The organism is Streptomyces sp. NPDC001108 (assembly GCF_053598535.1).
Map to the genome: position 1 here is coordinate 283,761 of NZ_JBSFKL010000009.1, position 56,080 is coordinate 339,840.

Below are 56,080 nucleotides of genomic sequence, written 5' to 3' on the forward strand. Positions count from 1 at the left end.
CGCGCTGCTCGTCCTGGACGTGCAGCTGGCCCTGGTCGTCTTCGCGACACTGCCGCTGCTGGTCGTCGGGACGTTCTTCTTCCGCCGCAAGAGCGTCCGGGCCTACGAACTGGCCCGGACCCGCATCAGCGCGGTCAACGCCGACCTCCAGGAGTCCGTCTCCGGGCTGCGGATCGTGCAGGCCTTCCGCCGCGAGCGCGACGGCGCCGACCGGTTCGCCGACCGCAGCGACCACTACCGCGAGGCCCGGGTGCGCGGCCAGTGGCTGATATCGGTCTACTTCCCGTTCGTCCAGCTGCTGTCCTCGGTGGCCGCCGCCGCCGTGCTGATCGTCGGCGCGGGCCGGGTCGACAACGGCACCCTCACCACCGGCGCGCTCGTCGCCTACCTGCTCTACATCGACCTGTTCTTCGCCCCGGTCCAGCAGCTCTCCCAGGTCTTCGACGGCTACCAGCAGGCCACCGTCTCCCTCGGCCGCATCCAGGAACTGCTCCGCGAACCGACCTCCACGAAGGACGCCGACGAACCGCTGGACGTGCTGTCGCTGCGCGGCGAGATCGCCTTCGAGGACGTCTCCTTCGCGTACGGGGGCGGCGGGGCGGCCGACGACGACGCCGAGGCGGCGCTGACCGGCGTGGAGCTGCGGATCCCGGCCGGGCAGACGGTCGCCTTCGTCGGCGAGACCGGTGCGGGCAAGTCCACCCTGGTCAAGCTCGTCGCCCGGTTCTACGACCCGACCGGCGGCCGGGTCACCGTCGACGGCACCGACCTGCGCCGCCTCGACCTCACCGCGTACCGGCACCGGCTCGGGGTCGTGCCGCAGGAGGCGTACCTCTTCGCGGGCACCGTCCGCGACGCCATCGCCTACGGACGGCCCGACGCCACCGACGCCGAGGTGGAGGCCGCCGCACGGGCGGTCGGCGCCCACTACATGATCGCCACCCTGGACGGCGGCTACCTGCACGAGGTCGCCGAGCGGGGCCGCAACCTCTCCGCCGGGCAGCGCCAGCTGATCGCCCTGGCCCGCGCCGAACTCGTCGACCCGGACATCCTGCTCCTCGACGAGGCGACCGCCTCCCTGGACCTGGCCAGCGAGGCCCTGGTCAACCAGGCCACCGACCGCCTGGCCGGCCGCCGCACCACCCTGGTCGTCGCCCACCGGCTGACCACGGCCGCCCGCGCCGACCGGGTCGTGGTGATGGACCACGGCCAGGTCGTCGAGGACGGCACCCACGACGAGCTCCTCGCCCTGGACGGGCGCTACGCCGTGCTGTGGCGGACCTTCATCGGGGAGGACGAGCCCGCCACGGTGTGAGCGGCGGGCCCGTCCGCCGGGTCACCCGGCGTCGTCGGAGCGGTCGGAGATGGCGGAGATCTTCCCGGTCCGCAGATCCGAGCGGACGGTCAGGTACGTGTACGTGGGGTGCTTCCCGGCGCTCCAGGTGAGCCGCACCGTCGTCCAGGTGTGCCCGGCGGCGCTGTCCTCCGGGGTGACCCGGAAGTCGAGCGGGGTGTTCTGGGCGCGGAACACCCCGTCCGCGTGGTTGCGCCGCTCCCAGGCGTCCAGCTGGGACCGGAACCGGGGCGTCAGGTAGAACGCCCGCAGCTCGGCGGCGACCTCCTTGTCGGCGTCCCGCGCCGACACCGCGTCGATGTAGGCGCCGTAGAAGTGGGCGACCTGCTGGTGGGCCGAGCTGCTCAGCCCGGCCCCGGCCGGCGCCCGGTCCGGTGCCTGGGTCCGGGGGCCCGCCGCGACCGCCGGGACCGCGGCCAGGGCGGTGAGCAGGGCGGCGGCGAGCAGCGTCCGGCGGACGGGGCGGCGGGGCCGGGGGCCCGACGGGGTGCGGAGAGGAGGCATGAGGGTGTTCCTGCCTTTCGTGCGGTGCTGTTCCGTGGAGCCATGCTGGCGCCTCGGCCGCTCCACGGACCGGGCACCGCGCGCGCAACCTTCGGACGGGCTTCCCGCGTCGTACACCTGTATGCGCATGTACCGAATCAGGGTGCGTATGTTCGAGTGATGATGGGGCGACGGGTGACCACAGCGACGGAGAGGCCCGGGGAGTCCGCGGACACCGCCGGAGACCGGAGCGGCAGCAGAGCCGGGGCGGTGCGCCGGGGGCTGGTGCGACCGGTGGTCCTGTCCGTGGTGGCCGCCCTCGGGCTGGTGCTCGGCGGCCCCGCGGTCGCCCCGGCGGGGGCCGTCTCGGTCTGTGCCGGGCGCCCCGCGAAGACCGTCCCGTTCGGCACCGGCGAGCTGCGCGTCTACAAGAGCCGCTCCTACGCCTGCGCGCTGGCGGTCGCCAAGAAGTCCGGCCCGCGCCGCGCGATGTCCGTGACGATCCAGGCACGCGGCGGCCAGCCCGTCACCGACAGCGGCCGGTACACCAAGCAGGCCGGCCCGGTGACGGTCCACGCCCTCAACCGCTGCGTCCGCGCCACCGGGAAGATCTCCGGCAAGTCCGGCTCCACCGGCTGGATCCTCTGCTGACGGCGCCAGGCCGATCACTGACGGCGCCAGGCCGTACGCCGACGGCGCCAGGCCGTTTCCTTCGGACCGGGTGACCGCTGACAGCGCCGCACGCCGATCCACCGGGGATTGCGGGGCTGCCCTCAACCACAGCCGACCGGTTCCGTCAAGGTCTGGCGGCGGCGGAGCCGTCCCGCTAGGTTCACGGGGCAACGGTGTAGATCTGGGGGAGGATTTATGCGCAGGGCGCTCGGAGGACTCCTGTCGATCGCGGTGCTCATCGGCACGGTGAGCGCGACGGGCGCCTCGGCCGGGGCAGCCACCGCCGCGGAACCCGCCGGGCGGGTGAGCCGTGCCGTCGCCGACGACGACCCGGGCACCGACATCAAGGACCGCATCCTGGCCATTCCCGGGATGACCCTGATCGAGGAGAAGCCGTACGAGGGCTACCGCTACTTCGTCCTCGAATACACCCAGCCCGTCGACCACCGCGACCCGTCCCGGGGCACCTTCCAGCAGCGGATCACCGTGCTGCACAAGGACACCTCCCGCCCGACGGTCTTCTCCACCAGCGGATACAACGTCTCCACCACCCCCGGCCGCGCCGAGCCGACCCGGATCGTCGACGGCAACCAGGTCTCCCTGGAGTACCGCTATTTCACCCCGTCCCGCCCGTCGCCCGCCGACTGGTCCAAGCTCGACATCCGGCAGGCCGCCGACGACCAGCACCGGGTCTTCACCGCGCTGAAGCGGATCTACCCCGCCAAGTGGCTGGCCACCGGCGCCTCCAAGGGCGGCATGACGGCCACGTACTACAAGCGTTTCCACCCCCGCGACATGGACGGCATCGTCGCGTACGTGGCGCCCAACGACGTCGTCGACAAGGAGGACTCGGCCTACGACCGCTTCCTCGCCCGGGTCGGCGACAAGGCGTGCCGCGACCGGCTCGGCGCCGTCCAGCGCGAGGCGCTGGTGCGCCGGGCGCCGCTGGAGGAGAAGTACCGCGCGTACGCCGCCGAGCACGGCTACACCTTCGCCACCACCGGCTCGCTGGACAAGGCGTACGAGGCCGTGGTCCTGGACTACTACTGGACGTTCTGGCAGTACAGTCGGCCCGCCGACTGCGACACCGTCCCCGCCGATGCCAAGTCCGCCACCGACCAGGAGATCTGGGACTCCGTCGACGCGATCACCGGCTTCTTCGCCTACACCGACCAGGGCCTGGAGAAGTACACCCCGTACTACTACCAGGCGGGCACCCAGCTCGGTGCGCCGACCATCCGCCAGCCCTGGCTCGGCAACCTCAGCCGCTACGGCTACCAGCCGCCGCGCACCTTCATACCGCGCTCCATCCCGATGAAGTTCCAGCCCTCGGCGATGCGCGACATCGACAGCTGGGTGCGCCACCACGGCGAGCGGATGCTGTACGTGTACGGCGAGAACGACCCTTACGGCGCCGAGCCGTTCCGGCTGGGATCGGGCTCCCGGGACAGCGCCGTCATGACCGTGCCCGGCGGCAACCACGGGGCCACCGTCGGAGCCCTCGCCGAGAGCGACCGGGCGTGGGCCACCGCCGCCGTACTGCGCTGGGCGGGCGTCGCCCCGGCCGCCGTGCGGGACGACCCGGCGAAGGCGAAGCCGCTCGCGGAGTTCGACGCCCGGCTGGACAGGCAGGACGTGAGGAACGAGCGGTACCTGCGTCCGTGACCGTGCTTTCGCGAGCGGGAGAGGGATTGTTCGTGTGCCGCGCGGCCACCAGGGACTACGGTCCGGCTCATAAGCTCCCGATTTAGGCCGGGCGGCAGCAGATCGCTATGCACCGGGTATTCGAGGCGTCCGGTGGCCGCGTCGTGGAAAAGCGAACTCTTGGAGCGCTGCACCTGGAGCGGTGACCGTACGCGCGTGCCGCTGCTAGCGTCCGTCGCATGAAGCTCACAACCAGACTCTTTCTCACGGTCGTTCTTGTGCCGCTCGCAGCGTGCTCCCCTTCATCGAAAACCGAAGGGACATCGACCCCCCGCCCCCATGTGGTCGCCGGTATCGACGGTGAATCCCTGAGCGAAGGAGAACGCCGCTACCTGGACGACGTCCTGGAGAAGGACCCGGACACCGAGTCCGGTGCGAAATGGCGGAAGGAAGTCGTTTCGGCGGACAGGGGTGCTCTCGACATGATTATCGAGGGGGAGCGATTGACCTTCTGTAAAGGCGCCACGCGACGCGAACGGGATTCTTTCACCCGGGAGGCTGGACGAGATGCGGGCGCGTTCGCTTTCATTCGCCAGGAAGCCGCGCGCAAGCATCTGTGTTGAAATCTGACGGGCCATTATTTTTGCCAAGTCATGGCCTGGGCAAGGGAGTTGTGCCATGCTGTTCAGGCGTGATCATGACAATCTCGTGAGGAGCCCGCTTTGACGACAGACGTTTCGAAAAAGGTAAGAAGGAGAAAGGGAGTCCTGCGCGGACTCTTTTCTCTGGCCGGAGCATTTATGCTCACGCTTTTCGCAGCCACGAGTGCCAGCGCCCACTACGTCTACGGGCGTGACGAGGCGTGGTCCAACGCTGCCGGATCCAATTGTTTGTACGTGTACGGCGAGGTCTCCCACGGAAATCGGGGAGGCTACGCGAAATCGTACGCACTGGCCTCCGACGACTGGGGCGTCGTGCCTTCGTGCATCTGGGTCTGGGAACGGCCGGCCGGATATCTCGCCACGAAGTACTCCTACTACAAGAAAACTTCCTCGGGTTGGAAGCTGTGCCGCTCCATCGGCTGGAAATACAACACGACCAAGACCAGTAGGGTCACCGCCACCAAGAATTACGGCGTTGCTCCACCGTGCGGTGGCGGCTATTACGCCACCAGAGGATGGGCCATGGTCTATTACAACGGGGCCTGGGTGGGCAAGTCCCACAGCGTCTGGTCCGGATCTCATTACATAGAGCCGTAATCGCCGTCAGGGGAGCAAGCACACCATGAAGAAGTCCCGTATTTCCGTCGTCGCAGCAGTGGTGGCCGCGTTGTTCGTCACCGGAGCGCTGACCGCTGTCGCGGCCTCCGAGGACATTCCTCCGCCGCCACCCGCACCTGAATGGGTCAATGCCGACGGCTCCATCGACGACAGCGGTCTGCCCAGTTCGATTCCGGTCATCGGACCCGACGGTGAAGACCTGGTGGATTCCAAGGGCAACCCGGTCATGGCCGATCTCCGTGCGGAGGAGCCCGATTACGAACCCATGCCGCGCTGCCCGCGCTGCCCCGACGACGAGCCTCCGCCCGTCGGTCCGACCGACACGCACAGCGTCGAGACGGACAGCGACGGAGAAAACATGGAGGTCGTGGAAGTCGGCGACGACGCGCCCTTCGTCCCCTGACCGGGCATGAGGAGATTCCGCGGGAACCCTGGTGCCCCGCTCGCTGAGTTCGACGCCCGGCTCGGCCATCCGGGCGTGATGAACGAGCGGGGGCCGCGCCCGTAACCGGCCTTCCCGCAATGGTCCTTCACGGGAAGGAACGTTCCCGTGAAGGACCTCCGGGCGATGGGGTACGCGCTCGTCCCGTGCGCGTACCCCACGGCGGGTCCCGTCAGGCCCTGGTCTGGGCGCGGCGGCGACGGGTGAACATGAGCAGGCCCGCGCCGAGCGCGCCGAGTACGGCCGCTCCGGTCGCGTAGAAGCCGACCTGCGCGCCGGTGCTGGCGAGGAAGCCGCCTTCGTCCTTCGGCCCGGCGGCGGGCGTGGACGGGGCGGGCGCCGGCTGCGAGGACTTCTCCGACTCGGACGGCTGCGGCGCCGGAGCGCCCGGCGTCGAGGCCGAGGGGGTCGGGGTACCGGGCCGGGCCGGCGGCTGCGACGGCTGGTCGGGCGTGGACGGCTTCGGCGCCGGAGTGCCGGGCCGGGCCGGTTCGGGCTTGCAGGTGAAGGCCGGGGAGCCGGTCCACGGGTAGTTGTGGGTCTCGTTGCCCGTGCCGTGGGTCCGCACGTCCCCGCCGACGTACACCCGCCCGTTGGTGCTCGCGGTGAAGTCCGCGGAGGCCTTGGGGGCGAGGATCGAGCCCATGAAGTTCCCGCCACCGCCCAGGGTGAGCGAGGTGGAGCCCTCGAAGTTGTACAGGATCCGCGAGGCGGCGTCGCCGAAGTCGGCGGAGCTGTAGACGTCGACGCGGTCGTTGTTGAAGCCCACGGACATCGGCGATATCGACACCGGCTGCGAGCCGGTCACGTTGACCACGACGGAGTCGCCGTCGGGGATGGACGCGAAGCCGAACGACGAGGCGCCGTCGAGCTCGGCGGCGGTGATCTCGAAGACCTGGAGCGTGCCGTTGCCCGCGCCGGTGCTCTTGAAGGTGACGGTGTCGCCCGAGCGCGTGGTCGTGCCGGTGGCCTTCAGCTTCCCGAGGGAGGACGACTCGGTGCCGATGGTCCTGTCGAAGGACTGGTAGGGGCTGAGGGCGGCGTCGGTGCCCAGGCCGGACGAACGCTTCCCGCCGTTCGTCTCCAGCTCGCCCTTCTCGTCGATCTTCTTCCCCACCTGGACGGCGCCGCCGTAGCCGGACTTGGACGTGATGCCGTGGCCGACGTCCACCCTCGTGCCCTTGGCGATCGTCAGGTCTCCGCCGACCGCGAGCATCAGCTCGCCCGCGTCCGGCAGGATCCCCGATCCGGCTCCGACCCGTCCGACGTTGAAGACGCCGCCCGAGCTCTTGGCGAACGTCGCGTCGCCCTTGACGACGAGCAGCCCCTCCGCCTCCGCGGACGCGCCGTCGACGGTGTAGTCGCCTCCGGCGAAGAGGGCCACGTTGCCGTCGATGAACTGCGGGGTGTTGCCGATGCCCGGAAGCTTCCCGGAGGACGGGCAGTACTGCGCCTCGCCGTCGGTGGCGGCGACGGGGGTCGCGAAGGCGCTGCCGGTGCCGAGCAGTCCGAGTGAGAGGAGGACGGCGAGTGCGCTTCCGGTCCGCCCGGCATTTCTTCCGGTGACGTGCATGATTTTGATCCTTGTCATTTCTTCGGGAGGGGTGCGGCCGGGCATGGCGAATCGACTCGCCCGCGCGGTCGGAGCATGGGGAGAGGAGGAGCGGCGAGGAAAGAGGGACGGGGTTACAGGGTCGCGGAGTTACGGAGTTGCGGGGTGCGGAGTACGGGTGCGATTACCGGTACGGGTACGCATCCCCGGACCGGCCCGATTCACCGTTCCGGTCCGGCCTTCCGCGCGAGGAAGAGTTTCCGTTCCGGTGGTGATCCCGGTCGGTGGATTCCGTCTCCGCCCGCAGGGCCGCCCGGGTCAGTGGCCCGTAGACGCCCGACTCCTCGGGAATGTTCCGGGCCTTCTGATAACGGATCAGGGCGATTTCCACGGCCGCCGTGAAATTCCCGTCGGCGCTCCCCAGGTACAGCTGGAGCTGTTGCAGCCTGCGCTGGAGGTCCGCGACCTCGCGGCCGGTGGATCCCAGGGCGAGGCCCGGCCGGTCCGTCGGGCGTGTCCGGTCCCGTGGGGGTGACGGGCGGTTCGCCGGCGGACCGCCCGGAGTGGAGGGGGCCGCGGGCGGCGACGCGGACGGGGTCGTGGACGACGTCGCGGCGGGCGGCGTGTCGGCCGTGGCCCGCGTGTCCGGGGCCTGGGCCCGGGCCTGGTCCGGGCGCGCCGTGCCGGTGGGCGGGGCGGAGGGGGAGGGCGGTGCGACGGAGTCCGGGGAGGAGAGATTGGTGGAGATCGGGGCGACGAAGTCGGACCGCCGGGCGGTGAACGCGTCACAGACGAAGGAGACCGTGATCGCGACGCCGACCCCCACCGTCACCGTGCCGATGAGCAGCGCGGGGGACTGCTTCCGCCCCTTCGTGGAACGCCGGGCGGACCTGCGGACGGCCGGAGCCGGCCGGGACGGACGCGACAGCCGCGAGGACGGCGAGGAAATCCCCGGCACGGGATTCTTTTCCTCGAACGGCCCGAAGGAACTGACCGGACCGACCGGACCGACCGGACTGGCCGGACCGATAGGACGGGCGGAATGGGCGGGGTCGAGGGAATCGGCGTGACCTGGGGGACCCGCGGGCTCGAAAGCACCGGCGGACTCGAAGAGTTCGAGGTCGGCCGGGCGGACGCCCTGTCCGTTCTCACGGCACGTGGACACCTTTCCGAAAACCCGTTCCTCGCCGGTCGGCACCCGGCCGGGTGCCGACCGCGGTCCGTATTCTTCTTCCGGTGTGCGCGACGCGAATTGCTGAAAGCCCACGTGCTCCGAGCTCCTTGTCCGGGCAGTCCGACAGAACTTGTTCAACGTGCGGGGGTTCGGGGCCGCCTTACCCGCCCGAACGGCGCATGCGCGCAGGCGGGGAGAAGGTCGCGCGACACATCGAGAACTCCAGGTTGTGGCGGAACCGAGGGTGTGGGGAGGAGGTTCCGTGACCTTCGCGCAGAACGTGAGCAGGAGTCAACTTAGAACAAAGTGCAACAAGGTGGCGGCGATCGGGCATGCCACCTTAATTGGAAATTAAAGCGTGACGCACCTCACATCGCGGAGGTGGAAAGTGGGCTCCGGGCGGTGCCCCGGGCGCGCCCGGCGGACATGACGACGGACGGCGCGCGGGACCACCTGGTCCCACGCGCCGTCCGTCGTTCCGGCGCTCCGTTGTTCCGTCGCCCCGCGTCGCCCGAGGCGTCCCGGGCGACGCGGAACGACGGGGCCGGTCTCAGTACTTCAGGCCGTACCCCACCGGGTGCAGCACCCGGGACGGGTCGTCGGCGCGCTGCACCGGGACCGGAAGGGTGCCGCGTGGCGCCACCCGGCCCGCGATCACCCGGACGGCGGCCCGCAGCTCCACATCGGTCCAGGAGTACGTGGCCAGGTTCGCCGCGAAGCCGGTACCGGCCAGCTGGGCGACGTCGTACGGGTTGCGGATCGCGACCGTGATCACCGGGACCCCGGTCGCCGCCAGCGCGCTCACCAGGGTGCGCTGCGAACTGCTCGCCGTGACGTTGTACGTCGCCACGACCACCGCGTCCTTGCCGCGCGCGGCCTCCACCGCGCGGGCGATCACCGACGCGCTGGGCGCGGTGCCGGTGGAGAGCGCGGTCGCCGCGAAGCCCAGCTCGCCGAAGGCGGTGGCCAGGGTGGTGGTCGGCGGGCCGGTGGTGCCGGACGGGGACGCCGGGTCGGCGCCGACCACCAGCAGGTTCTTGTGCGAGCGGCGGGAGAGCGGCAGCACCGCACCGTCGTTGGCGAGCAGCGTGGTGGTGCGCTCGGCGATCCGGTCGGCGGCGGCGAGATGCGCCCGGGTGCCGACGGTACGGTCCACGCCCGCGTGGCTGACGAACGGGTTGTCGAACAGCCCCAGCTTCGTCTTCAGCCGCAGGATGCGCAGAATCGATTCGTCGAGCCGGGCCTCGGTCAACTCGCCGCTCTTCACGGCCCGGAGGACGGCGTTCCACGCGACGGCCAGGTCCGGCGGGTTCAGCAGCTGGTCGACGCCCGCCTTCAGGGCGAGGACCGGCACGCGTTCGTCGCCGTACTTCGTCCGCACCCCCTCCATGCCCAGCGCGTCGGTCACCACGACACCGTCGTAGCCCAGCTCCTCGCGGAGGATGCCGGTGAGGATCGGGTGGGAGAGCGTCGCCGGGTCGCCCGAGGGGTCCAGCTCCGGGACCACGATGTGCGCGGTCATGATCGAATCGATGCCCGCGGCGATGGCGGCCCGGAACGGCGGCGCGTCCAGCTCGGACCACTGCGCCCGGGTGTGGGTGATGACCGGCAGCCCGGTGTGGCTGTCGGTGCTGGTGTCGCCGTGGCCCGGGAAGTGCTTGGCGGTGGAGGCGATCCGGCTGCTCTGGTACCCCTTCACCTGCGCCGCGACCATCCCGGCCACGGACTGCGGTTCGGAGCCGAAGGAGCGTACGCCGATCACCGGGTTGGCCGGGTTGACGTTGACGTCGGCGTCCGGGGCGTAGTTCTGGTTGATGCCGACCGCGCCCAGCTCGGCGCCCGCGATCTGCCCGGCCTTGCGGGCGTCGGAGCGCGAACCGCCCGCGCCCAGCGCCATCGCGCCCGGCATCAGGGTGGCCGGCTCCCCGACCCGGCAGACGATGCCGTGCTCCTGGTCGGTGGAGACCAGCAGCGGCAGCGGGGTGGGCCCGGCGAGGCCGGCGCGCTGGATGCCGTTGGAGAGGTCGGCGATCTGGTGCGGGTCGCGGGTGTTGTGCGCCCAGGCGAAGTAGATGATCCCGCCGACGTGGTACTTGGCGATCATCTCGGCGGCCGTGCGGACCCCGATCTCGGTCAGGTTGGCGTCGATGTCGGCCTGGTCGGGCTCGGTGGCGGAGTGCCCGTACACCCGCATCACGAAGAGCTGCCCGACCTTCTCCTCCAGGCTCATCCCGGAGACGATCCGCCGGATCCGGCGGTCGGTGGCGGCTGATTCGTGCGGCCCGCTGCTCGCGGACCTCGGGGCGGCGAGGGCGCCGGGGGCCAGGCCCGCGCCGGTGACGGCGGCGACCGCAGTCGCCGCGGTGGCGGTGAGGAGGGTGCGTCTGGAGGTGCGGTGGTGCACGTGAGCTCCTTCGGCCGTACTCGGGGACGAGAGGTGGGGAAAGAAACCTCTGGTGAAAGAAACTGCCAAGGAGCACGGATATCCAGAAAATAACTTCCGGTCAAGGGTTCGGACCGTTCCGGCCCGCGCGGCGTGGCCCGCATTACCGGCCACTGCGGGTGGAATCGGTCAGTGAGGGAGGGGTAGCGGGGCAGGGCCGGTGAGCGAGGGGCGGCAGGGCAGGGGGGCGGCACGGCGGCCGACGGGACGGGCCGGGACGGACCGGTCAGCCGACGGGGCTCAGCCCCACCGCCGCCCCGTGCGCCCGCAGCGCCGCCACCGCCGTCGTGATCGCCGGGCGCCGGGCCGCCTCCGTACGCCACAGCGCGTACAGCCGCCGCACCGGCACCGGGTCGAGCTCCACCGCCACCACCCCCGCCGGCAGCGGCCCACGCCCCAGGCGAGGGATCATCGCGACCCCGAGACCGGCGGCGAGCAGGGCGAGCTGGGTGTGGTTCTCCTCCGCCTGGTGCCGCAGGTCCGGCTCGCACCCGGCCGCCCGCAGCGTCCGTACGAGCCAGTCGTGGCAGACCGTTCCCGGCGGCTGGCAGATCCACCGCTCCTGCGCCAGCTCCTCGCGCCGTACCGAGCCCCGCCCGGCCAGCCGGTGCCCCTCCGGCACCAGCAGATCGCAGCGGTCGTCACCGAGCACCGCCTGGGCCACGCCCTCCGGGGCGGGCAGCGGGGCGATGTCCCAGTCGTGCGCGACCGCGAGATCGATCACGCCCTTGGCCACCAGATCGACCGACAGATGCGGATCGACCTCGGTCAGCCGGACGTCCAGCGCCGGATGGTCCCGGTCCAGCTCCGCCAGCACCCCGGGCAGCAGCCCGCGCGCCGCCGAAGCGAACGCGCCGACCGACAGCCGACCGGTCGGCAGCCCCCTGCGCTCCTCCAGCGCCGTCTCGGCGCGCTCCACGATCGCCAGCAGCTCCTGGGCGGTGTCCGCGAGCCGCAGCGCCTCCTCGGTCAGCGCGACCCCGCGCCCGCGCCGCTCCAGCAGGGTCGTACGGGTCTCCCGCTCCAACTTGGTGATCTGCTGGGAGACCGCCGACGGGGTGTAGCCGAGCGCGGCGGCGGCGGACGCCACCGATCCGTGCACGGAGACCGCGTGCAGGGCGCGCAGCCGGGGCAGATCCAGCACGGTGCCTCCCGGAAAGTGATTCATTAGCGTTGCTCAATTCCACCATGAAGGAATCCGCGCTGGTGCTACATGGTCGGGGCGGGTGATGCTCGCCGCATGCGTCCCTTCCACATCGCCCTGGCCGTCCTGGTGGCCGCCGTCTGGGGTGTCAATTTCGTCGTCATCGAGCTCGGCCTCGACCACTTCCCCCCGCTGCTCTTCTCCGCCCTCCGCTTCCTGGCCGCCGCCCTGCCCGCGGTCCTGTTCGTCGGGCCGCCCAAGGTCGCGTGGAAGTGGATCGTGGGCGTCGGGCTGGCCCTCGGGGTCGCGAAGTTCGGCCTGCTCTTCATCGGCATGGACCGGGGCATGCCCGCCGGGCTGTCCTCGCTCGTGCTCCAGGTCCAGGCCGTCTTCACCGCCCTCTTCGCCGCCCTCGCGCTGGGCGAACGGCCGGGCCGAATACGGGTGTTGGGCATGGGAGTGGCACTCGCGGGCATCGGGGTCGCGGCGGTCGACGAGGGCGCGAGCGGACCCGTGCTCGCCTTCGCCCTGGTGATCGCGGCGGCGGCGTGCTGGGGCGTCTCCAACGTACTGACCCGCAAGGCCGCCCCGCCCGACTCGCTCAACTTCATGGTGTGGGTCTCGACCGTGCCGGTCCTCCCCCTGATCGGCCTCTCCCTCCTCTTCGAGGGCTGGGACCGGGACCGGGCGGCGCTGGCCGCGCTGGACTGGAGCGGCGCCGGGATCGTCGTCTACGTCGCCTGGATCACCACCGTCTTCGGCTTCGGCGTCTGGGGCTTCCTGCTCCGCCAGTACCCGGCCTCCTCGGTGGCACCGTTCACCCTGCTCGTGCCGGTCTTCGGGATGTCCTCCGCCGCACTGCTGCTGGGCGAGTCGGTGAGCCCGCTGCGGTGGTGCGCGGCGGCCCTGCTGGTCGGCGGGGTGGCCCTGACCTCCCTGGCGGGGGCGCGCCGACCCCGTACGCGGGAGGCGGCGCCCGCCCCCGAGCGGGTCGCGGCCGGGCGGTAGCCGCCCCGGGCTCAGGACCCGCCGACCGGAGGCTGCCGCGCCAGGAACTCCTCGAAGGCCGCCGCCTGTTGAGGGCTCATGTACCCCTGGCGCGCCTGCCGGGCCCGGTCCCTGAGCCATGCCGCGTCCTCGGCGCCCACCTGCACGGCGACCACCATCCCGCCTCGGACGAAGCTCACCCGCCGTCCGTCACCGCGTACGCAGCGGACGTACGGGCCGTACTCCAGCGGATCGGCCAACGCCTCGACCCGGAGCCGGCCGACCTCCCACACGGGCCCGCCCTCGTCCTCGGTCTCCTCGCCCTCTTCCTCGTCCTGCCGTACGGGTTCGGGCGCGGGAGGCTCGGCGCGGGCCCAGTGCTCCCACTCGGCCACCTTCCCCGCCGGAAACAGCACGCTCACCGGCACACCGTGCTCGGCGAGCACGACCTGTTCACCGGTGGACTCGACCAGGGAGACAAGACGTTCGTAGTCGATCGGGGCCGATTCGTACCCGCGCTCCACAACGATCCTCACGGCATCATCCATGGCCCCGGACGTTACCGGCGGCCACCGACAACGGCGGGACGAGGCTCCTGCGCGGTAGGCAAGGAACCCGAACTTGCTCTGCGAGGAGACCGACCGCCTGGCCGGGGAGACCCGGGCGCTCATCGGCTGCTCCTCCCTGGTGTTCATCGGCAGCGCGGACGCCGAGGGCCGGGCGGACGTGACACCGCGCGCGGCGGCCCGGCCGGATTCGTCTCGGTGCTGGACGAGCGCACCCTGGCGATCCCCGACGCGACCGGCAACAAAGGGCTCGACACCATGCGCAACGTGCTCCGGACCGGACACGTCGGACTGCTCTTCCTCATCCGGCTGCCGACCACCCTGCGCGTCAACGGCCGGCCTGCGTCTCGGCCCACCCGGACCTCCTCGCCCAACTCACTCCCGCCGGAAAGCCGCCGGTCACGGCGCTGGTCGTGCAGGTCGAGCCAGCGCCAAAGTGACCGCCCAGCTCGACCTGCCCGACCTGACCATCTATCAGTTCAATGGGCGAGAAGGGGAGTCGTTGTGCTTGCACCACGAGTGAGCGTGCGCCGTCCGGGACCCGCGTACGCGTCGCCGTCGCCCGCTCCATCGAAGCGGCCCATCGGCGTCGGTGCTCCACCGGACCTCGTAGGCTCGCCCTGATGAAGACAATCGTGTTCGACATCGGCGAGACCCTCGTGCGCGACGATCGGTACTGGGGCTCCTGGGCCGACTGGGTGGGTGTCCCGAGGCACACCCTCTCCGCACTCGTAGGCGCCGTCACCGCCCAGGGCCTCGACAACGCCGAAGCCCTCCGTCTTTTGAAGCCCGGTATCGACATCGCGGCCGAGTACGCCGCACGCGAGGCCGCCGGGCAGGGCGAGCACCTCGATGAAACCGACCTGTATGACGACGTACGCCCCGCGCTCGGCGCGCTGCGGGACCTCGGTGTGCGGGTCGTCGTCGCGGGCAACCAGACGGTGAAGGCCGGGCAGCTGCTGCGAGCACTGGATCTGCCGGCCGATCTCATCGCCACTTCTGGAGAATGGGGCTGCGCCAAGCCGAGCCCTGAGTTCTTCGCCCGAGTCATCGATGCCTCGGGAGCCCCGGCCCGGGAAACCCTCTACGTCGGCGATCACCCCGCGAACGACACTGTCCCTGCCCGAGCGGCGGGCCTCCGCACGGCGCAGCTCCGGCGGGGGCCGTGGGGGCACTGGTGGGCCGACGATCCCCAGGTCCGGGAGGCTGCGGACTGGGTGGTCGACTCGCTCATGGACCTGGTTGCCATCGTCGGCGAGTAGACATCGACCCTGTTCCCGCTGCACGCGGTGACCGCTCGGATACGGTTGGGTCGTGTTCGTCGACTCCCCGCGCGAGGTCGGTGAGCGGGTTGCGGCCTGCAGACGCGCGCGCCGCCTCACCCAGACCGGTCTTGCCGCCGCCTCGCACGTCTCCTACTCCACCGTCCGAGCTGTCGAGCGTGGTGCCCGACGCCCCAGCGACGACGTACTCGAAGCGCTCGCTGCTGCTCTCGGTGTGGACGCTACGCAGTTACGCACGGGGTACGTCGGAACCGAGCGCCGGGTGCATCAGGCCCTCCCCGCACTGTCCGCCGGGATCGCCGGGTACGACGTCCCGCAGGGGCCTCCGACCCGAGGGCCCGCTGAACTGGGCGTAGCAGTGCGCGAGGTGGTCGACTGGAGGCTCGGGGCGCAGTACGGCCGGATCGCCACAGGGATCCCTGATCTGCTGTGCGACAGCATCAGGTACGTCCACACTGCACGGGCTGCAGAGCAGCGGACGGCTGCCAGGATGCTGGTCGCCACCGCCCGAGCGGGCGATGCGATCGCCTTCAAGTACGGGGAGTACGACCTCTCCGCCCGGCTAATCGACCTGATGAGGTGGGCTGCAGATGGGGCGGCGGACCCCCTTGCCCAAGCTGCCGCCGCATATGTCCGAACCGAGGTCTTCTTTGCGGCCCGAGCCCATGCCGTTGGTCTCGTCGCGTTGGAGCAAGCCATCCACGCGGCACCAGCACCGTCGTCCCGATTGACTGCTGCCGCGCGCGGTGCGCTCCACATGCGGGCAGCAGTGATCGCCGGACGAGGCGGAGACGCGGACGCAGCCGACACCCATCTGACGGATGCCCGGCACTTCGGCGATCAAGTCGCGCGCGAGGGCGTCTATCTGGGCACCGCCTTCGGCCCGGACTCGGTCCGCATCCACGAAATGTCCGTGGCTGTCAGTCTCGGGCCGAATCACGTTGATCGTGCGCTGCGCGTGGCTACCGAGTGGACGCCGCCCGCCACGCTCCCAGCCGAGCGCCGGAGCGGTTTCTACATTGAACTGGCCCGTGCACAGGAGTGGGCCAACCTTCCTGGTGATGCTTTCGAGAGCCTCAGGGCTGCCCGGGCGGCCGCTCCTCAGCACACCCGTGAACACCCTTGGGCACGCGAAGTCACCAGCGGACTGCGGCGGTTCCATCGGGCCGATGCCGAGTCCTTGTCGCACTTCGCGCACTGGATCGGCGCCGTCTGACAACTGCCACACCTTGTAGCAGTTGTGCCCCTTCCCAAGGGCCACGCTTTGCCTGTCCACACCACACAGGTAGAGGAGAGGCCATGATCGTGCCTGTGCTCGTAGCCGCGAGTACTGCCCGGCTCCACGGTGCAGCCTGCTGGCATCATGTCCGGCCGACCATCTCGTGCGGGCGCTCTCTTCGGCGGCCGACATGCCAATGACAATCAAGGTCTACGAGGTCGACCGGCACGGGCGCACCACGCGCGTCGTGAGGCCCATAGCCGTGATCACCCCGGTCGATTCCGTCTCCATCTGCCACGCGTACCCGGTATGCCGGTGCAAGCGGTGCACCGGCATGACCGGTTGGTGCGACTGGCACAAGGGACCGTCCGGGACCGCCGTCGCGGTCTGCGTCGTCGGTGAGGAGCCGGACTCCGCCGTCTCGCGGTACGCGTGCGCGCCGTGCCGGGAGCAGCGGGGTCTCCGTCCGGTTCCCGGGCAGCCGTGACCGCTCCGGTCCGCGGCGCCCTGGCACCCGGTGTCGTGTGGGGATCCATGCGGAATGTCCGGGACCGGGCGCCGCGAGAGCCCGCGAGATCGTCGTCGAGCGCCTTCGCCGCGTATGCCCCTGCCACACCCGCGTCCGCATCAGCCCGCGACACGAGGAACGACCGTGAGTAACACCACCGAACCCTCCGACCTCACCGGGACCGACCAGGACCCGCAGCCGGCCGACTCGAACCCGGTCCTGGAGAACCTGGAGTGGTTGCAGCGGACCCGGGCCGACCGGCTGGCCGCGAGGCGCGATCAGGGTTGAAGAGGGGCTACCTGGCTACCGCCCCATCGTCCGCAGCAGATAGTCCCGCCCGGCGGTCAGCAGCCCCGGGAGTTCCGCTGCGTTCGGGTGCCAGCGCTTCTCGTACTCCCAGCAGAGCCAGCCGTCCGGGTCGTCCCCGTCCAGCGTCGCGAGGCAGGCCGGGAGGGGGAGCACCCCGGTGCCCAGGAGCATGGGGGTGGTGTCCTGGGCCGAGGCGACGTCCTTGACCTGGACGTAGCCCAGGTGCGGGGCCAGTACGGCGTGGCTGGCTACCGGTTCCTCGCCGGCCAGCCAGGTGTGCATGACGTCCCAGATCGCGCCGACCGAGCCGTGTCCGACCGTTCCGACGATCCGGGCCACGTCGACCCCGGCCCGGTGCGAGTCGTGGGTCTCCAGCAGGAGACGTACGCCCCGGTCGGCGGCGTGCGGGGCGGCGGCGGCCAAGCGGCGGGCGGCGATGGCGTCGGCCTCGGAGGCGGGCAGGCCGCCGCCTCCCGGGAAGACCCGGACGTTCGCCGCGCCCAGGTCGTGCGCCAGGTCGATCAGCCCGGCCAGTTCCGTCAGTACCGGCGCGTCCGTGCCCTCGGCGGCGGCCCGTACGTACCCGGCGACGGTCAGGATCTCCACGCCGCCCTTGCCGAACTCCTCGGCCACGGCGTCCCGTTCGTCCTTCGAGAGGCCCGGGTGCACCGGCTCCTCCGGGTGGGCGCGCAGCTCCACCCCCTGGTAGCCGTGGTCGGCGGCGAGCCGGACGACTTCGGCTACCGGCATCCCGGGTACTCCGAGGGTCGAGAAAGCGAGCTTCACGTGGTGATCCTTTCGCCGTGGTCCGGCCGCCCATCCGGCCCGTGCTCTGCGGGGCTCCCGGAGCGGCCGTCCCAGACTAACCAGCACCCCCGGCGGTCGGTGCCCGCCGGGGCCGCACCCCCCGCCCGGCCGCCCGCGTCCGTGTGGGCGGGCAGGGCTTTCCCGGGGCGGCTACGCCTTGTGGGTCACCCAGAGCATTTCCGCCGGCCAGCGGTGTGCCCAGTCGGGCGGGTCGGTCCGGTTGTAGCCGTTGGCCGTTCCGGGGTCGGGCCGGGGCTCGATGAGGTCGTCGATGACGAGACCCGCGCCGCGCAGGACCCTGATCCAGCCGCCGTAGGTGAGCTGGTAGCTGACCGCGCCCTGGCCCTCGTCGATGGCGTCCAGCCCGAAGTAGTCCTGGTGCAGTGTCGTGGTCGCGCGGCTGGTGGCTTCGTCGTAGCAGGCTTCGAACCAGGGGCTGGCGACGTTGAACACCAGGCGCCCACCGGGGCGCAGAACGCGCGCGGCCTGCGGGACGGCCAGGTGCGGGGGCGCCCAGCTGAGCCCGCCGTAGTCGCAGAAGACCAGGTCGAAGCTGTCGGCGGCGAACGGGAGGCGTTCGGCGGCGCCCTGCACCAGCGGATAGCGGGCCGCTCCCATCGCGCGAGCCGCCGCCGTGAGCTGGGCCTCGGACAGGTCGAGCCCGACCACGGTGGCCCCCTCGGCGGCGAGCACCCTGGACCACTGGCCGGCGCCGCAGCCGAGTTCGAGGACGCGCTTGCCGGTGACGTCGCCCAGGGCCCGCAGCTGCGCGTCGGGGATGGCGTACGTGCCCCAGAGCCGGGGCGCCGCGCCGATCTGCGGGTCGTGCTCGCGCTGGTAGGAGCCGCTGATCCGATTCCAGAACCGGCGGTTGGCGGAAACGCTGTCCATGCGCCGACCCAAGCACCGCCTGCCGGGGCGGTCAACACGATTGCCCCGCGACGACCGAGAGGCCTTCCCCGGGCCCTCCCCGGTCAAGGCACGAGGCCCCGACTGCCGGGATACGCCGGGTCGTCGGTGATGCGGACCTCCTGGGGCGCGTCCCGGGGGAAGGTCCAGATGCGGCCGGCGGTGCTGATCGCGGTCACCGCGGTGTCGTCCAGGGTGACGGCGTGGAACGGATCGGACCAGTTGGAGACGGCGAGCCACTCCAGGGTGCCCTCGTCGTCGTCCCGGGCCAGGGCGACCCAGCCGATGGAGCCGTGGTGGGCGGATTCTCCCGCCCAGGCGCGGTCCCCCTCGTGGACGTGGGTGGCGAGGGCGGAGTCGATCTCCACCCAGCTTTCGGTGCTCCACTCGGTGGCGCGCAGCTTCTCGGTCCAGTACCAGCTCTCGGCCCGTGGGTCGTCGGGCCGGTCGTGCGGCCGCATGCGCAGCAGGTCCATCACGACGAGGGAGCCGTCGGCGAACACGAGGAAGTCCCCGTCGGGCGCCTCCCGGTCGCGCCACCGCCGGCGCACCTGCCGGGCCATGGGCGACATCGCGGCCGGATCGTTCATGCGCGGCATTGTGGCACGCGGCCCCGCGCGGGGGTCGAGGGCGGCCAAGGCCGTCAGGGCTGCCGGGGTGGTCAGGGCTGCCGGGCGATCGACGTGACCGCGCGGCTGGGCAGCGGACTGGAGTAGACGACGCTGGTCGTGACGGAGCCGAGTCCGGCGATACGGCCCGTCGTCGTCTCCAGATGTCGCATGGAGCGGGCGAGGACCTTCAGGATGAAGCAGTCCTCGCCGGTCACGTGGTGCGCCTCCACGATCTCGGGTGTGGTTGCCAGCAGGTCGTGGAACGGCTTGTAGTTGCCCGTGGGGTAGCGGAGGCGGACGAAGGCCAGGATGTCGAGCCCCAGCCGTTCCGGGTCGACCACGGCGGAGTAGCCGCGGATCGCCCCGCTCTCCTCCAGCCGCCGCACCCGTTCGGTGACGGCGCTGGGCGACATGGACACGGTCCGCGCCAGCTCGGCGTAGCTGGCCCGGCCGTCCTGCTGGAGGGCTTCCAGGATGCGGATGTCGGTCTCGTCGAGGGAAACAATGGCCATGGTCGACGAATACCACGGGATCCCCTGTCGCTGCCGAGGACGGCCGGGGATCTTCGGTTCCGGGCCTCGGTCGCCCCGCATAGCGTTTTCCTCATGACCGCGACCACGATCACGACTGCAGCCATGACCTCGACCACGACCACGCCCCGTACCGCCCCTAGTCCCGCCCTGAGCGTGCCGCCCGCGGCCCCGGCCGAGGCCGCCGCCTTCTTCGCCGCCCGGCTCGCCTTCCAGGCGGACGTCTCGGACGTCCGCGCCTCGCTCGACGCCGGTGACCCGGGCTTCGTCCTCGTCGACTCGCGCGGGAGCGCCGCCTGGGCGCAGGGCCGGGTTCCGGGCGCCGTCCACCTGCCCACCGCCGACATCCCGGACCGGGCCGGGGAGCTGCTCGACCCGGCGGTGCCGGTCATCACCTACTGCTGGGGGCCGGGCTGCGACGGGGCCACCCGCGCGGCGCTCGCCCTCGCCCGGCTCGGCTACCGGGTCAAGGAGATGATCGGCGGCATCGAGTACTGGATCCGCGAGGGCTTCCCCGTCGAGACCCCGGCCGGTGTCGAGCAGCGCGACGCGGATCCGCTGACCGCCCCGGTCGGCTCCGTCAGCTGCGCCTGCTGACGGCGGCCCGGCTGACCGGCGGCCCGGCGGAAGGCGCACCGTCCGATCGCCCACGACGACGGTCCGCGCACGCGGCAAACCCCCTTGGTTTCGGCCCGAGTTCCCGGGTCGCCGGACCGGGGCCCGGCAGCCCCGAAAACCGGGGCGCGGTGGGCCCCGGCGTGTGATGATCATTTCGGTGCGCCGGGGCCGCCGGTGCTCCATCACACCCTTGGGGGTAGCAATGAGCCTGTTCTCCGGACGCCCGGTACGACTCAGATCCGGTGCCGCCGCAGTGGTGGCGGCCGGTCTGCTGACCGCCGGTCTCGCCGTGCCCGCGTTCGCCGCCGACGACCCGCCGCAGACCGACCAGTTGTGGATCAACGAGCCGTCCGAGCAGACGCTTCCGCTCGGCATCGACGGCGCTCAGCCGCAGTCCCGCACGGTCGACGTCGGTCTCTCCCACGACAACGACAACTTCACGGTGACCGACGGCAGACTGACCGTCGACGTCTCCGGTCTCGCCGGGGTCGCCGAGGTGACCTGGCCCGACAACTGCACGCCGAGCGGGACGAGCGCGGTGTGCGACGTCCCCGTGGTGCCCGTGATCGGGGACGGCTACCACCGGCAGGTGTCCCTGACGGTGCGCGCGGCCGACGGTGCCGAGGTCGGAGCGCAGGGCAGGATCACCTACGAGGCGACGGCGACCGGCGGCCCCGACGGCACGCTCACCGCCCCGCACGACAGCTTCGACACCACGCTCACCGTCGGCTCCGGACCCGACCTCGCCCTCGCTCCCGTCCCCGCCGTCGAGAAGGGCCGGCCCGGCGACGAGCGGACGATCCCGTTCAAGGTCACCAACGACGGCAACGAGAGCGCGCACGGGTTCACCGTCACCCTCTCCGCCTCGTACGGTCTGACGGACCTGACCCGGTACGGCGCCTGCGCCTACACCACGACGGACGGCACCGACTACGCCCCGATGACCCACGCCACCTGCACGTTCGATCAGGTGCTGGCGCCGGGCGACTCCTTCGAACTGCCCGAGCCGCTGACGGTGCGGCTCGCCCCGCACGCGATGAGCGAGCGGCTCGACATCGACGTCCAGCCGGGTGGCGGCGCCCAGGACACCGACTCCGGGAACAACTACACGATCGTCGCCATCGGCGCCGAGAACACCGCGGACTTCTCCGTGACCGGCGACGCCGTCTCCGGCGCCGCGGGCGAGACGCGCACCGCCGAACTCACCTTCAAGAACAACGGCCCGGCCTGGCTCGGCAACCTCGGCTCCGGCGACCCGGTCGCCGAGGTCCGGCTGATCGTGCCCGAGGGCACCACGGTCACCGGCGCACCGTCCGGCTGCTACCCCCGCACCCTCACCGGCGGCTACTACCCGAACCGCACGGGCGCCCCGCGTTACGACTGCGACCTGCGGTACTGGGTGCTGGAGGACACGCAGCGCACCTTCGCGTTCTCCGTGCGCATCGACACCGTGGTGCCCGGCGCGACCGGTGCCGTGAGCATCCACCCCGCCTACGGCGAATTCGGCACATACCCCTTCGACTTCGACCCGGACCTCGCGAACAACACGGCCCTGCTGACCGTCAACTGACCCCGTGGGGGCGAGGCGGCCCGCCCCGCCCCCACGTACCCGGACGGCGGTCCGTCCCCCTCAGTCCCGTTCGGCCGCGCATTCGGCGGAGAACGCGCAGAGGGCCGCCCGGTCCGGGCGGCCCGTCTTGCTCAGCAGGCTGGCCATGTGCTTCTCCACGGTGCGCGGTGAGATCGACAGCCGCCGGGCGATCTGCTGGTTGCCCGGCCGCTCCGCCAACAGGACGAAGACCTCGTACTCGCGCGGCGTCACCCCGTTCGTCCGCAGCAGGGCGGGGATCCGGTCCCAGCCGCCCCGGTGCTGGCCCACGCTGGCCCCCGCCTGACGCAGTGCCGCCCGGCACGCGGCGGCCACCGGCTGGATGCCCGCGCCGTAGAAGTGCTCCTCCGCCGTCCGCAGCCAGCCCACCGGCTCCCCCCAGCCCTCGTCCAGCGCCGCCCCGGCGACCAGCCGCAGCCCCAGATGGCGGGCGAGCGGGAAGGCGGCGGCCTCGTCGAAGGCCGACCCGATCGTCTCCCCCGCCAACTCCGTCCGGCCCGCCCGGCCGTGCAGGACGCCCTCGGCCAGCCGCAGGAACAGCTGGTTCCAGGCCAGGTCCGCGCCGGGGCTCGCCAGGATCGCGTTCAGCTCCGCCCGGCCGCCCAGCCCGCCCCGCCGCTCGATGATCCGCAGCAGCGGGCGCAGCCCGTAACGCCCGCTCAGGTAGAAGAAACTGGGATGTTCGCGCTCCCAGGCCAGCGAGGAGTCCAGCGCCTCCAGCGCACTCTCCCGGTCCTCCTCCAGCAGCGCCGCGAAGGCCCGGCAGAGCCCCAGTTGCAGCGGCACGAGCAGGGACTCCTCACCGCCCGCCCGGCGGAACCGGGCCAGCGCCCGGTCCAGGTCCCGTCTTCGGCCCCGGTGCGCGGCCAGCGTCGCCGAGGCGAGCAGCAGATAGCGGTGCGCCCCCAGATTGCGGACCCGGGCGCTGGCCGCCAGCGACCGCTCGATGATCGCGTGCGCCCCGTCCCACTCGCCCCGCATCACCGCGTTCATGGCGAGCAGCCCGTCCACGGTCTGCGTCGGCACCAGTGCACCGAGCGACTGGGCGGCGGTCCGGGCCGTCTCCAGCCGGACCGGGTCGCCGGTCCGCATGAACGTGTTGGCGCCGAGCCGGACCAGCGCCTCCACCCGCCACACCGGCAGGGCGTGCTGCTCGGAGACGGCGAGCATCCGCTCCAGGCACGCGTCGGCCTCGTCGAAGCCGCGCTCCCGGGCCAGCAGCGCCAGCAACTGCCAGGCCTGGCAGGCGACCACGGGCAGGCTCCGCTCCTCCGCGACAGCGGCGGCCCGGCGCGCGGCCTCCTGCGCCCGCTCCTGCCGCCCGTCGCCCGCCCGGCCGGGCAGCAGGGCGAGGTGCCCCTCCACCACGTCGAGCGCCGCCGCCGGCTCGGGTCCGACCGCCGCGCCGAACATGGACCGCGCGGTACGGATCTGCCCGGCCGCCTCGTCCACCCGCTCCGCCATCACCGCCGCCCAGGCGATCCGGACATGGGCCTCGCCGCGCTGCTCGGCGGCGTCGGAGCACGGCGGCACCGGGGGCAGCTCCGCGGTCAGCGACAGGGCCGTGTCCAGCTCACCGGCCTCCGCGTGGGCGATCGCCAGGGACTCCGTGATGGACCGCAGATCGCTCTCGTGGGCGAGCGCGCGGGCCCGCTCCAGCAGCGTCACCGCCGAACCGGACGCGCCCGCCGCCAGCATCCGCCGCCCGACCCCGGCGAACTGCCGGGCGGCACCGTGCCGGTCGCCCCCGGCCAGTTGCAGCGTCGCCATCAACTGCCGCTGCTCGTCACCGAGCCGGTTCTCCACCCCGGCCAGGGCCAGGGCCGCCCGGCGCGCCGTCGCCGCCCGCTCCGCCGGGGCCAGCGACGCCACCAGGGCCTCGGCGGTCAGTGTGTGCCGGAAGGTGTAGCGGTCGGGGTCCGCCCCGTCGGGGGCGATGATGTTGGCCTCCACGGCGGCGCGCAGATGGCTGAAGAGCGTACGGTCGTCGAAGCCGGTGACGATCTGGAGCACGGTCACCGAGAACTGGCTGCCCAACGTGGCCGCGCACAGCAGCAGTTCGCGTACCGGCTCGTCGAACCGGTCCAACCGCCGCGACCAGCTGCGCACCACCCCGGTCGGCACCGAGGCGTCCGGGTTGGCGTGCTCCTCCCACCGGTCGTCAGTCCGGCGCAGCTGCCCCGAGTCCAGCAGATCGGCGAGGAGCACCTCCACCAGGTACGGATTGCCGCCCGCCCGGTCCGCCAGCCGCTCGTGGGTCGCCGACGGCACCTCGTCCGGGCGGGCCTCCAGGCAGGAGGCGATCATCTCCCGTACGTCCGGGTCGCCGAGCGGGGCCAGCTCCCGCACCGTGGCGACCTGCCGCTGTTCCGCCGAGCGCACCAGGTCCAGCGCGGCGCCGGGCTCCGGGCGCAGCGTGCCCAGCAGCAGGACCGGCAGGTCCGCCACGTTGTCGATGACGTACTCGACCACCGCGATGGTCTCGGTGTCGGAGTCGTGCAGGTCCTCCAGCAGGATCACGCAGCCGTGCTCCTGGCCGAGAACCGACAGCAGCCGCAGCAGCGCCTCGGCCAGCTCCACCACCGTCTCCGGATAGCCGGGCGCCGAGCCCTGGCGCCACTCCGGCACCAGCCGGGCCAGCGCCGGACGGTACGGGTCCAGTTCCGGGTCGGTGGGGGTGCCGGCCGCCCGGAACCGGGACGACAACGCCTCGATCAGCGGGCGGAACGGCACCACGAGCCCCGTCGACGTGGCCCGGCCGCGCAGCACCGGCATGCCCCGCTCGTACGCCCGGTAGGCGCACTCGCCGGCCAGCCGGGACTTGCCGATGCCCGCCTCCCCGACGAAGAGGACGGCCCGGCCCGAACCCCGCGACGCGGCGTACAGGGCGTTGCTCAGCAGGTCGGTCTCAGCGACACGCCCGGCAATCACCGACGAAGTGGCACGCATGTGCGCAGGCTACTTGAGTCGATGACTACCGGTCAGCGTGTCAAGTCGCTTGATCTCAAACGGAATTGGCTGAAACTCAGGTTCTCAGTTCCAGGTCATCGTGGTCCAGGGCAGGTCCCCGGTCATCTCGCCCACGGTGTCGGCGGCGCCGAGGATTCTGCTCCGCAGTCCGAGGCGGCCACCCGCGCCCAGGGCTATTCCGCCCACGGGGTGCTCGTTGCCGGCGTCGTCGAGCTCGACGGAGCGGAAGGCGGAAGCTTCGGTGGTCTGCATGGTCTGCCTCTTCTCATTTCGTGGGAGGTTGGTCGTGCGCGAGTGGTGCGTGAGGGGCGCGTGGGTGGTGCGTGAGTGGTGCGTGGGTCGTGCGGGAGTGGTGCGACGAGGGGAGCGTGAGGAAGGGAGGGGGCTCACGGACCCGCGAGCAGCAGCACCGACGGCACCCGGTCGGGGAACCCGGCCCGCAGCAGCCCGTGGCCGATCCCCGCGAGCCCGGTCAGCAGCCCCGGATGCGGCACCTGGCCGGGCGTCCCGCAGCGCGGTTCCGTACGGTCGGCCGCCGCGAGCAGCGCCCCGGCCCGCTCCACCCAGCGGGTGCGGGCCCCGGCCGGTTCGCCCAGGCGCAGCAGTTCGAGGACGCCGAGCTCGCCGTGGCACAGGCTGTCGTCCGGCGGTGGCGCGGCCTCGGCGATGTCCGCCGCGGCCCGGTGCGCCCAGCCGGACAGCTCCGGGTCGGCGCGGGCCGCCGGACTGTCCAGCACCGCCAGCGCCACACCCGTCCGCCCCCGGCACCAGGAGGCGCTCCGGTCCACCGCCCCGGTCGCGGCGCGCAGCGCGGCGAGCCCCGAGGCGCGGTACGGTTCGCCGCCGCCCGCCCCGGCGAACCGCAGCAGCGCCCAGCCGACCCCGGCGGACCCGTCGGCGAAGCCGGGCGCCTCGGGCAGCGGTGCCCCGCGCAGCGCCCCGGCGCAGCGCTCCGCCGCCCGCCACACGTCGTCCCGGCCGGTGATCCGGTACCCGGTGAGCAGCGCGGCGAGCCCGCCGGCCGTGCCCGCGCGCACCCCGCGCTCCTGTTCGCCGGCGGCCGCCGCACCCGTCAACCGCAGTGCGGGCGGCAGCAGTTCGGCCAGGAGCGGGTCATCCAGGATGTCCGAGACCTGGGCGAGCGCGTACGCGATCCCGCCGATCCCGGCGAAGGCGCCCGAGCCCACCGCGCCCAGATCGTCCGGGCGGGTGTGCAGCAGGTCCAGCAGCCCGGCGAGCGGGGCGAGCGCGGCCCGGGCGGCGGTGGCGTACCGGTCCGCCCCGGTGAGCGCGGCGAGCTGGGCCAGGAAGCACGCTGTACCGGTGTAGCCGCCCGCCAGATCGGCGGCCATCGGCGTCAGCCGCCAGTACCGCTCGTCGAGCAGCTCCAGGCCGATCCAGTTCAGCCGGGCCTCGCCCGCGTACCCCTGGGAGACCAGCTCGTCCCCGACCGACCGGGCCGCCGCGAGGAGCTGCTCCGGCTCCGGGGCGGTCGCGGCGGTACGGGCCCGGCGTGGGCCGGAGCGCGACACATGGGCGGGCTCGCGCGAGGTGGTCACCATCGCGGCCCGGATGATCCGTTCCTGGTCGTGCCGGTCCACCGTGTCCATCGCCGCGAGCTTCGCCCGGACCAGGCAGAGGCCGGTGTCCGCGAGGGTGCCGGGCATCAGCCTGCCGGTCCCGCTCCACAGGTCGGCGCGCTCGGGCAGGGCGGTGAAGAGGGGCACGTCGCCCGCCCACAGCTGGGCGATCTCCTCGTCCAGGATGCCGGGCAGCGCGGCGGAGCCCAGGGTGCCGGTGCCCAGGAGGGCGAGCACCCGGTGGCGTTCGGCGGCGTCCTTCATCAGGTCCGGGTGGGTCGACTCGTCCAGCAGCGAGGCGTAGATCCAGGTGGGGCGCGCCACCACCCGCACCTCGTCATGGGCGAAGCGGTCCAACGGGCCACCCGGGCGCAGGAGTTCGGCACGGGCCCGCATGAGCGCGGTGTACCCGGCGCGGAACCCGGCGCACAGGGCGCGGGTGAAGGCGGACGGATCGGCGGGCGTTCCGGTCAGCCGGGGCCGGTTCGCGGAGCCGCCGATCCGGCCCGCCCGGCGCACCAGCCGCATCCGGTCGGTCCCCGCGTCGGCCCAGTCGACCCCGCACACCGGGGACTCGGCCGCCTGCCCGCCGCCGATCCCGGACATGTCGAGCGCCGACTCGTCGCCGACGAGCAGTTGCGGCAGGAGCCCCACCCGGTGCACCGAGCGGTGCAGGGCGCGGGCCGCCGGATCGTCCGAGGTGGCGACGGGCAGCGGCGGGTGGAACAGCGTCTCCACGTCCACGAGGACCGGGTACTCGCCGTCCGCGATCAGGTTCTCGTGGTGCAGATCGGTGCCGTCCAGCACGTGCAGCAGGGCCAGCAGCGCGCCCTGGCGCCGGTAGAAGGCGTCGACCTGGCGGGCCGCGTGGCAGGGCCGCTCCGCGACGAACTCCACCCAGCCGTACGGGCCCCGGTCCAGCAGGGCGAGGGCGCGCAGCCCGGGGGTGCCGGGCAGGGTGTTGAACCACTGGACCAGCTCGTTGAAGTGCCGGTGCGCGGCGAGCGGGCGCGGCTTGTAGACGAGCCGGGCACCGTTCTCGAACCGGAGCAGCATCACGGTGCGCCCGCCCCGGTGGCCGTCCCCGGCGCCGGGCTCGACGCCCACCAGCCGGCTCTCCTCGGCCGCCGTGCCCCAGGGGGCGCGGACTCCGGGCAGCGAGGACCGGTCGGTGGCGTACCGGGCGAGCATCTCGGCGAGCGCGGCGGCGGCGTCGAGCGCGGTACGGGCCAGGATCCGGGCCAGTACGGGGTACCCGGCGCAGAGCGCGGCCAGCCCGGACCGGGCGCCGGTGCGCCGCAGGAAGTCGGTGAACCGCGCCTCGGGGCCGTCCCCGGTCAGCCGCCCCTCGCACCGCGCCGTGTGCAGCTCCAGGACCAGGGTGCGGGCGGCCTGGCGGGCGAGGCGCCGGGCGAGGTGGCGCTCGAAGTCGGCCTGCACGGCGTCCAGATCGGCCCACCGGTCCAGCCGCCGGGGCAGCCCGTCCCGTAACCGCCGGGCCGCGTGGGCGGTGAACGGGGCCACCACGTGCTCGAAGCCGCGCAGCCCCGACATGTCCTCGCGGTCGCCGATCGCCACCCGCTCGGGCGCCTCCGTGACCGCCTCTTCGACGAACAACGCCCAGTCCGGGGCCAGTTCGGGCGACGGACGGCTGTCCGCCAGTAAGGCGTCGGTCAGCGCGGGGCGCCACCACGGGCCGTTGGCGGACACGGTCCCCGGCAGCCCGGACGGGACGGCGGCGGGAACCGCCGGCCCGGCCGGACATGACGCGGAAGCGACACGGGGCCGCTCGTCGCCGCCCGCACGGATCTTCTGGATCTTCGCCATCGCACCTCCTCGGTCCGGCGCCGGCACCACCGGTTTCGCCGAGCCCCATACTTCCGGCGCGGCCCCCGGGGTGCATGGGGGCAACACCCCCATCTTTCCCTCCCCGCCCCGAACGGTGCCCGGGGCCCTTGTCCGCCCGCTCGCCGGTCGCCCAGACTGACGGACGGGTCGCGGCAACAAGGCTGCTGCATGAAGGACTTGAGCGGCCAGAGCTCGAACGGTCGTGACTCGGACGGGCGTGACTTCGACGGGGGACTGATGGTCAGGGAAGCCGAACGCGCGCTGGGCGCATTCATCCGCAACCACACGACGGACAACGGGCGCCGCGGACGCATCGCGGTCGTCGCTCTGCTGCTGGGCCTGGTCGCCCTGGGCATCGCCATCCCGGTGACCTTCGCCGTCTTCGACCAGAACGGCACGGGCACGGAGGTCGCCGGACTGCTGTGGGGCGCCGCGCTCATCGGCGTCTACGGCGGGGTCTCCAGCGGCCTGCGGACCCTGCGACGGCACGGCGAGATCTTCGTCCTGCGCGAACAGGGCCTGGTCTACAAGCGGACCGGGGAGACCCGGGTGCTGCCCTGGACGGAGATCCTCGGTGCGGTCGACCGGGGGCAGGACCACGCCCTGGGGCGGTTCATGGGCTGGGACGTCCACCTGGTCATCCGGCCCCGGGAGGGCGGCCGGCTGCTGCTGACCGGCTACACCGAGGACGCGGCCCGGCTCTCCGGCGAGATCCGGGCCGCGGTGGCGGCCGCCGCACGGTAGCGGGGGCGCACGGCTCCGGTCGGGACGGGCCTGCGCGGGACGTTACCGCTATCGCACCCGGGGCGGCGCCGTCGAGCCGCGCACCATCAGCTCCGCCGCGATCGTCTCGACGCCGCCGGCCGGCGGGTTCTCCTTGCCCATCGCCAGCCGCCCCGCCCGCGCCCCCGCCTCGAACAGCGGCAGCCGTACGGTGGTCAGCGCCGGGACCGCGTCCACCGAGAACGGCAGGTCGTCGAAGCCCGCCACCGAGACGTCTCCGGGGATGCTCAGCCCCCGGTCCCGGAGCGCCGCGCACGCGCCCAGCGCCACCGTGTCGTTGGCGGCGACGACCGCCGTCACCTCCGGTTCGCGGCGCAGGAGTTCGAGCGTGGCGTCGTAGCCGGAGCCCCGGTCGTACGGGCCGTGCACGGTCAGCCGGTCCTCGTCGCCGCCGAGCCCCGCCGCCCGCATCGCCTCCCGGTGGCCCTCCAGGCGGTGCCGGGTCGTGGTCCGCTCCAGGGGGCCCGCGACATAGCCGATGCGGCGGTGGCCGAGGGAGAGGAGGTGCTCGGTCAGGCGCCGGCCGCCGCCCCGGTTGTCGAAGGCGAGCGCCGCGACGACCGCCGAGCCGTCCGGCAGCGGGGGACGCCCGCACAGCACGACCCGGGTGCCCGCGTCCGCGAGCCGGACCAGCTTGGCGGCGACGGCGGCCTGGTGCTCCGGGTCCTCCACCGCGCCGCCGGTCAGCACGACGGCGGCGGCGCGCTGGCGCTGGAGCAGGGTGAGGTAGGTCAGCTCGCGCTCGGAGGAGCCGCCGGTGTTGCAGACCACCGCCAGCTTCTCGCCGCCCGCCCGGCCGGAACCGTCCCCCGGCCCGCCGATCTCGGTCTGCGCGGCCCCCGCCATGATCCCGAAGAACGGGTCCGCGATGTCGTTGACGAGGACGCCGACCAGGTCGGAGGTGGCCGCCGCCAGCGAGCTGGCCGGGCCGTTGAGGACGTAGTCCAGCTCGTCCACCGCGCGCAGCACCCGCTCCCGGGTGGCTGCCGCCACCGGGTAGTTGCCGTTCAGTACGCGCGAGACCGTGGCCGGTGACACCCGGGCGCGGGCCGCCACATCCGCCAGGGTGACCGTCATCGCTCTCCTCCGATGTTTCGGGCCGGGCCCTCTTGTCCGCGCCGCTGTCGGCAGGCTAGCGTCACCTCGCATAGAAAGCGCTTGCTACGACGGGCCGGCGCCGACGAGGGTGGAGGAAGTTTCGTGACACGCAGGACAGTGCGCATCGCCATGAACGGCGTCACGGGTCGCATGGGATACCGGCAGCACCTGGTGCGCTCGATCCTCGCGATCCGCGAGCAGGGCGGCCTCGACCTCGGCAACGGGGACGTGCTGTGGCCGGAGCCGGTGCTCGTCGGCCGCCGCGCCCACGCGCTGGAGGAGCTGGCCCAGAAGCACGGCCTGACGGAGTGGTCCACCGACCTCGACGCCGTCCTCGCCGACGACAGCATCGACATCTACTTCGACGCGCAGGTCACCTCGGCCCGGGTGGACGCGATCAAGAAGGCGATCGCCGCCGGCAAGCACGTCTACACCGAGAAGCCCACCGCCACCGACGTCGAAGGTGCCCTGGAGCTGGCCCGGATCGCCCGGGACGCGGGCATCAAGCACGGCGTCGTCCAGGACAAGATCTTCCTGCCCGGCCTGCTCAAGCTGAAGCGCCTCATCGACGGCGGCTTCTTCGGCGAGATCCTCTCCGTGCGCGGCGAGTTCGGCTACTGGGTCTTCGAGGGCGACTGGCAGGAGGCGCAGCGCCCCTCGTGGAACTACCGTGCGGAGGACGGCGGCGGCATCGTCGTCGACATGTTCCCGCACTGGGAGTACGTGCTCCACGAGCTGTTCGGCCGGGTCACCACCGTCCAGGCGCACGTCCAGACGCACATCCCGCAGCGCTGGGACGAGCAGGGCAAGCCGTACGCAGCCACCGCCGACGACGCCGCGTACGGGGTCTTCCAGCTGGCGGGCGGCGCCGTCGCCCAGATCAACTCCTCCTGGGCGGTCCGCGTCAACCGCGACGAGCTGGTCGAGTTCCAGGTCGACGGCACGCACGGCTCCGCCGTCGCCGGGCTGCGCAACTGCCGCGTCCAGCACCGCTCCGCCACCCCCAAGCCGGTCTGGAACCCCGACCTCCCGGTCACCGAGTCCTTCCGCGACCAGTGGCAGGAGGTCCCCGACAACGCGGTCTTCGACAACGGCTTCAAGGCGCAGTGGGAGCTCTTCCTGCGCCACGTCGTCCTCGACGAGCCCTACGGCTGGGACCTGATGGCCGGTGCGCGCGGTGTGCAGCTCGCCGAGCTGGGCCTGAAGTCCCACGCCGAGGGCCGCCGCCTCGACGTCCCGGAACTCTCCCTCTGAGGACGTTCCTCCGAGGACGCTCCCTTGGGGACGCCCTGTGACGACGTCTCCGCGATGACGTCCCCGTGACGACGTTCCTCCCGGGCGGCCGTCCCGGAGCAGACCCCGAGACGGCCGCCCACCCCTCGTCCCGAAGCCCGGAACCGCCCCCGGGACGACTCGTCCCCGCCTTCCGCCTTCCGCACCGTGCACCGGAGCTGATCCGCGTATGACCATCCACCTCCCGCAGGGCCCGTACGAGCCCCGCACCACCCCGCTCGACCTGGCCCCCGGCGGCAGCCCGCTCGCCTCGCGCACGGTCTTCTCCGCCGCCCACGTCGTAGCCGACCCGTACGCCGACATCGGCCCGGACTCCCCGGCCGCCGTCGACTGGGACGCCACCCTCGCCTTCCGCCGCCACCTCTGGTCCCACGGCCTGGGCGTCGCCGAGGCGATGGACACCGCCCAGCGCGGCATGGGCCTGGACTGGGCCGGGGCCGCCGAGCTGATCCGCCGCTCCGCCGCCGAGGCGAAGGCGGTCGGCGGCCGCATCGCCTGCGGCGTCGGCACCGACCAGCTCACCGGCCCCGCCACCCCCGCCGAGGTCCGGGCCGCCTACGAGGAGCAGTTGGCGCACGTCGAGGAGAGCGGCGCCCAGGCCATCCTGATGGCCTCCCGCGCCCTCGCCGCCGCCGCGAACGGCCCCGAGGACTACCTGGAGACCTACGCCCACCTGCTGCGCCAGGCCACCGAACCGGTCGTCCTGCACTGGCTGGGCCCGATGTTCGACCCCGCGCTAGACGGCTACTGGGGCTCCACCGACCTCGACGCCGCCACCGACACCTTCCTGAAGGTCATCGCCGAGCACCCGGACAAGGTCGACGGCATCAAGATCTCCCTCCTGGACGCCGAGCGCGAGATCGACGTACGCCGCCGCCTCCCCGGCGGGGTCCGCTGCTACACCGGCGACGACTTCAACTACCCCGAGCTGATCGCCGGCGACGACCAGGGCTTCAGCCACGCCCTGCTCGGCATCTTCGACCCGCTGGGCCCGCTGGCCGCCCACGCCGTCCGGGTGCTGGACACCGGCGACGTCCAGGGCTTCCGGGACCTCCTCGACCCCACCGTCGAGCTCTCCCGCCACCTCTTCCAGGCACCCACCCGCTTCTACAAGACGGGCGTGGTGTTCCTCGCCTGGCTGGCCGGGCACCAGGACCACTTCACCATGGTCGGCGGCCTCCAGTCCGCCCGCTCGCTGCCGCACCTGGCGAAGGCGTACGAACTCGCCGACCGGCTGGGCCTGTTCCCCGATCCGGAGCTGGCAGAGTCCCGGATGCGCGCCCTTCTCACGGTCAACGGAGGCACCCGATGAGCGACGGCCGTCTCTCCATCAACCAGGAGACCATCAAGCAGTGGTCCCTGCCCGAGCTGGCCGAGGGCTGCGCCAAGGCGGGCATCGACAAGGTCGGCCTGTGGCGGGGCCCCGTCCAGGAGTACGGCGTCGAGCGCACCGCCGCCCTCCTCGCCGACCACGGACTCACCGTCACCAGCCTCTGCCGGGGCGGCTTCTTCACCGCCGTCGACGAGACGGAGCGCGCCCGCGCCCTGGACGACAACCGGACCGCGATCGACGAGGCGGCGGCCCTGTCCACCGACACCCTCGTCCTGGTCTCCGGCGGCCTCCCCGCCGGGGACAAGGACCTGCACGGAGCCCGGGAACGCGTCGCGGACGCCCTGGCCGTACTCGCCCCGTACGCGGCCGAGCGCGGCGTACGCCTCGCCATCGAACCGCTGCACCCGATGTTCGCCTCGGACCGCTGCGTCGTCTCCACGCTCGCCCAGGCACTCGACCTCGCGGAACGCTTCCCGGCCGAGCAGGTCGGGGTGGTCGTCGACACGTACCACATCTGGTGGGACGACCAGGCCCTCGCCCAGATCGCCCGTGCGGGCGCGGGCGGCCGCATCCACTCCTTCCAGCTCGCCGACTGGATCACCCCGCTCCCGGCGGGCGTCCTGCTCGGCCGGGGCCAGATCGGCGACGGTTCGGTGGACTTCCGCGCCTTCCGCTCGGCGGTCGAGGCCACCGGCTTCGACGGCCCGATCGAAGTGGAGATCTTCAACGAAGCCCTCTGGGCCCGCGACGGCGCCGAAGTCCTCGCGGAGGTGGCCGCCCGCTACGCGGAACACGCCTGCTGACACCGATCCCCGGTCGGTCTCTTGCCCCAAAGGCAAAGAGATCGTCAAGGAGCCCGGCCCTGTACAACCGTTCCGCCCCCGCCCCGGTCATATGTTGCGTCGGGTGCTTCCTGGGAGGGATCTGGGGGGGTCTGGGAAGCCCTGACGGTGGGGGAAAACGAGGGGGGTCCGGTCATACGACCGGGCCCCATTTCGTTCTGCCTCCGCACGGAAGATCCCGGTTGGCGGACCGCAGAGCCCCCTGCTACGGTCGCGGAGGCCGTGCAGGAGAACAAGGAGGTGGTACCCGTGAACGCAGTATCGACATGGGTGCTCCCCTCCGGAGTCATGGTCGGACGGTAGAAGAACGTCCGGGAGCGCCGTTCACGAGCACTCCCGAAAGGCACGACCGTGCACTTGGACTTCACTGCCGAACAGCGTCTCGACGGCCACGTCCTCGAACGCGAATTCACCCTCGGCGAGATCCCCGGCATCCTGTGGACGCCCGCGGCCGCCACCCCTTCCGCACCGGTGCCGCTGATCCTCATCAGCCCCCCGCCGCTCGGACTGCCCAGGACCCGCACCCGGCTGGCCGGACGGGCCCGGCACTACGCGACGGAGTACGGCTTCGCCTCGGCCACCCTCGAACTCCCCGGCAACGGCGACCGGCCCCGCTGGGACGACCTCGAACAGGCCCGCACCGACCTGCGCCGGGCGATGCGGGCCGGTGAGCCGGTCGGCGACGAGACCATCGACGCCCTCATCCTCCCGCTCGTCGAGAAGGCCGTACCGGAGTGGCGGGCCGCCCTGGACGCGCTCCTCGCCCTGCCCGGCATCGACGGCCCGGTCGGGTACGAAGGGGGAGTCATCTCCCTCGGCATCCGGCTGGCCGCGGTCGAGCCGCGCATCGCGGCCGCCGGGCTCTTCGCCGGGAGCTTCGTACCCGCCGCCATGTACGAGGAGGCCCGCCGGGTCACCGTTCCGCTGCAGGTCCTGCTGCAGTGGGACGACGAGGGGAACGACCGGCAGGCCTCCCTGGACCTGTTCGACGCCTTCGGTTCCACGGAGAAGACCCTGCACGCCAACATGGGCGGACACACGGGCGTCCCGCAGTTCGAGGTGGACGCCGGAGCCCGGTTCTTCGCCCGGCACCTGAAGCGGTAGCACCGACCGGGCCGTCGCCGTCCGCGTCGTCGCCGTCCGAGCCGTCGCCGTCCGAGCCGCTCGGCGCGGACGGCGACGGCCCCTGGTTCCTGCCTGCCCCGTGCCCCCTGCCCCCGCCTCCGTCACGCGTCGAATTCGCCGCGCCAGGCGTGGTCGAGCAGGGCGCTCGGGAGGTAGCCGGATTCGACTTCGATCGGGATGCCGTTGGCCTTGGCCAGGCAGGCGATGGCCAGGGGGGCGAGTGCCACAGCTCCTGTGATGTTCTCGGTGCGGTCTTCGTCGGCCGTCCAGTACTCCTTGTGCCAGCGCAGGGCGTCGTTGAGGGCTTCGTTGAAGCCGGCGGCGTCGTTGCGCAGGTACCGGTAGAACATCATCATCGGCGGGTATTCGAGCTTGCTCATGGTTTCGGTGTCCATGACGCGGGTGTGCTGGGGTGTGGTCAGGTCCACGGCCCGTACCAGGTGCTGGCCGACGTCGTCGCGTCGTAGCCAGAAGCTCCGGAGGGTTTCCACCCAGGCGTAGACGTAGTCGTCCGGGACGCCGCCGCAGTCACGCAGCAGCGATTCGGGCACCCGGGCCAGCATGTCGAGCCGGGCTGTCTCGCGGCAGATCAAGGCCAGGTAGAACGCATCGATCCAGGTCCCCGCGTTGAGATAGAACTGCGGCCCCGTGGCTTCGAGTCGCTGCTCCTCCTGACGGATCTTGCAGGTCACCGACTCCTGATCGGTCAAAGCGGCGGCGAAGACCGCCGAGAAGACCTGCATGGCCAGCAGCCACGACTCCCAGGTTTCCAGCTTTCCGGCGTCCGGATCCCCGATGCAACGGAGGGAGGCCACATTCAGAGACTTCGACAGGACCATACTCCTGGCACTGTGCGAGGCCTCGATGGACTGCACCATATTGTCCAGAGATTTCTCCATGGCGGGGAGGGATTCGGCCATTTCGACTACTGGATATTCCTGACGCGGTATGCATATAGCCATTGACCTCTCCTACCGGGTCCATCATGGATTGCATATCTCGGGGTGAGCGGTGATCGTGAACCGTGGTGTATCTGTATTTCTAAGTGGGGAATTCGCCGCACCAGTTGCGTCCGAGGAGGGTTGCGGGAAGGTACTCGGACTCGACCTCGATGGGGATGCCCGCGTCATGCGCGAAGCAGGCCATGGCCAGTGGCGCGAGCGCGACGAAGCCCGAGGCTTGGAGCGCCCGGCTCTCCTCGCTCCAGTAGTTCTTGTGCCATTCGAGGGCGGCAGCGAGCGCACGGTTGAAGCCCTCGTTGTCCCTGCGGATGAAGCGGTGGAACATCTCCATCGGCGGGTACATCAGCTTGCCGACCATCTGAGGGTCCGCGACGGCCTCCGGGGCGGTGCCGTCGACTGCGGCCACCAGTTTCGGCACGAGCTCGGGGCCGCCGAGCCAGTAGGTCTGGAGGGTGTCGATCCAGGCGTAGTGGTACTCCTCGAAGCGCGACCCGTTCTCGCGCAGCAGGGACATGGGCACCTGGCACAGGGCCGTGATCCTGTGCTTCTCGCGGCACACCACCGCCAGGTGGAAGGCGGCAAGCCAGGTGCCCGGAGTCACGTACCACTCCGGGCCGGTGGCCTTGAGCGTCCGGTCCTTGTGCGCGATGCGGCACTGCACTTGCTCCCCGGTTGTGGTCGCGGCGGCGAACACGGCGGAACTCACCTGCATCGCGTTCACCCAGGCATCCCACGTGGGGAAGATCGATGCCCTCGGGTCGAGCAGGCAGCGCGAATTGGCCAACGTGAGTGTGATGTGTTGAGCATCGCCCAGATCGGTGGAGTCCGCCTCCAGCCCGTCGATCAGCTCCTGTGCGTTCCCTTGGACCACGGCGAGGCCCGCTTCCGCGTGCTCAGTGGGGAAGGGATGGCGGGGAATGATCGAGACCAATGTGTTTCCTTTTGTGGCGGTTGGGTGGGGAGTGTCCGAGGCGTTCCGCCAAGATGCCTTGCGATCGGACTACGATTTCCGGTGGCGACAGGTGAAGGCCCTTGGTGGCGTCCGATGGCGTCACGTGTCGAACTCGCCCACCCAGGAACGGTCCAGGAGACGGATGGGTAGGTAGTCGGACTCGACCTCGATGGGGAAGCCCGCGTCGTACGCGAGGCAGGCCATGGCCAGCGGCCCGAGGGCCAGGAATCCTGCGATGCTGCCCGAGCGCTCCGGCGCGCTCCAGTACGCCTTGTGCAGTTCCAGAGCCTCCGCGAGCGCCTGGTTGAACCCAGCGTGGTCCTTGCGTAGGAACTGGTAGAAGAGGTTGATCGGCGGATACAGCACGCACTGGAGCAGATCGCGCGGCATGATGGTGGCGATGGCCGGATGGGACTGCTCGATGGCCGCCGTGAGTTTCTCCGGCAGCCCCGGCTGCTCGTGCCAGTACGTCTGCAGGGCGTCCACCCAGTGGTGGACGTACGAGTCGCCCTTGACGCCGGACGCTCGCAGGAGATCGAGCGGAATCCGGCACATCGCGTCCATGCGGGACTGGTCCCTGCAGACGATGACGAACCAGAGTGTGGTCAGCCAGTTCCCGACGTTCGCGTAGGACTGGGGCCCCGTGGCCTCGATGGAGCGCACCTCGTGTGCGATGCGCGCTTCGATCGAGCCCTCGGTGACGGAGGCGGCGGCGAAGGCGGCTGAGCCCACCTGCATGGCGCAGACAGTGGAATCCCAGGTGGCGAAACGGTTTCCGCGTGGATTGAGAGCCTGATTCATCTGCATCTGCAGGAGTGCCTCGTCCAGTGCCATACCGAAATTCGCAGGCGAGGAATCCAGGTTCTGGATGCGTTCCTCGAATGCCTCTGCCAGACGCTCGGATACCTGTTGGTCGACCGTAGGAGTGGCGTGCCGCTCCACAGCCACCGACATGAACTACTCCTGACTTTTCTGCCGATTTGCCCGATAGAAGGATCCTCCTTCCGTCGGTGCCGGATGAGGAAACCGAGGACTCGCGCTCCCATAACCCCGTGGGCTACGCGTCGAACTCGCCGCGCCAGGCGAAGTCGAGCAGGGCGCTCGGAAGGTAGCCGGACTGGACCTCGATCGGGATGCCGTTGGCCTTGGCGAGGCAGGCGATGGCCAGGGGTGCGAGGGCCACGACTCCTGTGATGTCCTGGGTGCGGTCCTCGTTGGCCGTCCAGTACTCCTTGTGCCAGCGCAGGGCGTCGTTCAGCGCCTCGTTGAAACCGGCTGTGTCATTGCGCAAGTACCGGTAGAACATCATCATCGGCGGGTACTTGAGCTTGCTCATGGTCTCGGGACCGATGATGCGGGCGTGTTCGGGAGCGCTCAAGTCCACGGCTCTTACCAGGTGCTGGCCGACATCGTCGCGTCTCAGCCAGAAGCTTCGCAGAGTTTCCACCCAGGCGTAGATGTACTCGTCCGGGACGCCGCCGCAGTCACGCAGCAGCGATTCGGGCACCCGCGCCAGCATGTCGAGCTGTGCCGGCTCCCGGCAGATCAAGGCCAGGTAGAACGCCTCGACCCAGGTTCCCGCATTGAGATAGAACTGCGATCCAGTGGCTTCGAGTTGACATTCCTCCTGGCGGATCTTGCAGGTCACCGACTCCCGGTCGGTCACTGCGGCGGCGAAGACCGCCGAGGACACCTGCATGGCCAGCAGCCACGACTCCCAGGTTTCCAGCTTTCCGGCGTCCGGATCCCCGATGCAACGGATGCGCGCGACGTTCAGAGACGTTGACAGCGCCCCGGTCCTGGCATCGTGGGAGGTTTCGATGTGCCGCAGCGAATCGGCCAGGGCCCCCTCCAGGACTGGCACCGCCTTTTCCATCTCGGCCACCGAGTAGTCCTGGCGAGAGACGCTCGCAATCACTGTTCTCCTAGGTCGGTTCCACCATGGATTCGCTTGTCGAATTGCCACTCACGTGTGCGTCTACGTGGGGAATTCTCCGCACCAGTTGCGTCCGAGGAGGGTGGAGGGCAGATACTCGGACTCGACTTCGATGGGGAAGCCGACGTCGTGGGCGAAGCACGCCATGGCTAGAGGTGCGAGTGCGACAAGGCCCGAGATCAGGTTGGCTCGGTCCTCGTGGGACCAGTACTCCTTGTGCCACTGGAGGGCGGCGGTGAGGGCGCGGTTGAAGCCCGCGTGGTCGTTGCGGACGATCCGGTGGAACATTTCCATCGGCGGGTAGAGGAGCTTGCTCACTACCTCCTGCTCGGCGTGGTTGTCCGAGTCCGCGCCGCTGATGGCGGCGACCAGCTTCGAGCCGAGGTCGTCGCCGCCGAGCCAGTAGGTCTGGAGAGCGTCGACCCAGGCGTACTCGAACTCGTCGTAGGGGGCGCCGTTTCCCCGCAACAGGGACAAGGGGATCTGGCACAGGGCGGTGATCCTCTCTCGTTCCCGGCACACTGCGGCGAGGTAGAAGGCGCTGAGCCAGGTACCGGGGTTGACGTACGGCTGCGGACCGGTGGCTTGGAGGGTGCGGTCCTTGTGCGCGATGCGGCACTGGACGTGGCTCTCGGTCGTGGTCGCGCCGGCGAACATGGCGGAGCCGATCTGCATCGCGTTCACCCAGGCGTCCCAGGTGGGAAAGATCGACCCCTGCGGGTCCAACAAGCAGCGCCCTTCAGCCAGTGCGAGGCAGGCTTCGAGGGCCCTGCCCAACCCGGTGGAGTCTGCCTCGAGCCCGTCGATCCACCTGTCGGCGCTCTCTTGGAGAACAGCGATGCCCCCTTCCGCATGCTCCGTGGGAAAAGGATGGCGGGGAATGATCGAAGTCAATGCGTTTCTCCTTAGAAGAGTTTGAAGTATTTGAGTACGGCCCCAGCATACTGACCAGTGTTCTCGGATGCCTGAACGAGGACGTATCGCAGAGTCTCGTTCTCTATGGCTTTTTCGAGTTCCGATACGTACTTGGCTTCGGCCGGTGAAGTAAGGGAGCGTTGTCTCATGTCTTCAATAATTGTGTGGACGTAATCGATGGACCCCTGCTTCACCATGAAGCGATGGCCAGCCCTGCTGTAGCCTTGTCGCCACTCCAGTGTCCCGTTAGGGCTTTTCGCCTCAACAATGACAAGATTTCCGTCCTTGTCGCGCCAGAGCTGATCGAATCTCTTCGAACCATTGGCTGTTTTGGGGAGATCGGTTATTTCGTGGGCGCCTTCGAATTCCTTTTGTAGGAGCATGTGGCGTCGCGCGGCTTCCTCGCCGAGGCTCTCCCCGAGCTTGGAGTTGTTGGCGACATCTTCTCCAACTGTTTGGTTGTAGTGCTCCTGTGCGTGGGCCAGATCGTACGCGTTCTCGAAGCTCGGCTTCTCCTCGAAGAGCTTCTCGGCAGCGGTCAGGTCCATCCCGGCCATACGCTTGGCTGCGACCTCGTCGAGGTAGGCCAGATGCTCGGGGGCGACAGTGTGCCGGCCCCGCTCCAGGGGGGTGAGGTGGAACCCGCCCGGGTGCGCGTATGGGATGTCAGAGGTGGCGATCCATGTGCCAGGGGATTTCTCGATCAGTTTTGGTAGAAGTTGGCCGTCGACCAGTTCGTTTGCATTGTTACGGAAGCCATCCCCCCACTTGTCATAGTGCTCCGCTCGCCAGACCGGGTCCTCGTTGGCAAGCCGCACGTGCTCACGGGTGATGGCCATGCTTTCGGCGGGCGTTCGGTCCTTGGCCGGAACCTCACGGGCAGCCTCGTACTCCGCGCGGTGAGCCGCGCGGGTCGCCTCGTCAAGGGCTGCTGGAGCTTGAGGCTCGTGGGGGCCGGAGCCGGTGCCGCCCGGTCCGTCCGCGTGGTGACCGCCCGTGGGCGGGAGCCCGTGGCCGTCGCCTGTGGACGGGCTATCTGCGTGACCGGTGCCGCCTGGGCCGTCCGTATGCCCGGCGGTCGATGGAGAGTCCGTGTGACTGCTGGTGGGGCGGACGTCGCCGTGGTCGCCCCGAGGAGAGTTGAGCTCGTTGGAGGGACCGTGCCCTGTGTGACCGCTGTAGGCAGTATCCGGGCGGGCGTTCGGTGCGTGTTCGCTTACGTGGACCGGGTCGGAGATGTCGCTGCCCAGGCGGATCGCGTCGTCGCCGCCACGGCCGCCGACGCCCACCAGTTCGCGTTCCGGGACTGCGGCGGTGGCCGGGGAGTCCATGTTCGGGGCATCGGTGCGCGGGAGGTCGGCGCCGGCGTCCGGCCTGCCTGTTGGGGCGTCCTTCGCGTGCTGGGTGATGTTGCCCGCGGCGTCGTAGATGTTGCCCTCGGGGTCCAGGAACTGCGGCGGGCCGTCCACCGGCAGCTTCACCGTGCCCGGCGGAAAAGCGGTGGTGCCCTCGGGGAGTCTGATGTTGCCGTCGGGGAGCTTGATCGCCCCGGCCGGGACCGTCGAGCCGGACGGGAGGTGGATGGTCCCGTCGGGGAGGTGGACGGCGCCCTCGGGAAGCGCGAACGCGCCGTCCACGTCGATCTTCGGGACCTCGAACTTGCCGAGCCCCTTCAGACCGGTCATGACGTCGCTGATCTTCGAAAGTCCGGCGCCGGCGCCCTTGAAGATGTACGTCATGGGGTCGACGACCCGGCCGGCCTTGCCCGCGAAGGACAGCGCCTTGGCCGCCATCGCGGCCTTGCCCGCACCTGCCGCCGCACCGCCGGTGCCACCGGTGAAGACGGTGGTCAGGACGTTGAACGTGACCGCACCGGCCGCGCGGGACGGGTTGCTGCCCCACTGGTCCCAGGCCACCAGCGCCTTGCCCGTCTCCTTCATCGCGGTGCGCGAGTCTCGTATCCAGGAAGGGAGTTTGTCATCGGGAAGGGCCCAGAAGAGAGTGTTCGCACCGGGCGTGATGGCGATGGCCACTCCGGTGGCGAGCTTCGCCAGACCGGTCCACGCCTGCTTCATCGAGTCCCAGCCGTCGACGCCGACCAAGGTGCCCAGCCCCTTGATCGTTCCCCAGACCCCGTCGACGACGAAGCCCTTGCCGAAGTCGTAGGCGTGGCGCCACACCTTCCACCACGGCACCGACTCCTCGACCGGGTCTCCCCAGGGCAGCCCCTCCGCCTTCTTGAGGGCTTCGGCGTCGTAGCCGTACATGCCCTCCTTGCCGGAGCCGTCGTTCGTCCTGAGCGCCTTGCCCCCGACCAGGGCGACGATCTTGGCGTGGCAGGCCCTCTCCACCTCCTGGAACGCGGCCCACACCTCGGCTATCTCGTTGTGCCGTCGGTTGTTCTCCTCGACCAGGTCGCTGTCCTCGCGCCACTTGTCGTCACCGTCGACCTTGACGCGGAAGGCGACGGCATCCCGCTTGAGCTGCTTGAGCTTCTCGACCAGCGGGAAGGCGTCGTCCGAGTACGTGCCCAGCGCGCCGGAGATGACGCACAGGTCCGAGCTCAGGGTGAGTCCGGTGTCGGCGACCGGCTTGGTCGTGGCGAACAACTGCTCCGCCTCGGGCGCCTTGTAGAAGGCACTCAGCCCGCCGAAGCTGGTGTGGACGTCACCACTGGCCGTCGCTATCTTGGCGCCGCCGCCCGACAGTTCGGTCACCTTCGTGTCGAGCAGGGCGAGGTCACCGGTGAAGACCGGTATCCCGAGCGGGTCGACCGGGGCGTTGTCACTCACTTGTGGCCCCCGGGGTTCTTGAGGAGATCCAGGCGCACGGACTTCGCGGCGTTCTGCGCGCGCTCGGCGGTCTCCAGGTCACCCGCGCAGTACGCGTTCGTGGCCTCGACCGCACCCAGGATGGCCGCCTCGATGCGCTCGGCCATCGACTCCAGGCTCTTTCGCCGCGCTTCGAGGTACTCACCCAGCGCCGCCGCCACCGGCCCCATCGCCTTCTGCGACAACGGCGCCTGCCCGGGTGCCACCGGGCCCTGCAGAGGCGTCGCGGCCTGCGGGCCGGGTACGGCCGTACCCGCCGCCTGCGCAGCCTCCGACATGGCCGTCATCAGCGCGGTCAGCGCCTTCTCCAACTCCCCGGCATGCGTACCGGTGACCTTCAACTGGCCCTGCACTCCCTGCGGTTTGATGTCCCAACCCACCACGGGAAGCCCCCCTTCCGTCGAACTCTTCCGGTATGCCGCGTCGCCGCGCCCCCACGCCTCAGCGGAATCGTTTCTTCTTGTGGTGCGAGCAGACGTCCTGCCAGTTGCCTTTCCCGGCTCGGGTGTTCGCGCATGTGACCGTGTGCCGGGCTGTTCTGCCGTCCCGCTCCGGCGTCGCGCTCAACGGCTGGGCGAGACTCCCAGCGTCCTGCGGGGGAGAGGTTCCTCCGTGGCCGGGCCGGGGCGCCCGTTCGCCGCCCGGCCGGTGGGCGGGTGCGTCACGACCGCATCCACCTGCGCGTTATGTGCCGGGGGCGACTCCTCCGGTTGGGCGCTCGCCATCGGTGAGCCCGCGCGCCCCTTGCCCGCCCTCTGCTCGCCCCTCACGTTGCCCCCGCCGTGTCTGCGAACGTATGTGCCCTCACCTCTATCAACTCTTCGTTGCCGATGCAATCGAGAGAGGGGCTGAATCTGGTGGCCTTGCAGGGGCAAGTGATGAGCCCTCAGATCATCTATTTCGGCAGATAGTTGAACTTTTCCTTCTGCCTTGGTGGTTGATTTGTTCCTGGATGGCCCAACTGGGATTCGGTGTCGCGCTGATTCACGTTCCGTTTGCGGGCTTGAATGTGATGTCGAAATCGGCGACTCCGATTCGGCGGCCCTGGGTGGCGTTGGATCAGGTGGGGCTGTAGCTCGGGGTGTCCGGTCGCGAAGGCGTAGACGGCCATGAAGATCGCGATGCCCGTGACGAGCAGTCCGAAGGGAAGCGCGAACGCCGCGAAGAAGGTGAAGCCCATCGTGGCGCTCAACGCGGGCGGGATCAGAGGGGGATGAGCCCCGCTGCCGTCGGTTTGAACCCGCAGGCATCGAGATAGAAGGGCCGTAGGTCTTCCTCGAAGTCGACGTGCAGCCAGGCGCATCCGGCTTCCCGGGTTCCCCGTGCCGCCTCCGCGACGAGTCCGGCTCCGACGCCCGAGCGCCGGTGGTCCGCGGCGACCACTGTGTCCAGGAGGAACGCGTGTGCCCCGCCGTCCCACGCGACGTTGACGAAGCCGATCAGCTCACCGTCGTACCGCGCGCACACCCAGCCGAGGCTGTGCCGCCGTACCCGGGCCAGCCAGTCGACGACTTCCGTCGCCTGCTCGTGAAAGCCCGCTGAATGCAGCGCGTGAAGAGCCGCGTTGTCGAAGTTCGACCGCCACTCGTATGAGATCGCCATGGCCGCGAGCGTAGCCAGTAGCCAGCCGCCCGCCGCTGCGCATCTGCAGATGCGGTGGGAGTGGAGTTTCTGACGTAGCGGAGCCCCGCCCGATGCCCAGTCCCCGAGGTCCGGTGTCCTACGGGTGCTTCCCGGCAGTTTCCGCGTGCAGGCCCAGGCACAACCGGTCGAACGCCCGGAGCGCCGCCGGGGCGACCGCGTCGCGTACCCGCGCGGCGGGTTCACCGGACATGACGCGACGTCGGATCTCGCCCAGTACCGCGCGGTGCGTTCCGGCGACGGCCCCCGCGAGGAGGGCGGACGCCAGGGGGTCGATGCCGTCGCCGGGAGTGGCCGGCGACGGATGCTCCGCCAGCGCCACCGCGAGTGCCGCCTCGGCGTGCTCACCGATCTCGCGCTCGCGGGCACGTAGTGCCGGACTGTCGTGGATGACCTGCAAGAACCTGACCGCGCCCGGATGGAGCCCGAGCATCGGCTCGTTCTGCCGCAGTGCGGTCAGCAGGCCGTCCCGGACCGCCTCCACCGGGCAGGTGCCGGGCGCCCGGTCGCGTACGAGCCCGGCGAGATGGTCCTCGGCCTCGGCCTGCCGGTCGAAGAACAGGTCCTCCTTGGCCGGGAAGTAGTTGAACGCGGTGTTGGTGGACACCCCCGCCTGCCGGGCGACCTCGGCGACCGTGACCCGGTCGAATCCGTGCTCCAGGAACAGGCCCAGGGCCGCGTCCGCGATCGCCGTCCGGGTCTGCTGCTTCTTCGTCTCTCGAAGTCCCACGGATGAATGATAGCGTCACTCCAAAATTGGTGTGACACCAAAATTTTGGAGGGGGATCATCATGACCTTGACCTTCGGCATCTACCCCGGCGGCCTTCTGGGCGACGACCACGGAATCGTCCATCCGACCCTGCCCGACCTTCCGGACCGCATCGCCGACGCGCTCGACCAGTTGCAAGGTGCGGGCCCCGCGTTGTCGGTCCGGGCCTACCAGCCCTTCGCCGTCACGTCCCCGCAGGAACCGCCCACCCCCGCCGACCCGCAGCAGTACCTCGGAGGCGGGCGCGGACTCGATCTCGTGCTGCCCTTCCGGGAGCAGTCGGGGCAGCTGGACGGCTGGCCCGAATTCGTCCGCGAGGCCGTCCGTGTCCACGGGCCGCACCTGGCCTCCCTCCAGATCTGCGAGGAGCCGAACGCCGACCTTCCCGTTCTGGACGGCAGTAGCCCCAACGTCCTGAACGCCCTGGTCCAGGGCGTCGTCACCGCCAAGGAAGAGGCTCGCGCGCTGGGCCACACGATCGCGGTCGGCTTCAACGCCGTACCGACCTTCGACCCGGCCGACACCTTCTGGTCCGACCTCGCCGCCCTGGCCGACGAACGCTTCCTGGCCGAACTGGACTACGTCGGACTGGACTTCTTCCCCGACGTCTTCCGCCCCATCGCCGCCGACCAGTTGGCGGCGGCGGTCACCGGGATCCTCACCGCCTTCCGGCGGACCGACCTGCCGAAGGCCGCCATCCCGGACACCGTGCCGATCCGCATCTGCGAGAACGGTTGGCCCACCGGCCCCGACCGCCCCGAACACCGGCAGGCGGAAGTCCTCGACACCGTCGTCCGGACCGTCGCCGCCCTCGCGGACGACCTCAACATCGACGGTTACACGTTCTTCTCCCTGCGTGACGCCGACACCGGCGCCGACGGCCTCTTCCACCACTTCGGCCTCCTGCGCGACGACTACACGCCCAAACCGGCCTTCGAGACCTACCGTCGCCTCATCGCGGAAATCGGAAACCGGCCGGTCGCGGTCGGGTGACGGCTCTGCCTGTCGGTGTCCGTCGGCCGCCGAGCGGCGAGATCCGGTCTATGTGTAACAGTCGCCCGCGAGTTTGATGCCTTACGTGGCGGCGGTACGGTACGTAATAACTGGAAGGCTCTTTTGGGTATTACGTGGACTGTGGGTGCGGTCCCGCGACGGGAGGACGCGATGCTTGAGGAAATGGTCAGGACGTGGGTGGCGGGCTGGGCCGTGTCCCGGCGTACGCCGCCACCCGTTCGGCAGCCCTGGGGCTACTACATCGAGGTGGCCGACAACCCCGCCGAAGTGGGCCGCCATGTCCTCCCGGTGACCCAGGAGTCGTTGGTCCGCGCCGCCGCTGCCTCCGTGACGGTTCCGCGTACCTGGATGAAGATGCCCGCCGAGCCCGAGGAGATCGAGTCCTGGCTCACGCCGGGATGGGTGGTGGCCTGGGAGGAGACCGGCCACCTGATGGCCATCGACCTGACGGTCACGACACCGCGTGCGCCCGAGGAGTACGCGGTGTCCGTCGAGTACGTGGACGGCGTCGTCCACGTGTACGTGCGGGATGCGGCAGGCCGGCCGGCGGCCCAGGGGCAGGCGGCGATCATCGGCCGGGCGGCGGTGGTGGACCGCGTGGTGACCAACGAGGCCCACCGGCGGCGCGGCCTGGGCGGCCTCGTGATGCGCACGCTCGCCGACCAGGCCGTGGCCCGGGGCGCGCGGACGGGCGTCCTCGGCGCGACGGACCCCGGCCGCGCGCTGTACGAGACGCTCGGCTGGAAGAAGCACTCGACGATCGCGGAGTGCATCTACCGGCCTTGACGGAGACGTTGTCACGCGGAGCGAGCCGGTCCCGTGCGGGACCGGCTCGCTGGGTGCGGTACGCGTCAGGCGTTGAGGCTGTCGCTCTTGACCGCCGCGACGAACGCCGACCAGCTGCCCGTCGAGAAGGCGAGAGCGGGGCCGGTGGGGTTTTTGCTGTCGCGCACCGGGATCGAGGCGTGGCCGTCCGAGACTTCAAGGCACTCGCCGCCGGAGGGGCCGCTGTAGCTGGACTTGCGCCACTCGCTCCGTCGTGTGCTGTCAGTGGCGGCGGACTTGGTGCTGTGCATGTTTGTGCTCCTCAGCGACGGCTCTGACAAGAGCAACCGACTCCACGTGCGGGGCCGCATCGCCCAGCGCAAGAGCGTAGGAGGTTTGGCATTCAGCCACCAACGCTGGATCGTCCATCAGGTGCCCTGTCCGAAGACCTTCAACGTAGGCGAGTGGCGGGGCGTCTGCGAAATTGAGCAGGTAGAGCATGCTCTCGACGAGCGCGTGTGCTCCCGAGTCGAAGGGCAGCACGTGAAGGCGTAGTCGGCCCGCCTCTGCCATGTCCGCGACCTTGTGCAGCTGCTCCGCCATGGTTTGCGGGCCGCCTACGCAGCGCCGAAGAGCTGCCTCGTCGAGCAGTGTCCAGGCAACGGGCGCTGATGGCCCGTTGAGAAGTTGGCTTCGTCCCAAGCGGCTGACAACGAATTCGTCAAGCTCTTCTTCGTGGAAGTTGGGTCGGTAGGACCGGAAGACAGCACTTGCGTACGCCTTCGTCTGGAGGAGCCCCGGGATAAGCGATGCGCCGTACTGGCGGATCTCCGTAGCCTCGTGCTCCAGTTCGGCAACCGTTGTGAAGTACTGGGCGAACTTCGACTCCAGGTCACTCAGCCACCGCTCGAAGAACCCGTCCGTCCCCAGCGCGCGGTCGATGCGGCGGGCGTCCTCCGGGGACGGCAGGCGGCGGCCCGCCTCGTAGTGGCTGATCAGCGTCGGCGAGCAGACGATGATCTCGCTCAGGGCCTCCTGGGTGAGCCCGGCGGCCAGGCGGCGGAGGCGTAGCTCCTCGCCGTACTTCTCGCGTGGTGTGCGTGGACTTCGTTTCGTTGTCATGCGGTCCAACTCCCCGTCTTGACCCGTGTGCCGTCATCCCCGCCCCTCTGGCAGCGTAGCGACGATCGACCCCACTCTGTGATGAATTCGCTACAGAAAGAGAGCAGGTCGAGATGGAACAGCACGTCACCGCCGAACGGCCGGGCGTCGAGCCCTCGATGGCGCGGTTGCTGCCGTGGACGGGGGAGGGCGGCAAGCCCTGTTATCTGCTGGCGGGGGGCGACGGGGGCGGGCTGATGTCGCGGATGGCCGACGACATGGAGAGCGTCCAACTCGGCATGGCGGGCGATCTGCTCGGGCACGCCGATGACCTTCTGGCCGATGAGAGGTCGACGGCGCCGCAGATCCGGTTCCTCGCCGCCCGGCTGAGCGAGTCGCTGCGGCAGGTCGTACGCGTCGCGGAGAGCCGGGGGTTGCGGCTGGCCGGGGCCGTGCCGGGCGACGGGGAGCCGTGAGCGCGATACGGGCCGTCCGGGGGACGTGCGATGGCGGCCGTGCCGCATCCTCGGCGTGGGTGCGGCGTTGAAGTGGAAGGGGCGCGTGGTGGCCGTGGCGGTTCCTGCTCGGGTGCGCCTCTCCGTCCCGTCCGTCGCCCAAGGAGGAGACAGCATGTCCTCGGAACTCCGGCGGCCGGTCCCGTCCGACACCCGTAGCCGCACCCGTAGCCGCAGCCGCGGTCGCGGTGGGGAACGGGCCCGGCTGCGCGGTGATCTCGGTGTCGCGAGCATCGTCTTCATGGTCACCGCCGCCGCCTCCCCGCTCGCCGTCGTCGGCGGCCCCGTACCGCTGGGCATCGCCGGGGGCAACGGGACGGGTTTCCCGGCGACCTATGTCGTCGCCGGGGTCGTGCTCCTGTTCTTCGCGGTGGGCTTCACCGCGATGACGCCCCATGTGCGGAGCGCGGGGGCCTTCTCCTCCTACGTCGACCGGGGGCTCGGCCGGGGCGCCGGGCTCGGTGCGGGCTTTGCCGCGCTGCTCTCCTACGTCACGCTGGAGGCCGGGATCTTCGGGCTGCTCGGCCCGGGGCTCGCCGCCCTGCCGGCCGGTGGTCGGGTGCTCGGCGCGCCCTGGTGGGCGTACGCGGCGTCGGCGCTCGCCGTGGTGGCCTTCCTCGGATACCGGGACGTCGAGCTGTCCGGCAAGGTGCTCGGCGTCGGGCTGGTCTCCGAGGTGCTCGTCGTGGTCGTGTTCGACGCCGTCGTCCTCGTCACGGGCGGCGACAGCGGGCTGTCCTCCGGCATCGTCAGCCCCGACCGGATCATGTCCGGGGCGCCCGGGGTCGGGGTCCTCTTCGCCGTCCTCGGCTTCATCGGCTTCGAGGCGACGGCCGTCTTCCGCGACGAGGCGCGCGACCCCGGGCGCACCATCCCCCGGGCGACCTACCTGTCACTGGCCCTGATCGGCACCTTCTACGCCCTCTCCAGTTGGGCGCTGATCACCGCCGTCGGCGACGCGCACGCGGTCGGGACCGCCACCGACCACGGCGGCACCATGCTCGCCGACGCCACCCGCCACCACCTCGGCGCGGTCGGCGGGCACCTCGTCCACGTCCTCTTCGTCACCAGCCTGTTCGCCGGGATCCTGTCGTTCCACACGATCGTGGCCCGGTACGTCTTCGCGCTCGCGGGCCGGGGCGCGCTGCCCGCGTGGCTCGGTGCCGCGCACCCGCGCCACGGGTCCCCGCACCGGGCCTCGAACGCCACCGCCGCCGTCGTCGCGGTGCTGCTGGCGGTCTCGGTGGCCGCCGGGCTCGACCCGGCCGACCAGGTCTACACCTGGCTGGCGAGCTTCGCCTCCGTCGGAGTGGTGCTGCTGTACGCGATCACCAGCGCGGCGGTGGTGGTGTTCTTCGCCCGGCACCGCGAACACCGGACGGGCGCCTGGCCGAACGCGTGCGCACCGGCGCTGGGGTTGCTCGGGCTGGTGGCCTTCCTGGTGCTGATCCTGGACAACCTCACGACTCTCGTCGGCGGCAGCACCGCCCTGGCGGTCGGTGTCCCGGCGCTGCTGGTGGCGGCGCTCCTGCTGGGGCCGGTGGTGGCGCGGCGCGGAGCGGACGACGGGCCCTGACCGGCCGGACCTCGCCGCGCCGTCACGGTCCGCCGGGCGCCGGTGCGGTGTCCTCGTACGCGTCCCGGGCGTCCAGGAGCTCCGGGAGGTGGGCGGCGGCCCAGGTGCAGCAGGCGTCGAGCGGGGCGAGCAGCGTACGGCCCAGGGGGCTCAGCTCGTAGTCCACCCGGGGTGGGAGGGAGTCCGTGACGGTGCGGGTGAGGAAGCCGTCCCGTTCCATCGCGCGAAGCGTCTCCGTGAGGACCTTCGGGGTGATGCCCCGCAGCGGGATCTCCAGTTCGCTGAAGCGCCGGGGGCCGGTCTCCAGGCACCGGATGATCATCGGCATCCACTTGCCGCCGATCCGGAACGGGGTCGGGGCGTGGGTGCAGCCGGTGAACATGTCGGGATCGAGAGGTTCGTTCACCTCGCGAGCGTACGCAACTATCGTTGCGGAAACCATGGGTCGCGGGTCTAGCGTCCGGCGCATCGGCCCGCGCGGTGCGGGCCCGGCGAGGGGGTTCCCATGGGTGGCGTCAGGATCGTTGTGTTCGGGGCCGGAGGGCGGGCCGGCCGGCGCGCGGTCGCCGAGGCGGTGGCACGCGGGCACCGGGTGACCGCCGTGGTGCGGGACCCGGACAAGTACCAGAACCCGGACGCGTACCTGGAGTTGGCCGGTGACGGCGTACGCGTGGTCGCGGGCGACACGACCCGGGTGGAGAGCGTCGCGGAGGTCGCGGCCGGGCACGATGCGGTGATCGGCGCGGCGGCCCGTACCGATGTGCCCGCGGCGGAGTTCTACGTCGGCGCGACCCGCGCGCTGCTCGACGGTCTCGGCCGGGCCGGGGTCGGCCGGCTCGTCCTCCTCGGGATCGGCACCACGCTGGAGACCGCCCCCGGGGTGGCCGTCCACGACGCGCCCGGCACCCCGGCGGAGCACCGGGCGTTCTCGCTGGGGCACGCCGCCGCGCTCGACGTGCTGCGCGCCGTAGAGACGGACGTCGACTGGCTCGTCCTCGCCCCGCCGCCCGTCTTCCTCGACGACGAGGCGCCCCGGACCGGCCACTACCGGACGGGGGACCACCGGGTGCTGCCGGACACCGGCGGCCCGTCCGGGTTCTCGTACACGGACCTGGCGGTGGCCCTGATCGACGAGGCCGAGAGCCCGAAGCACCACCGTTCGCTGGTCGCGGTCGGCGCCTGACCGGCCCCCGGCCCCTGGCGCTCCGCGACGGTGGTGCGCCCGCGCCCCCGCCGACCTGCCCGACCCGGTCCGGTCCGCTGTCGGTGCCCCATGCAATCATGCGGTCGCGCCCCGGGCGGAGTGGGCGGGATCTGCTGGTGACGGACGGGGAGTTGGGGATGGGCGCGGGTACGGAGTCGGACGGCTCGTCCAGTTCGGACGAGGAGTGGGAGCGGTTCCTGCGCGAGTCGGTGGAGGGGGTCGCCGACGCGCCCAAGGAGCCCTCGGCGCGGGCCCGTGAGGTGACGAGGCGGCTGCGCGAGGAGCCCGACCGCGTACCTGACGGCTGGCGCACCTACACCCCCGCACGGCCCAAGCGGCGCAAGGGGTGGTACCTGTTCGGGCTGGTGGCCTCGGTGGCGCTGCTGGTGGTGGCGCTCGTGCCGGGGCGGGTGGTCGACCTGTTCTCCGGTGCCGACCCCTCGCCGTCGGCGGCCGAGACCGCCCGCCCGACCGAGGCACCCCCGTCGGGGCCGGCCCGGCGCGCCACCCTGGACGAGCCGTTCCGTGGCTCACCGGCGGTGAGTTGGGCGGACGGGGCGGCGGGGATCACGGTGCCGGAGGCCGCGCCGGTCGGCTGGATGAACGAGGCCGAGGTGGGGCGGGCCCTCGCCCGCACCCGGGACTTCCTCGTCGCGTCCGGCCTGGACCGGGGAGTGCTGCGCGGTGAGCGCCCGGAGAAGGCGATATCCCTGCTCAACCCGCACCAGAAGGACGTCCGGGACCTTGTGGAGACGGCGCTGCGGAAGCCCAGCAGGAAGAACAACCCCCTGCTCCTCTTCAGCCGCTTCCAGCCCTCCCGCGCCCGCCTGGTCGGCGACGTCGTGAAGACCCGGGGGCGCCTCACCTACCGGGAGGGCGAGCGCGGCGCGCTCCAGGTGACCGCCGACGTCACCTTCGTCTATCCGGTCACCCGCGCGGGCGAGGACGGCGGCGACGAGGTCGTCCGCACGATCATCCGGCGCGAACTGGTCCTGAACTGGGACGACCCCGACAAGGTGATCACCGAGCCGGGCACGTTCTCGGTCGTCTCGTACAAGTACGACATGACCAACGGCGGGTGCGGCGACGAAACCGGCTACTTCGACCCGCCCTTCGGCGACGACCGCCCGGCGGACGGCACCGCCGAGAAGACCGACCCGTACGACCGCACCACACCGGTCGGACGCGGCGGCTCCGGGGACGAGTGCCGGAAGGCGACGCGGTCCTGAGAAGCCCGGAGCCTCCAGGGCCCCGACACCGCCGAACCGGCTCCCCGCACGCGCCGCGCCGGGGCGGCCCCACATAATCATCAGCGCCGACATCGGCACGCAACGGGGCTGTTCCAAGGGGGAGTTGACATGCAGGGCGTGTACGGCGGGGGCATCCCCGTATCGCTGGTGGCCGTCGGCCTGGTGGTACGGCAGCAGCTGCGCACCCGCCCGGTGCGACGCAACGGCTCACTCGTCGTCCCTGTGGTCCTCGCCGTCCTGGGGGCCGCACTGATCGTCCTGGGGGTCGCCTCGGTCGCCCAGGACCACCCACTGCCCGCGCTGTCGGTCGTCCTCCTGGCGGTCAGTCTGCTCGTCGCGGGGCTGTTCGGCGCGGTGCGGGCCCGGACCGTACGGGTCTAGCGCGAACCCGGGGGCGAGGTCGTGCGCCAGGGGGTGGCTGCGACGACCGGACTGTGGCTCGCCTCGGTCGCCGTCCACGCCGGGCTGGGGCTGTGGATCGACCACGTGGCCGGGGCCGGGGGTCCTGGGCGCCGCGTCGCTCTACGCGTACCTGGCGATCGGCCTGGGCACGCAGAACCTCCTGGTACGCGGGCGCGCCGCCGCGTTGTGACGCGGCGGTGGGCCGGGCGGGAGCGCTGCCGAACCGCCCACGAATACCGGACCCCGATCGCCTCGACCTTGCTCGAATTGGTAGGCATGGACGGTGCATGCGCTCGCCCAGGTGACGGCATTGGCTCGGACGGGGCGGTACGGGGCTGGATGAAACTCGACAAGGGGCCGCAGGTTCCGACGACGTTGTTTCATGAGACGGAAAGAGAAGATGGGTTTCGACAATGTGACGCCCGAGGTGCGTGACTGGCTCGTCGCCAATGGCTGGGCACCCGGTCGGGACATCGGCGCGAGGGCCGAGGAACTCGTCCAGGTGCGGGTGCGAGACGCGGAGCGCCAGGAATGCCCACTGCGGCCCGTACCGGCTGCGGTGCACGTCATCCACGCGCTTGGTTTGCTCACCCTCAAGCATCCCGCGGTGCGGCGCGTCTCCTGGGTGATGGATCCGACCTACGGGTACGACGGTGATGCGCGGCTCATCCGGGAACTCTCGTTCGGTCTGGGGGTCGAGGTGTTTCCCGTCGGCTACGAATCCTCCGAGTCCGGGATCATCCTGGTGGATGAAAAGGGGCGCTTCTTCCATCTCCACCACACCGGCGGCTATTTTCTGGGGGAGAATGCGTCGGACGCGTTCTCCCGATTTCTGATCGGTCTGCCCGATCCCGACGCGGAGGACTATTTTTCCTGAGCAATTTCCTGCCGTAGCCGCTTCCCTGCCCGTTGCCGGCCGGATACCGCGCAGGAGGGTGGGGCGCGCGGGTGCCCGGGTGGCCACGCTGATGCGGGCCGGAGGAGGTGCGCCGGCCCGCCCGGACCCTGACTTCCTCAGTCCCTGACTTTGAGGAAGCGCATCCGGGTCGCCCCGTTGCTGTCGGTGCCGCCGGCCTCGGCGTCGGAGATCTTGCCACCGGTCAGGACGAACATCAGGTGCAGGCGGACGGTCCTGGGGCCCGATGCGACCGTGTATTCGGTCATGATGTGGGTGGTTCCGCCCTGCTGCTCCTGCCGTGCCGCGTTGACCACCGCGATCTGGGTGAAGCTCGTCATGAGGGTGTCGGTGGTCTCGTCCCTGAGCCAGCCGATGATGTAGCCGCTGCCGCCGGTGGCCGTGCCGAGCGCATACCGCACATCGCTGTCGATGTGGTACACCCCGGCTTCCGGAAGCACGATGTCGGACTCGGGGATCGGTACGTCGATACCGGTCCTGGCAAGGAGGTTGGCATGCTGCCGCTCGGCGTTGAGGAACCCGCTCACCGGAGTGAGACGGGCGCCGATCGTCCACCTTTCGGGGCAGCCGGTCGTCCCCGTGACGTCGATGTCCACCGACCGTTCGTGACCGGTGTTGCCGCCCGGGGCAAGTCCCGTCAGTTCGATCCCCGGCACGAGCAGCCCGCCGGTCGTGTGCCGTGCGGCGTTGCACGGGGACGGGTCCAGGGCGGGTGTGTCGGGCGCGTACAGGCACCCGTCGGTGCCCCGGGTGATGGCGTTGCCCGGGTCGGTGGAGAGGCACGGGGGCCGGACGGGGGAGCATCCGTCCTGGCAGGAGGCGGCCGGGACGACCGGTGGGACCGGGGCGTAGGGGGTCGACGAGCCGTCGAGATGGTCGGTCGTGCAGGTGACCGCGCCGTCGCAGTCACGGCAGGTCGTACGGAGGAACGGCCTGCCGTGGCCGGGGGCGGATGCCCGGACGGTGAGGACGAAGCTGTCGACGGTCCACTGCTTGGGGCCGACCCGGCAGGTGTCGTCGTTGCCTGTTTCGAGGTTGAGCTCGATGACGACCCTTCCCGCCAGGACGTCCGCGAGGGGCACGGTCGTCGGTGGGACGACGCCGTTGTCGTCGCCGCCCGCCGGAAGATCGGGCGGGCCCAGGAGGTCGGCGCTGATCGGGGCCGTGCCGTTCCACAGGGCGAAGCGGCCGTAGAGCCGACAGGCCGCGCTCGGGCCGTCGTTGTGGACATGGACCGAGGCACTGACCGTGACGTCGGTGGGATTGCCGCGCAGCGAGGCGGGGTCGATACGTACGACGCTGGCGAGCCAGGTGTGCTGGCCGTTGTGTGTTCCGTCGTCGGCCGGGAACGTGCCCGTGCCGCCGTCCAGGATCGTCTGGGCGACGGCGGGATCCAGAGCGGCATGGGTGTTGGCGATGGTGTAGTACGGCGTCGGGTCGATGCTGTGCGCGGTCGCCGCGAGCCGGTACGGTGCGGAATCGCACAGGGGGATCGTCTCGCAACTCTGGCGTGGCTTGGGTTCGGGACGGCAATCGGGGGCGTCGACGGGGGGACGGGCCGCCCCGGTGGGCCGATGGCCGCCGAAGTCGATCGGGGACTGCCTGCAGCCGCATCCGCTCATGATTCAACTCCCGGTGTGAGGTGGGGTGGTGACAGCGGTGGCGTGCGCCGGACCTTTTCGGTGGCGTTGCGCTCGGGTGATGGCGCGCTGCTACGTCGGCCGCGGCGAACAAGTGGCGTTTCGGGCAGGGGAGTCGGGGGATGCCGACGGCTCGGAGCCGGTTGCGTGACCGGGCGGAGGAGGAAGGTCGTTCACCGGACCGCTTGCCGGGCCGTGGCTGATATGGCGTAGGACGTCAACCGGCTGGTCGTGTGCTGTCCCGGCCGGTCGTGCCTTGGTGGGGAACCAGGAGCGCGGTCTGGCCGGCCCCCTCTTCGAGAGCCTGCTGCTGGGCGAATCGCGGGGGGTGCTCGGGCTCGGGCGGAGAATCTCAGGCCCAGGCGCCTGCCGTCTTCGTTGCAATCTTTAATGTACTAATCCGTCATCTGTGTGGCATTACCCCGTTAGGGTGGCTGATTTCATTGCCAAGCTGACAGAGCGCCCGCGCTGTATTCATTCGGACGGGACGGGACGGGACGGGGCGGGCGGGTGGGCGGACGCCGCGTTGCCTCGCGTGCTGTGCCGGACGGGCGGACGGATTCCCTGACACCGGGCTCACAGATTTCTGACAAGTGCCGGTCAGGGTAGGGACGTCCGTCCACGGGGCGCGGAGCAGCATCCGCCCGGTCGTGGTCGGTCGTGAACGACCCGAA

The 56,080-nt window shown here is 71.1% G+C and carries 53 protein-coding genes and 1 pseudogene (1 of these 54 running past the window's edge); 26 read left to right on the forward strand and 28 right to left on the reverse strand.

What is annotated here, in order from left to right; translation table 11 throughout:
• A protein-coding gene (locus ACWC97_RS21830; RefSeq protein WP_450650985.1) for an ABC transporter ATP-binding protein crosses the window boundary here: on the forward strand, positions 1-1,315 show its end. The gene continues 2,456 nt to the left of window position 1, outside the view; 1,315 of the gene's 3,771 nt are visible here — the last part of the coding sequence; its start codon lies off the left edge, out of view; it ends in the stop codon at positions 1,313-1,315.
• Between the two features lie 21 nt (positions 1,316-1,336).
• Here ACWC97_RS21830 and ACWC97_RS21835 read toward each other — a convergent pair whose 3' ends face one another.
• Positions 1,337-1,858 carry a hypothetical protein gene (locus ACWC97_RS21835; protein WP_450650987.1) on the reverse strand — a complete coding sequence of 174 codons (522 nt, stop codon included), beginning with the start codon at positions 1,856-1,858 and terminating at the stop codon, positions 1,337-1,339.
• A gap of 162 nt (positions 1,859-2,020) precedes the next feature.
• Here ACWC97_RS21835 and ACWC97_RS21840 point away from each other — a divergent pair, with 162 nt between their 5' ends.
• The 5 genes from ACWC97_RS21840 to ACWC97_RS21860 all read left to right on the forward strand — a co-directional run bounded on the left by ACWC97_RS21840 (position 2,021) and on the right by ACWC97_RS21860 (position 5,836).
• The gene (locus tag ACWC97_RS21840) at positions 2,021-2,488 is read left to right on the forward strand and encodes a hypothetical protein (protein ID WP_385210385.1); all 468 of its coding nucleotides are present in this window, start codon (positions 2,021-2,023) and stop codon (positions 2,486-2,488) included.
• A 216-nt stretch (positions 2,489-2,704) separates the two neighbouring features.
• Positions 2,705-4,174, forward strand: a complete 1,470-nt coding sequence (locus ACWC97_RS21845; RefSeq protein ID WP_450650989.1) for an aminopeptidase — start codon at positions 2,705-2,707, stop codon at positions 4,172-4,174.
• Between the two features lie 218 nt (positions 4,175-4,392).
• Positions 4,393-4,776: a hypothetical protein gene (locus tag ACWC97_RS21850; RefSeq protein WP_352273860.1), complete on the forward strand. Its 384-nt coding sequence runs from the start codon at positions 4,393-4,395 to the stop codon at positions 4,774-4,776.
• A 99-nt stretch (positions 4,777-4,875) separates the two neighbouring features.
• A complete protein-coding gene (locus ACWC97_RS21855) occupies positions 4,876-5,412 on the forward strand; it encodes a hypothetical protein (RefSeq protein WP_352273861.1) in 537 nt (178 codons plus the stop codon).
• A 25-nt stretch (positions 5,413-5,437) separates the two neighbouring features.
• Positions 5,438-5,836, forward strand: coding sequence for a hypothetical protein (locus ACWC97_RS21860; RefSeq protein WP_352273862.1), 399 nt, complete (start codon positions 5,438-5,440; stop codon positions 5,834-5,836).
• Between the two features lie 211 nt (positions 5,837-6,047).
• On the opposite strand, the gene ACWC97_RS21865 is transcribed toward ACWC97_RS21860, so the two are convergent.
• From ACWC97_RS21865 to ACWC97_RS21880, 4 genes are all read right to left on the reverse strand, one after another.
• Complete coding sequence (locus ACWC97_RS21865) at positions 6,048-7,448, reverse strand: choice-of-anchor A family protein (RefSeq protein ID WP_450650991.1); 1,401 nt, start codon at positions 7,446-7,448, stop codon at positions 6,048-6,050.
• 163 nt (positions 7,449-7,611) lie between these two features.
• Positions 7,612-8,385, reverse strand: coding sequence for a peptidoglycan-binding domain-containing protein (locus ACWC97_RS21870; protein WP_450650992.1), 774 nt, complete (start codon positions 8,383-8,385; stop codon positions 7,612-7,614).
• A 766-nt stretch (positions 8,386-9,151) separates the two neighbouring features.
• Positions 9,152-11,005 carry a glycoside hydrolase family 3 protein gene (locus ACWC97_RS21875; protein WP_450650994.1) on the reverse strand — a complete coding sequence of 618 codons (1,854 nt, stop codon included), beginning with the start codon at positions 11,003-11,005 and terminating at the stop codon, positions 9,152-9,154.
• A 265-nt stretch (positions 11,006-11,270) separates the two neighbouring features.
• Positions 11,271-12,188 (reverse strand): LysR substrate-binding domain-containing protein, encoded by a 918-nt coding sequence (locus tag ACWC97_RS21880; protein WP_450650996.1) that lies wholly within the window; start codon positions 12,186-12,188, stop codon positions 11,271-11,273.
• A gap of 96 nt (positions 12,189-12,284) precedes the next feature.
• Between ACWC97_RS21880 and ACWC97_RS21885 the strand changes: the two genes are divergently transcribed.
• Positions 12,285-13,196 carry an EamA family transporter gene (locus ACWC97_RS21885; RefSeq protein ID WP_450650998.1) on the forward strand — a complete coding sequence of 304 codons (912 nt, stop codon included), beginning with the start codon at positions 12,285-12,287 and terminating at the stop codon, positions 13,194-13,196.
• 11 nt (positions 13,197-13,207) lie between these two features.
• Here the strand turns inward: ACWC97_RS21885 and ACWC97_RS21890 are convergent, their stop codons facing one another.
• Positions 13,208-13,711 (reverse strand): type II toxin-antitoxin system Phd/YefM family antitoxin, encoded by a 504-nt coding sequence (locus ACWC97_RS21890; protein ID WP_450650999.1) that lies wholly within the window; start codon positions 13,709-13,711, stop codon positions 13,208-13,210.
• A gap of 115 nt (positions 13,712-13,826) precedes the next feature.
• Between ACWC97_RS21890 and ACWC97_RS21895 the strand changes: the two are divergent.
• From ACWC97_RS21895 to ACWC97_RS21910, 4 genes and pseudogenes are all read left to right on the forward strand, one after another.
• A pseudogene (locus tag ACWC97_RS21895) lies at positions 13,827-14,264 on the forward strand (pyridoxamine 5'-phosphate oxidase family protein); the annotation flags it as partial.
• 100 nt (positions 14,265-14,364) lie between these two features.
• Positions 14,365-15,003 carry an HAD family hydrolase gene (locus tag ACWC97_RS21900; protein ID WP_352273868.1) on the forward strand — a complete coding sequence of 213 codons (639 nt, stop codon included), beginning with the start codon at positions 14,365-14,367 and terminating at the stop codon, positions 15,001-15,003.
• Between the two features lie 52 nt (positions 15,004-15,055).
• Entirely contained in the window at positions 15,056-16,240 is a 1,185-nt protein-coding gene (locus ACWC97_RS21905) for a helix-turn-helix domain-containing protein (protein ID WP_450651001.1), read from the forward strand.
• Between the two features lie 655 nt (positions 16,241-16,895).
• The gene (locus ACWC97_RS21910; protein WP_450651003.1) at positions 16,896-17,039 is read left to right on the forward strand and encodes a hypothetical protein; all 144 of its coding nucleotides are present in this window, start codon (positions 16,896-16,898) and stop codon (positions 17,037-17,039) included.
• Positions 17,040-17,054: 15 nt separating this feature from the next.
• On the opposite strand, the gene ACWC97_RS21915 is transcribed toward ACWC97_RS21910, so the two are convergent.
• The 4 genes from ACWC97_RS21915 to ACWC97_RS21930 form a co-directional block, all read right to left on the reverse strand.
• Positions 17,055-17,846 carry a sugar phosphate isomerase/epimerase family protein gene (locus ACWC97_RS21915; RefSeq protein ID WP_450651005.1) on the reverse strand — a complete coding sequence of 264 codons (792 nt, stop codon included), beginning with the start codon at positions 17,844-17,846 and terminating at the stop codon, positions 17,055-17,057.
• A 171-nt stretch (positions 17,847-18,017) separates the two neighbouring features.
• On the reverse strand, positions 18,018-18,758 hold the full coding sequence (locus ACWC97_RS21920; protein ID WP_450651007.1) for a class I SAM-dependent methyltransferase: 741 nt from the start codon (positions 18,756-18,758) through the stop codon (positions 18,018-18,020).
• Between the two features lie 83 nt (positions 18,759-18,841).
• A complete protein-coding gene (locus ACWC97_RS21925) occupies positions 18,842-19,366 on the reverse strand; it encodes a hypothetical protein (RefSeq protein WP_450651009.1) in 525 nt (174 codons plus the stop codon).
• A 71-nt stretch (positions 19,367-19,437) separates the two neighbouring features.
• Positions 19,438-19,899, reverse strand: coding sequence for an Lrp/AsnC family transcriptional regulator (locus ACWC97_RS21930; protein ID WP_352273872.1), 462 nt, complete (start codon positions 19,897-19,899; stop codon positions 19,438-19,440).
• A 123-nt stretch (positions 19,900-20,022) separates the two neighbouring features.
• Here ACWC97_RS21930 and ACWC97_RS21935 point away from each other — a divergent pair, with 123 nt between their 5' ends.
• Positions 20,023-20,514 carry a rhodanese-like domain-containing protein gene (locus ACWC97_RS21935; protein WP_450651069.1) on the forward strand — a complete coding sequence of 164 codons (492 nt, stop codon included), beginning with the start codon at positions 20,023-20,025 and terminating at the stop codon, positions 20,512-20,514.
• A gap of 223 nt (positions 20,515-20,737) precedes the next feature.
• The gene (locus ACWC97_RS21940) at positions 20,738-22,105 is read left to right on the forward strand and encodes a hypothetical protein (protein ID WP_450651011.1); all 1,368 of its coding nucleotides are present in this window, start codon (positions 20,738-20,740) and stop codon (positions 22,103-22,105) included.
• 60 nt (positions 22,106-22,165) lie between these two features.
• Here ACWC97_RS21940 and ACWC97_RS21945 read toward each other — a convergent pair whose 3' ends face one another.
• The 3 genes from ACWC97_RS21945 to ACWC97_RS21955 form a co-directional block, all read right to left on the reverse strand.
• The gene (locus ACWC97_RS21945; RefSeq protein ID WP_450651013.1) at positions 22,166-25,093 is read right to left on the reverse strand and encodes an AAA family ATPase; all 2,928 of its coding nucleotides are present in this window, start codon (positions 25,091-25,093) and stop codon (positions 22,166-22,168) included.
• 84 nt (positions 25,094-25,177) lie between these two features.
• Positions 25,178-25,366 (reverse strand): hypothetical protein, encoded by a 189-nt coding sequence (locus ACWC97_RS21950; protein WP_352273875.1) that lies wholly within the window; start codon positions 25,364-25,366, stop codon positions 25,178-25,180.
• 134 nt (positions 25,367-25,500) lie between these two features.
• The gene (locus tag ACWC97_RS21955) at positions 25,501-28,521 is read right to left on the reverse strand and encodes a type 2 lanthipeptide synthetase LanM family protein (RefSeq protein ID WP_450651015.1); all 3,021 of its coding nucleotides are present in this window, start codon (positions 28,519-28,521) and stop codon (positions 25,501-25,503) included.
• Between the two features lie 189 nt (positions 28,522-28,710).
• Here ACWC97_RS21955 and ACWC97_RS21960 point away from each other — a divergent pair, with 189 nt between their 5' ends.
• The gene (locus ACWC97_RS21960) at positions 28,711-29,286 is read left to right on the forward strand and encodes a hypothetical protein (protein ID WP_450651017.1); all 576 of its coding nucleotides are present in this window, start codon (positions 28,711-28,713) and stop codon (positions 29,284-29,286) included.
• A 48-nt stretch (positions 29,287-29,334) separates the two neighbouring features.
• Here ACWC97_RS21960 and ACWC97_RS21965 read toward each other — a convergent pair whose 3' ends face one another.
• Positions 29,335-30,402, reverse strand: coding sequence for a LacI family DNA-binding transcriptional regulator (locus ACWC97_RS21965; protein ID WP_450651019.1), 1,068 nt, complete (start codon positions 30,400-30,402; stop codon positions 29,335-29,337).
• A gap of 123 nt (positions 30,403-30,525) precedes the next feature.
• Between ACWC97_RS21965 and ACWC97_RS21970 the strand changes: the two genes are divergently transcribed.
• The 4 genes from ACWC97_RS21970 to ACWC97_RS21985 all read left to right on the forward strand — a co-directional run bounded on the left by ACWC97_RS21970 (position 30,526) and on the right by ACWC97_RS21985 (position 34,995).
• Complete coding sequence (locus ACWC97_RS21970) at positions 30,526-31,677, forward strand: Gfo/Idh/MocA family protein (protein ID WP_352273879.1); 1,152 nt, start codon at positions 30,526-30,528, stop codon at positions 31,675-31,677.
• Between the two features lie 208 nt (positions 31,678-31,885).
• Positions 31,886-33,028, forward strand: coding sequence for a dihydrodipicolinate synthase family protein (locus ACWC97_RS21975; RefSeq protein WP_352273880.1), 1,143 nt, complete (start codon positions 31,886-31,888; stop codon positions 33,026-33,028).
• Positions 33,025-33,852 (forward strand): sugar phosphate isomerase/epimerase family protein, encoded by an 828-nt coding sequence (locus ACWC97_RS21980; RefSeq protein WP_450651021.1) that lies wholly within the window; start codon positions 33,025-33,027, stop codon positions 33,850-33,852. Before ACWC97_RS21975 ends, ACWC97_RS21980 begins: the two co-directional genes overlap by 4 nt.
• A gap of 396 nt (positions 33,853-34,248) precedes the next feature.
• Entirely contained in the window at positions 34,249-34,995 is a 747-nt protein-coding gene (locus tag ACWC97_RS21985) for an alpha/beta hydrolase (RefSeq protein ID WP_450651023.1), read from the forward strand.
• A 122-nt stretch (positions 34,996-35,117) separates the two neighbouring features.
• Here the strand turns inward: ACWC97_RS21985 and ACWC97_RS21990 are convergent, their stop codons facing one another.
• From ACWC97_RS21990 to ACWC97_RS22035, 10 genes are all read right to left on the reverse strand, one after another.
• On the reverse strand, positions 35,118-35,936 hold the full coding sequence (locus ACWC97_RS21990; protein WP_450651025.1) for an immunity 49 family protein: 819 nt from the start codon (positions 35,934-35,936) through the stop codon (positions 35,118-35,120).
• 121 nt (positions 35,937-36,057) lie between these two features.
• Positions 36,058-36,909 (reverse strand): immunity 49 family protein, encoded by an 852-nt coding sequence (locus ACWC97_RS21995; RefSeq protein ID WP_450651027.1) that lies wholly within the window; start codon positions 36,907-36,909, stop codon positions 36,058-36,060.
• Between the two features lie 120 nt (positions 36,910-37,029).
• Positions 37,030-37,884 carry an immunity 49 family protein gene (locus ACWC97_RS22000; protein WP_450651028.1) on the reverse strand — a complete coding sequence of 285 codons (855 nt, stop codon included), beginning with the start codon at positions 37,882-37,884 and terminating at the stop codon, positions 37,030-37,032.
• Between the two features lie 103 nt (positions 37,885-37,987).
• Positions 37,988-38,806 carry an immunity 49 family protein gene (locus tag ACWC97_RS22005; protein WP_450651071.1) on the reverse strand — a complete coding sequence of 273 codons (819 nt, stop codon included), beginning with the start codon at positions 38,804-38,806 and terminating at the stop codon, positions 37,988-37,990.
• A gap of 102 nt (positions 38,807-38,908) precedes the next feature.
• Positions 38,909-39,595: an immunity 49 family protein gene (locus ACWC97_RS22010; protein WP_450651030.1), complete on the reverse strand. Its 687-nt coding sequence runs from the start codon at positions 39,593-39,595 to the stop codon at positions 38,909-38,911.
• Positions 39,596-39,771: 176 nt separating this feature from the next.
• Complete coding sequence (locus tag ACWC97_RS22015) at positions 39,772-42,498, reverse strand: hypothetical protein (RefSeq protein WP_450651032.1); 2,727 nt, start codon at positions 42,496-42,498, stop codon at positions 39,772-39,774.
• 71 nt (positions 42,499-42,569) lie between these two features.
• Positions 42,570-42,995: a DUF6507 family protein gene (locus tag ACWC97_RS22020; RefSeq protein ID WP_352273889.1), complete on the reverse strand. Its 426-nt coding sequence runs from the start codon at positions 42,993-42,995 to the stop codon at positions 42,570-42,572.
• A 512-nt stretch (positions 42,996-43,507) separates the two neighbouring features.
• Positions 43,508-43,792 (reverse strand): hypothetical protein, encoded by a 285-nt coding sequence (locus ACWC97_RS22025; protein ID WP_450651034.1) that lies wholly within the window; start codon positions 43,790-43,792, stop codon positions 43,508-43,510.
• A 23-nt stretch (positions 43,793-43,815) separates the two neighbouring features.
• A complete protein-coding gene (locus tag ACWC97_RS22030) occupies positions 43,816-44,214 on the reverse strand; it encodes a GNAT family N-acetyltransferase (RefSeq protein ID WP_450651035.1) in 399 nt (132 codons plus the stop codon).
• A 118-nt stretch (positions 44,215-44,332) separates the two neighbouring features.
• On the reverse strand, positions 44,333-44,983 hold the full coding sequence (locus tag ACWC97_RS22035; protein WP_450651037.1) for a TetR/AcrR family transcriptional regulator: 651 nt from the start codon (positions 44,981-44,983) through the stop codon (positions 44,333-44,335).
• A 61-nt stretch (positions 44,984-45,044) separates the two neighbouring features.
• Here ACWC97_RS22035 and ACWC97_RS22040 point away from each other — a divergent pair, with 61 nt between their 5' ends.
• Together ACWC97_RS22040 and ACWC97_RS22045 are read left to right on the forward strand one after the other, a co-directional pair.
• The gene (locus ACWC97_RS22040; protein WP_450651039.1) at positions 45,045-46,016 is read left to right on the forward strand and encodes a hypothetical protein; all 972 of its coding nucleotides are present in this window, start codon (positions 45,045-45,047) and stop codon (positions 46,014-46,016) included.
• Between the two features lie 183 nt (positions 46,017-46,199).
• Entirely contained in the window at positions 46,200-46,823 is a 624-nt protein-coding gene (locus ACWC97_RS22045; protein WP_450651041.1) for a GNAT family N-acetyltransferase, read from the forward strand.
• A 65-nt stretch (positions 46,824-46,888) separates the two neighbouring features.
• Here the strand turns inward: ACWC97_RS22045 and ACWC97_RS22050 are convergent, their stop codons facing one another.
• On the reverse strand, positions 46,889-47,113 hold the full coding sequence (locus ACWC97_RS22050; RefSeq protein ID WP_450651042.1) for a DUF397 domain-containing protein: 225 nt from the start codon (positions 47,111-47,113) through the stop codon (positions 46,889-46,891).
• Positions 47,085-47,924 (reverse strand): helix-turn-helix domain-containing protein, encoded by an 840-nt coding sequence (locus ACWC97_RS22055; RefSeq protein ID WP_352273896.1) that lies wholly within the window; start codon positions 47,922-47,924, stop codon positions 47,085-47,087. The genes ACWC97_RS22050 and ACWC97_RS22055 overlap by 29 nt, the downstream gene beginning before the upstream one ends.
• Before the next feature lie 113 nt (positions 47,925-48,037).
• Between ACWC97_RS22055 and ACWC97_RS22060 the strand changes: the two genes are divergently transcribed.
• Entirely contained in the window at positions 48,038-48,379 is a 342-nt protein-coding gene (locus ACWC97_RS22060) for a hypothetical protein (RefSeq protein WP_352273897.1), read from the forward strand.
• Between the two features lie 154 nt (positions 48,380-48,533).
• The gene (locus tag ACWC97_RS22065; protein ID WP_450651044.1) at positions 48,534-49,994 is read left to right on the forward strand and encodes an APC family permease; all 1,461 of its coding nucleotides are present in this window, start codon (positions 48,534-48,536) and stop codon (positions 49,992-49,994) included.
• Between the two features lie 22 nt (positions 49,995-50,016).
• Here the strand turns inward: ACWC97_RS22065 and ACWC97_RS22070 are convergent, their stop codons facing one another.
• A complete protein-coding gene (locus ACWC97_RS22070; protein WP_450651046.1) occupies positions 50,017-50,400 on the reverse strand; it encodes a winged helix-turn-helix transcriptional regulator in 384 nt (127 codons plus the stop codon).
• Between the two features lie 99 nt (positions 50,401-50,499).
• Here ACWC97_RS22070 and ACWC97_RS22075 point away from each other — a divergent pair, with 99 nt between their 5' ends.
• From ACWC97_RS22075 to ACWC97_RS22090, 4 genes are all read left to right on the forward strand, one after another.
• Complete coding sequence (locus tag ACWC97_RS22075; RefSeq protein ID WP_450651048.1) at positions 50,500-51,177, forward strand: NAD(P)-dependent oxidoreductase; 678 nt, start codon at positions 50,500-50,502, stop codon at positions 51,175-51,177.
• A 158-nt stretch (positions 51,178-51,335) separates the two neighbouring features.
• Positions 51,336-52,427, forward strand: coding sequence for a hypothetical protein (locus ACWC97_RS22080; RefSeq protein WP_450651073.1), 1,092 nt, complete (start codon positions 51,336-51,338; stop codon positions 52,425-52,427).
• 129 nt (positions 52,428-52,556) lie between these two features.
• Positions 52,557-52,829, forward strand: a complete 273-nt coding sequence (locus ACWC97_RS22085) for a hypothetical protein (RefSeq protein ID WP_450651050.1) — start codon at positions 52,557-52,559, stop codon at positions 52,827-52,829.
• A 421-nt stretch (positions 52,830-53,250) separates the two neighbouring features.
• Positions 53,251-53,727 carry an SUKH-3 domain-containing protein gene (locus tag ACWC97_RS22090; RefSeq protein WP_450651052.1) on the forward strand — a complete coding sequence of 159 codons (477 nt, stop codon included), beginning with the start codon at positions 53,251-53,253 and terminating at the stop codon, positions 53,725-53,727.
• 137 nt (positions 53,728-53,864) lie between these two features.
• Here the strand turns inward: ACWC97_RS22090 and ACWC97_RS22095 are convergent, their stop codons facing one another.
• On the reverse strand, positions 53,865-55,388 hold the full coding sequence (locus ACWC97_RS22095) for a hypothetical protein (protein WP_450651054.1): 1,524 nt from the start codon (positions 55,386-55,388) through the stop codon (positions 53,865-53,867).
• Between the last annotated feature and the right edge of the window lie 692 nt (positions 55,389-56,080).

Bases quoted from the DNA above. Each gene is read 5' to 3' on its own strand.
- ACWC97_RS21835 (WP_450650987.1), bottom strand. From the start codon at position 1,858: ATGCCTCCTCTCCGCACCCCGTCGGGCCCCCGGCCCCGCCGCCCCGTC.
- ACWC97_RS21840 (WP_385210385.1), top strand. From the start codon at position 2,021: ATGGGGCGACGGGTGACCACAGCGACGGAGAGGCCCGGGGAGTCCGCG.
- ACWC97_RS21845 (WP_450650989.1), top strand. From the start codon at position 2,705: ATGCGCAGGGCGCTCGGAGGACTCCTGTCGATCGCGGTGCTCATCGGC.
- ACWC97_RS21850 (WP_352273860.1), top strand. From the start codon at position 4,393: ATGAAGCTCACAACCAGACTCTTTCTCACGGTCGTTCTTGTGCCGCTC.
- ACWC97_RS21860 (WP_352273862.1), top strand. From the start codon at position 5,438: ATGAAGAAGTCCCGTATTTCCGTCGTCGCAGCAGTGGTGGCCGCGTTG.
- ACWC97_RS21865 (WP_450650991.1), bottom strand. From the start codon at position 7,448: ATGCACGTCACCGGAAGAAATGCCGGGCGGACCGGAAGCGCACTCGCC.
- ACWC97_RS21885 (WP_450650998.1), top strand. From the start codon at position 12,285: ATGCGTCCCTTCCACATCGCCCTGGCCGTCCTGGTGGCCGCCGTCTGG.
- ACWC97_RS21900 (WP_352273868.1), top strand. From the start codon at position 14,365: ATGAAGACAATCGTGTTCGACATCGGCGAGACCCTCGTGCGCGACGAT.
- ACWC97_RS21920 (WP_450651007.1), bottom strand. From the start codon at position 18,758: ATGGACAGCGTTTCCGCCAACCGCCGGTTCTGGAATCGGATCAGCGGC.
- ACWC97_RS21925 (WP_450651009.1), bottom strand. From the start codon at position 19,366: ATGAACGATCCGGCCGCGATGTCGCCCATGGCCCGGCAGGTGCGCCGG.
- ACWC97_RS21930 (WP_352273872.1), bottom strand. From the start codon at position 19,899: ATGGCCATTGTTTCCCTCGACGAGACCGACATCCGCATCCTGGAAGCC.
- ACWC97_RS21935 (WP_450651069.1), top strand. From the start codon at position 20,023: ATGACCTCGACCACGACCACGCCCCGTACCGCCCCTAGTCCCGCCCTG.
- ACWC97_RS21940 (WP_450651011.1), top strand. From the start codon at position 20,738: ATGAGCCTGTTCTCCGGACGCCCGGTACGACTCAGATCCGGTGCCGCC.
- ACWC97_RS21945 (WP_450651013.1), bottom strand. From the start codon at position 25,093: ATGCGTGCCACTTCGTCGGTGATTGCCGGGCGTGTCGCTGAGACCGAC.
- ACWC97_RS21950 (WP_352273875.1), bottom strand. From the start codon at position 25,366: ATGCAGACCACCGAAGCTTCCGCCTTCCGCTCCGTCGAGCTCGACGAC.
- ACWC97_RS21955 (WP_450651015.1), bottom strand. From the start codon at position 28,521: ATGGCGAAGATCCAGAAGATCCGTGCGGGCGGCGACGAGCGGCCCCGT.
- ACWC97_RS21960 (WP_450651017.1), top strand. From the start codon at position 28,711: ATGAAGGACTTGAGCGGCCAGAGCTCGAACGGTCGTGACTCGGACGGG.
- ACWC97_RS21965 (WP_450651019.1), bottom strand. From the start codon at position 30,402: ATGACGGTCACCCTGGCGGATGTGGCGGCCCGCGCCCGGGTGTCACCG.
- ACWC97_RS21975 (WP_352273880.1), top strand. From the start codon at position 31,886: ATGACCATCCACCTCCCGCAGGGCCCGTACGAGCCCCGCACCACCCCG.
- ACWC97_RS21980 (WP_450651021.1), top strand. From the start codon at position 33,025: ATGAGCGACGGCCGTCTCTCCATCAACCAGGAGACCATCAAGCAGTGG.
- ACWC97_RS21990 (WP_450651025.1), bottom strand. From the start codon at position 35,936: ATGGCCGAATCCCTCCCCGCCATGGAGAAATCTCTGGACAATATGGTG.
- ACWC97_RS22000 (WP_450651028.1), bottom strand. From the start codon at position 37,884: ATGTCGGTGGCTGTGGAGCGGCACGCCACTCCTACGGTCGACCAACAG.
- ACWC97_RS22005 (WP_450651071.1), bottom strand. From the start codon at position 38,806: ATGGAAAAGGCGGTGCCAGTCCTGGAGGGGGCCCTGGCCGATTCGCTG.
- ACWC97_RS22025 (WP_450651034.1), bottom strand. From the start codon at position 43,792: ATGGGCTTCACCTTCTTCGCGGCGTTCGCGCTTCCCTTCGGACTGCTC.
- ACWC97_RS22030 (WP_450651035.1), bottom strand. From the start codon at position 44,214: ATGGCGATCTCATACGAGTGGCGGTCGAACTTCGACAACGCGGCTCTT.
- ACWC97_RS22040 (WP_450651039.1), top strand. From the start codon at position 45,045: ATGACCTTGACCTTCGGCATCTACCCCGGCGGCCTTCTGGGCGACGAC.
- ACWC97_RS22045 (WP_450651041.1), top strand. From the start codon at position 46,200: ATGGTCAGGACGTGGGTGGCGGGCTGGGCCGTGTCCCGGCGTACGCCG.
- ACWC97_RS22050 (WP_450651042.1), bottom strand. From the start codon at position 47,113: ATGCACAGCACCAAGTCCGCCGCCACTGACAGCACACGACGGAGCGAG.
- ACWC97_RS22055 (WP_352273896.1), bottom strand. From the start codon at position 47,924: ATGACAACGAAACGAAGTCCACGCACACCACGCGAGAAGTACGGCGAG.
- ACWC97_RS22060 (WP_352273897.1), top strand. From the start codon at position 48,038: ATGGAACAGCACGTCACCGCCGAACGGCCGGGCGTCGAGCCCTCGATG.
- ACWC97_RS22065 (WP_450651044.1), top strand. From the start codon at position 48,534: ATGTCCTCGGAACTCCGGCGGCCGGTCCCGTCCGACACCCGTAGCCGC.
- ACWC97_RS22075 (WP_450651048.1), top strand. From the start codon at position 50,500: ATGGGTGGCGTCAGGATCGTTGTGTTCGGGGCCGGAGGGCGGGCCGGC.
- ACWC97_RS22080 (WP_450651073.1), top strand. From the start codon at position 51,336: ATGGGCGCGGGTACGGAGTCGGACGGCTCGTCCAGTTCGGACGAGGAG.
- ACWC97_RS22085 (WP_450651050.1), top strand. From the start codon at position 52,557: ATGCAGGGCGTGTACGGCGGGGGCATCCCCGTATCGCTGGTGGCCGTC.
- ACWC97_RS22090 (WP_450651052.1), top strand. From the start codon at position 53,251: ATGGGTTTCGACAATGTGACGCCCGAGGTGCGTGACTGGCTCGTCGCC.
- ACWC97_RS22095 (WP_450651054.1), bottom strand. From the start codon at position 55,388: ATGAGCGGATGCGGCTGCAGGCAGTCCCCGATCGACTTCGGCGGCCAT.